Consider the following 57,671-nt stretch of genomic DNA (forward strand, 5'->3'; position numbering starts at 1 on the left):
GGTGTCGAGAGGGTCTCAATCGCGCAGTTGGAAGCCGCCTGTATCTCGCCCTCTCGTGCCAGCATTACGGCATATTGCTGGGTCTTGCCTGCTGCCCTGGCCAGGTTGAGATACTCGTCAATACGTCCCTGCCGTTCGAGAACGGAGAGACGTACCGTGGCGAGACCATCGACGTACTCCGGTTCGTCAACGTCGAGTTCCCCTTCAGTGAGAGCGCCATCGAGAGCCTGCTGGAGTCGGTCGTCGTCCCACCCTTCCCGTGCTGCGTCGGCGGCAACAGCAAGCGTCGGTCTACCGGTAAAGTGTTGTATCTTCTCGTCCCACTCGGTGAGGCGCTGTGCCCACTGTTCACGCTCGTTCTCGCTCAATTCGACAAGCAGCATCGCTTCTGCGAAGGTCTCGGCCAGCGTCGCCAGGGTCTCGTAGAGGTCGGTGACGTCGTACGGGAGCAGTCCGAGCCAGCGGTTGGTCGCGAGCACTTCCGTGACCGCCTCGAGAATCTCTACTGCTGTCTCTCCATCACCAGCGTCCAGTGCCTGCTGTGCCTGCTCGATCAACTCATCCAGTTCCGACGCCATCCGATTTGCCTCTGCATAGGCGTCGCTGTGCCCTCGTTGTCCAGGCTTTGGCAATGCGTGGTCCGCCCGTTTGCGGATGGACTCGATATTCACCGACACGGTGGTGTCGGAAGCGGTCGCATCTGCAGGCGTGAGACGGGGTTCGATCCACTCGGCAATTTCCGGGCGGTTTTCCGCGAGCTCGATGAGCAACTCCTCGAGGCGCTCCCGACTCGTTCCCTCGATCAATTCCGAGACAGGTGGCCTGTCGTCGATACGCTCGGGATTGCGAAGACACGTCAGCAAGACCGCCACACGGTGTTTGCAGATTCCTCCGTGGTCGTATGGACAAGAGCACTCCGTGCGCGCAACGCCAGCATCGTCGAACTCGATCGTGACCGTGTAGGGTTGGTACTGGCTTCCCTCGACGTCGGCACGGACGTTCTTCCCACGGCGAACCACCTCACCGACTGCGCCGCGCTCGTAGTAGGACTGGCCGCGATCGGCGGAGCTAGACCTGGCGAGGTCTCTGATCGTTGCTTCTGTGATGGGTGGCCACCGCTCGTCACTCATGCTCATGATGCGTGAATCGTATCCGCTTGTCGAACTGTGTCTCGTCGATCCCTGTCAACGGAACGATATAGCATGACATCATCACCGATTTCGATCGGGATACTGCGGTGGTGCCTCTCCCTGCTTCTCGACGACGACCGGAGCGTCAGCGAGCGAGCCCTCTCGGATCTCTTCGATTTCGATGTGGTGTTCCCAGCCGTCACCGAAGTCGAACTCGTAGAACAGCGTCTGTGACTGATCAAGATCGAGTTCGTCGATCGTAGTCTCGGCAGCGTTGCCCTCTTCCGGTGGGTTCTTCCGGAGGTCACGGAATCGCTCTTTGGCTTCTTCGGGCTGATCGTCAGGAATCGCGTGGTCGAGAAATCGGTCGATCTCCTCGTCGTCCATCGGTCGCCAGCTCTCGTCGCCACTGTACAACTGTGGATGGACGTAGCTCCGGGTGGCGATCCCGTGTTCGTCGCGGGTAAGGAACTCGTAGGCGTGGGTATCGTAGCGATCGAATGCTTCGAAAATCGCCTCGTGAAGATCCGTCAGGGTGCTGGCTTTACCGATCTCGATCTCGCGGTAGACTTCGGTTTCGGGCTCGAACTCGAGCGGCGGGTTCGGCAACAGCAGCACTCTGAATCGGTAGGTTGTCATACAGCCCATTTTCGTTCCCATCTCATGTAGGCATTGACTCATCTGTTCTTCGCGCCGTATCATTCGTCGCGACGATTGTTCCGATTGACTGACCCATCGATTGCTTCGATATCGCTTATGGGCGTCTCGGATTTTTCTGAAGGAACTCGGCAGTTGAGCTCTGACGCTGGCTTCCACGAGTTGGTTTCTTGTGCGAAACGCCCCTCAGGATCGAGGGAGAAGAGACAGACCACGATCCAAGCCGACGGTATTGCGAGAGAACGACTCCTCTCTGGCAGATCGTCGTCGATACCAACAGTATCGAAGAACTCAATCGAATTCGGAAACGAAGTCTTCGGCGAGTTCGCCAGCGAATTCCCCACCGGTAAGCCAGGTGATCTGCTCGCTGTCGAACCCGTATTGTGGAAGTAGCGATTCTGCCGCTTTGCCAAGTGGAATATCGTTTGTTACGATCGTGATCCGATCAGCGGTGTCGTTGAGAAGCATTTCGAGCGCCAGACCCACAATTTCCGTATCCGCTTTTTCGACGGCGTCCTCTGTTCGATCGCTGGCACTCGCGATGAAACTCCGCGCCTGATCCATTACGTTCGAGATTTCCGACATTGAATAGGATGGACTTTCGGTGACCTTCATCCATCCCTCTTGAAGTGCTTCGTCGACGGCTGCATCATCGGCGGTATACTCCTCGAGAGCTGGGTCTCCGGTCACTTCGGCATACACCTGTGGCGAGATACGGAAGACGGTATCGCGCCGACGGGTTTCGCGGGCCAGCGCCTGGAAGCGTGTGCTCTCCCACCGTCCACAACTAATGAGGACCGACGAATCGATGAAAACGACGTCTCTGTCGCTTTCCATACCGATCAGTCCTCAATGATGGGTCGTAGTGCATCCAGAATGACACCCGCCTCCAAGGGTGAGATCTCTTGTTCGCGAGCCATAATCTGGTGCGTCACCGATCCGCCGACGTATTCGTGCGCGTATTCGATCGCAACGGCGAGCCCGTCCAATCCGTGGCGATCGACGTACGTATCGATGTCGTCGTCCTGCGTTCGACGGGCAATCGCCTCGACCAACTCCGCCGTGATTCGCCGTTCGGTATCGTCTTCTACCAGTTGGAGATCGATCTCCTGAGCTGTATACTCTGCCGGTCGTCCCTCGTTTGCCTGGTCGATGAAACCTGCGGTTTCGAGATCGTCGACGTATTCGTAGACTGTCCGCTGTGGGAGCTCAAGCGTCTCGACGATTGCTTGGATGGTGGCCTCCGGATGATGGCGGATATAGGTATAGATCCATGCTTTGCGGGCGTTTCTAAGCAGTGCAAACACCTCGCCACCAGTATCGAGCGGGGTTTCCCAGTTCGCTTCTCTCGTTGCCATCTCTAGTAGCGAATTGCACGCGAAACGCAAAAGCCTTGCTGAGACAGAACCGAACGAAACCTCCATTTGAACGGACAACTCTGGTAATGGTACTCAATAGACTGAAAGAGGCCACTGGAACAGCGCGTCTTGCGTACCAAGCGAGACTTCCTTCGCTATCTCACGACTGTATCTGCGAGCAATGCCAGAAAGATATGGAAGTGCTCAATTACTGATCGATACGACCAGAGTGTCGTGTTATAGCCGATCTAGATAATCCCTCCGCTGTTCCATCTTTTCTTTCTCTGTACGTTGGTCGTAGTGCATCTCAAGCACCTGTTCGGAGACGTTTGCTCGATCGCCGACTGCCTTCATTGGCCAATCTTGCTGGAGTGAGTGTGTAATTCCACCACGACGAAGTGCATGTGGACTCTCGCTTGACGGACACTCCGAAGCACGTTCGTATTCAGTCGCCGGACAGTCATCGATGTCACGCCCATGTGGACACTCTCCAGTCGAAATGCATGGCCGCGTATATCGATAACAATCTCCTCGAAGCGTCGTCGTATGAGCTCGCCCCTGTGACGTCGTAATAAGTGGCTCACGCCCGTTTTCGTCCACCGACGCTGGCCGGCGTTGGTCAATCCAGTCGATCAGAAGCTGACACACCTCATCCGACAGCGCGATAAACCGTTCACCGTCTGTGCTGTTCTTGATCGGTGTATCCGTCTCAGCACGATGGACGATCTCCAAGGATTTCTCTTCGGGATCGAAATCGCCCACGTCAAGCGAGTGGATCGCCCCGACCCGCATCATCGTATGCCACATCAGTGCGATCACCACGTGGTGTCGAGACGCGTATTCGTAGCGTCGAAGGTACGCGAGTTGTTCTTCGGCGCGCTCCTCCTCGAGCATCTCGTCACGCACATTATCGTCGCCGGTTAGCGTCGGCGAGCGAATCTTCACGTGGAGATCCTCCGGTGCACCGTCGATCGATTCCACCCAGCTGATGAAGACCCGTAGCGTGTCCATCTGGGTCTTCTCGGTTGCGGGTGAGAGATCACCTTCATCCCGCCGCCACAGCCGGTATCGGTGCAGCTTTCGACCAGTCAGATTATTCAGGTTCGTGATCTCCTCGTTGTTACACCACCGGATGAAATGCCCAAATCGGAATTGATGTGAGCGAATCGTCGCTTCGGTGACGTTGTTCTCCCTGTCAGCCAGGTACAATTCGAGCGCGGTTTCCGGTTCAATCGGTTCGAGACTCATAGCTCTGTGAGTGCGAACTCGAGTCAGAACCGCCGATATCAAATCGCCGATTTACGCCGTTTCAGGGCCAGCAAGGGACTTCGTTCATCGCGTGAACAAGCGCCTGCAGAGTGATTCCCGTGTTTGTTCATATCTCGTTTCAGCGGAGGATAGCGGGAAACCTCGTTTGCTAATCGTCTTATCTCATCCAGTAATTCATCGTCCGTGTACTGGGGACCTCGAGGCATTTGATCTTCCGTATTCAAGACCCCTTTGTCAACTTAACGCTAACAGGAAGCTAGTCTAACAGTCGTTACAATACCATACGGTTGCTCTATCGTTGATACGGTCCTTTTCGGTTGCCTCAGATTTGACGACCATTTTACCGCAGCCGTTGCACTCAACCCGTTCAACAACCATTCCCTTTGCAATTGATTCCTTGTCGTCTGATTCGCCTGTGTCGTCTTCTTTGTCGCATCCTCCTCTGGAGAAGTGTCGAGTGTTCCCACGTACCACCGTAATCTTCACCTCTTCTTCAGCCCGGACAGCTCCACAAAGACTGCACCGGACCTCACCCTCGCCAGGGATCTCCGGGATTTCAGGCTTTATCGTACGATCCTCTAACCTGGTTAAGTCGACCGATGATGACTGACCTTGAGCAGGGGACTGATTCTGAGACGTTTCAAAATGCGTTACACGGATTTGCCCCGGCTCCGGCTCATAAACCATACCTTCCTGCTTCAACCCGTCAAGCGCATCCTCAACTACAGACGGTTCAATTCCCAGATCGATAGCGATTTCCATCAACAAGTCCACAGAAACAATGCTGTCCGGATCTTTCTACAACCCTCTTAGAATCTCGAGAACAGATTCAGGATGGGCCTCGATCAATACTTCACTAATACTGTGATCACACTCTATTCGTCTTTAGCTAAGACTCACACCTCGTTGCGTAGCGGTAGCGAGCGTTTCTTGTAACACTGGCCGTTGCTGGTGGATCTTCTGTGTGTCGTCGATCAGTCGGTCGAGCAGCGGTGGCGGCGAGTAGCCGAGGTGTTCGCTGAGTTCGTGGAGGATGAGCTGGGCGTGCGACCGGAAGGTCGCCGCCCAGCGTTCTGGTGGAAACACGATCTCATCGTCCGCCTGGTCGGTGACCAGATCGAGCAACTCACGACTCACGAGCAGTGACAGCAACGCCGCGTACAGCAGAATTTCGACGACATGCTTCTTCGACGTGTCGAACTCATCCAGTTCGTACTGCGTCTTCAACTCACGGAACAGCAACTCCACTTCCCACCGACAGCGATAGATCGTCCCTAGATCTGACGGCAGGAACTCCTCTCTCGGCAGATTCGTGATATACAGGTGGTAGTCGTCGGCGTCCTCCTTGCGGACGCCGACGACGCGAAACCGTTTCCTGTCGCGTGATTGCGTTCCTCCGTACGGTCTTCGGTCGAACTCGGCTTCGACTTCCACGTCGATGTACTCGCGGTGCAGATCATCCACAACATCGTGGATCTGCTCACCTTCCAAGGGAATGGCGCGGCCGCGCCATTCCCGTAATTCCTCCGTTACGACCGGATTTGCGCTCTCTTTCAGCCGCGCTCTTCCGTAGGAGATTGTTGATCCAGTTGCGTTGCTCGTCTGCTTGATCGAGATCGACGTGTAGAGCAGTTCCCGACCGATGACTCTGTTCATCGCAATCAGCGCACAATCGAAAGAGAGCGCTCCATCAACAATGTGCTACACAAGAGCGTAAAATAAAATGATCATCATTAACTTAAGCCATTCCCACCGTTTTAGGCCCTAAGATACGACCCAAGAAAACATTGGAAAGAACCGCATCGTCTTAGCCACGATTTCTACATACCTTTCGGACACATCATAACTGTGGCTTGCCGAAAAACCACCCGAAAAATGGCTCTCCAACACACCCGTCCTTTCTGTTATTTCAGACCCTATTTTCACCGGTGGATTTATGGCTCCTAGTGAGCGACCTAGAGCTATGACCCTCGAAGACAACATCCGAGAATTAGAGGAACGTCTCGGAATGAGCCGGAGCGAAGAAGTGGAAGAGACCGGTCGGACCGTCGCTCGTCTTCAGGACTAATTTTACTCGAGTTCTTTGAGTTCGTCCGCGAATTCGTGTTTTGTGAGTCCGTTAGTATCGAGCAACTCGGTCATTCCTGCTCGACGGACGGCTTCCTCGGTGAAGTCGATCCACAGTCCTTCGTGCTGTTCTGCATAGTGTTTCCATCGTTCACTTCGCTGAAGATCTAACTCGTACTCCTCGAGCGGGATTTCGATATCGTGCTTTCGCACGAGCACGTCGCATCCAAACTCCTCGAGATACCTGACCCGGCCGCCTTTTCGTCGGACCGTCAGCAATCGTTTGGATTCGTTGATGTAGTCATTGACCCACTCCATCCAGTCGTACTCATCGGCCCCATCGAGCTGTGTCGCCGTCTCTGGCATCGAAAAGTCCGGGTTCACTCGCCTGAGATAGAGCTGGCACATCCCGATAGCCGTTCGATGGTTCGCGTTGGGCAGCGCGTGCTTGAGGATCAGGTTCGAGGCCAGGCGACCCGCCACCTCAACCGCCGTTCCATTCCAGTCGATCTGATTGAGCGCTGGTTCGATCTCTTCGGCCGCGATGTCCTTGTACGCCTGCACTCGCTTCCCTTCCTCCTCGTAGTTCTCCTCGAGAACGTTTCTGAAGACGTCGACCAGTCTGGTCGCGATGACGCCGTTCGCCGGCTCCATCGAGTCAATGAAATCGACAAGGTCGTAGTCGATCTCATCCGCGGCCCCGCTCGCTCCGGACGCGGTATAGACGACGTAGACGGTTCGGTCTAACTCGAAGGACTCGACCTTGACCGATTTGTGAGCCTCATACCCGACGATGCGGACCCCTATAGCTTCCAAATCAGGGCTGACAAAGTCCACCGAGAATTGCTTATCCAATTCGTGGTGGTAGGGAACCCGATTTTCCATTTCGTCCGTAGTTATACGCATCCCTTCATACTAATCACACCGATTCGTAACCGCCCAGGACGGCAGTGCAGCTTCGATAGCAACAAAATATCCCATACGCTCTTCTGTAGGAGATTGTTGATACTGCTCAGCTGTTGCCCGATGGATTTCGTGCCTACGATCCGCTGGCCGAGGACGATGCATTCGACCGCGAATACGTCGTCCACGGCGACGGCAAATACGCCGACGAAGACGTTCACGCTAACACCTGCGAGAGCCACACGGATCGCTGCTGCGACCGTGGCTCTCGCCTCATCGAGGCATCTCAAAAGATAAACTCACACAGTATCTCCGAGCGTTTCAACTTCGGCGAATGTTACTGCGGAAACCAGGGAGAGAAGCGCTCAAACACGCTGTCAAAGCCACGCTGTGAAATCAACAAAGTGCTACACAAGAGCGATTCACGGGGATACGCCGACCGCCTGGCCCACGAGTTCTCCGACTCAGCCGATTGGAGAGGGCGGCGCGTCCACATCCTTGGCGGAAGTCCGCCCAAGCAGTTCGACGCCATTCGACAGTTAACCAGACCGACACTCACCCACGAGCCACCGGCCGACATCGTCGGTGTCGACTGGAACGGGCTGCATCGTGGCGCACAGTTCGGTGAGTTCTGGACGGCCGACGGCTGGGACGACAGCGGTCGCAACGCCGACATGTCACCGTCCGAAAGACGGTGCGCCACAGCCTCGCCCGCATCCGTGAGTTTTGGAGGGGCCACGGAATCTGGCCCGAAACGACACCGCAAGACGAGGGGATGGCCGTCGAGTACGAGGGACCGAGTCCTGCCGATCTCGAGCACGCCGCCTGTACCGAGTGCGGGACGAACGTCTGGCGAACTCGCCGCGGCCCGTACGTCGCCGAATACGATACCGGCGCAATCTGTGGATACTGCAGCTACGAGTGCTACTTCAGCCACCGTCTCGGAAACAACCTAGAGGAAATCGACGGCGCGCAGAGCGTCTCCCTCCCGCCAGCGTGACTTCGCGACCTGTTTTTCGCGCCCCCAGAGAGGGCGAGGGCCTCTTCGAAAGCTCTCAGAGGTGACTTCCAGTGAGTCAACAACAGAATCCCGACAACGTCTCGATCGACAAGGTCCCGGTCGATATCGACAACACGCAATCAGCGGAGGTCGATTCCGCCGACGTCCCCGACGAAATCGAGTCCATTACCCGTGGACTCGCCGGTGAACAGCCGCCGACGAATCCGCTGGTCGTGCTGAAAGCGGCCCGGTGGGGGTATCTTCACGGCAAGGGCGGCCCGGATCCCGCCTTCCAATGGGCTATCGAGTGGGCACGTCACCTTGCGACCGACACGCCGAGTGACGTCGAGCAGTTTAACGAGTTCCTCGAGTATCTCGTTTCCGTCGGCTTCGCTGACGAGAGACACGAACTTCCGTGACCGTCAACGCAAGTTGTTATGAAGCGGGTTGGTCGATAATACAGTCGAATTTCGTGCTTGTCTCGGCGATAGATTCTTGTCTTGCTATCTCGTTCAAGATAACAACGAAAACGATGGTAACGGTCGAACTTATGAATTCCACTGCTGCGAAGATCGTCTTAGTAGCACAGCGTGGTGATTCAATCAACCGAATTTCGAATAAGATTGGGACATCGTATTCGTGGGTGTACGACTGGATTGATCGATTGGATGACGCTAATATTATCTCGAAAACCGATAGTGGAATTCAGGTCGCCGATTACGAGATGCGCCGTCGATACGAAGAGATGATGGGAACATTATACAGCCGCGACGAAGTCTCGCAGGATGACGCGTACGTGATCCCACACTTTGCCGGTATGGAGTACGCATACACCGAAATCGATGCCGCTTACATATGGACGGATGGTGGATACCAGATCGCGCGCAGTCACGATGATTACCCCGTTTTTATCGAGATCCACGAGCGTGACATCGATAGGTGGATCGAGTTCTTCGAACGGTTCGGAATCGATACCACCGTTGGCGAACGACCGGATGCAGACGATGTCGACGGAAGCGTCCACTACGTCTTATTCCCCCAGACTGATGGGATCGATGTCGAGTGGAACGATGGCAACCCGGTGATTCCGTTAGACGATGCGGTCGAACAGATGATGCAGACTCGAGCGGCATACGAACCAGCGTTGGAGATTATCGCCAATGAGTATGATGTCGATATTGACTCGAATCACCACGATCAGCTACCTGCTGACTGAGCAGATTTGAATATGAGTCTCCAAGAGCGACAAGCCGAACTTATCGATACGCATCGTGCCATACAGAACGAGGAACTTCCATACGTTCTCGTTGGAGGCTGGGCAGTCTCAGCTTTCCAGACGCGTTTCACCACCGATGTCGATATGGTCATCCCTGAGACGGAGCTCGAGGCGTACGATGACCTGCTCGGCGAATTAGACTATAGGAAGGAGTTCGACAACGACATTGCAAACGTCTACGAGGGGCGCATCGTCAGATACGAGAAACAGGTTAGCGACACCACCGTGGAGTTCGACGCACTGGTCGGTACACTCCGTTGCCGCCAGACCGATGCCGAATGGTCATATCGATATCTCCACGAACACAGTGTAATCAAGCCGCTAGAGATAACGGACAATCTAACCGCTCGCATCCCGAAACCCGCCTTACTGTTCGGGCTCAAACTCCACAGCGGTCGGCTTGCGGATGCTCGAGATCTCGTCATCGTTGGTTCTGAAGCTGATCTCGATCAGATCGAACATCACGTTCATCGGGGCAATCCGGAGCAACTTGCCGAACAGATTGAAAATGTGGTGGAACAACTGGAACACGAAGGGTTTGCGGATTCGTTCAAGGGTGTTTTCCAGCAGAAAGCACTACCAGAGGACGAGATCGACGAATTGATCGAGTTCCTACGGTCTCAGCTCAAGAAGCTCTAAGCGACCGTACCGACGAATCCACTTATTGTGTGAATACGGCTCGCTGGTAGCACATCCGCAAAGGATAGAGACAAAAGGGGACGTGGTCTCTTCGATGAGTCATTGCCTGTATAAAACGGTGGTGTCTGAGTATCCTCACTCCGAGTCGGCGTTCGGGCGGGCCTCCGGTGTGAACTCGAGCATTCCAATAGCAGCGATGCAATCGGGACAGTACGTCCTCGTAACAGCTGCGTAGCGGTCGGCGAGTTCGTGGCAGGGTTCGCTCGAGAGGGAGATCACCCGTTCGGCCGGGATCGGCTCGCTGCACCGATCACAGACGGGTTCTGCGAGCTCGTCATCGGATCCATTCGAGGGGATCTCACTGGAGCTCATTCGTCGTTCCTCCTTGCGTGTCGCCCCTGGCGACAGGGTGACTGACCACTTTGGAGCTGACTCGAGTTATGTAGACGGGCGCGATTCGGAGGGGAGCGGTGACTCAGCCAGGGCTGTAACTGATCGTTGGCGATACTCAACCGTCGTGCGAGACCTTTTTGTCTCGGTAGGAGTAACGAAAGCATGGCAGCCAAACGTGCCGCGTTTGGAAGCCACCGTCTCGGGTGCGCCTACACCCGGGGCATTTCAATACGCAATGCCCCCGCGTCCGCTGTTTTGGAGCGCGATGGCTTCCATCCCAATGGATGTAACCTACAATAATATAATTTCTGGTGTAGGGATAATGAAATCGATCGCGTTGACAACCAGATAACGCATCAGCTACATAGACATGGAAGCGTCAATATCGACTGACTAGCGACTTCGCATCCGTTCGTTGTCTGCGTGTTTTTTGAGACCCTACCGGGTGGTGGAGGTCTTCTCGAGTTCGACTCGAGAGACACGAATCGATTATGGCTACGAGCAGCAGCACCCGGGAAACGTTCGACGATTCCGATACCCGGCACGACGAGATGCACAGTACGATCGAAGCGTGGCTTGGAGACCTTGTCGAGGAGGTTGACGACGCCGTTTCGAGCGACCAATTCAAAGAGTGGCTCGACGTCCAGAGCCGGTTCCACGACTATTCGTACCGGAACACATTGTTAATCAAACTGCAGTGCCCGCACGCGACCACGGTCGCCGGTTACCGAACGTGGCAAAACGAATTCGACCGGCACGTAAGAGAGGGTGAGAAGGCGATCTGGATCTGGGCACCGATCATCGCGAAACAGTGCCCTGAATGCGGGAACTCACCATCGTATCACGAGCGGAGTGACTGCGAATACGACGATACTGAACCCGACGAGTGGGACAAAGGGCTCGTCGGCTTTCGGCCGACGCCGGTCTTCGATGTCTCGCAGACTGAGGGAGAGCCACTCCCGGAACTCGAGACGGAAGCACTCGGTAACGCGAACGAGCTGATCCCAGGGCTCCTCAAGGCGGCATCCGTACTCGAGGTAGAGGTTGAGATCGTCCCGTCTCGGGAATGGTCTCACGGCAGCGCCAAGGGCATCTGTCAGTATCGATTGGGGACACAGCCACTCGTGGAAGTGCGTGATCGTGAAAACGAGGCTGATCTCGCCGTCACACTCGTTCACGAGTACGCTCATGCACTGCTACACAGTGGTATCAATACCGAAGACGAACGACCGAAGCGGGAACTCGAGGCCGAAGCTGTCGGCTACATTGTTGGTCGATACTTTGGGCTGGACACGAGTGGGTCAGCGTTCTACCTCGCTGCGTGGGAGGGAGACGAACCGGAGACATTGCTTGACCGACTCGAGCGCATTAGTTCGACGTCTCAGGAGATCATCGATGTAGTCGAGGAGGTGATGAGCGATGAGTGACGAGACGCTTCTGCTCGAGATCGTTCATACGCTCGAAGAGCACGGACTCGTTCGTGACGAGTACCAGCTGCATCGGGTAATCGACGTCGAAGCTCTCGAGCAACTCGTAAACTCAACGAGTCCACAGACTGATCTCGAGGTTCGGTTTACGGTTGGTGAGTTCCGTGTACTGGTTGTCGATTCCAAAGTGATCGTCAACAGAACATCGGGCGACTAGCACAATCGGCGCTGGTTGCCATTTCGCGAGCAGGAGTGCACTGACTTTCACGTTCCATGAGTTCATCGTTACTGTGATGGCATCTATCTTGTTTCGACCCCGTTCTGGGTTTTCGGTTCGTCGCGACTCTGGACCGCGGCGGAGAGGTTCGTCGCGACTCTGGACCGCGGCGGAGAGGTTCGTCGCGACTCTGGACCGCGGCGGAGAGGTTCGTCGCGACTCTGGACCGCGGCGGAGAGGTTCGTCGCGACATGCGGGGGAGCCTATCGCGTGGATCCCGTCAGTGATGTTTCAATCCCGTTCTGGGTTTTCAGTCCGTCGCGACCACTCGTGCATCCTACCACGTCTCCTGGATCGAAGCGTTTCAATCCCGTTCTGGGTTTTCAGTCCGTCGCGACATCTCGCTGTCCGCGTCGACGATTACGAGCCGACGATGTTTCAATCCCGTTCTGGGTTTTCAGTCCGTCGCGACCGTCGACGGCGATCTCGTCGACGATGATCCCGAATAGTTTCAATCCCGTTCTGGGTTTTCAGTCCGTCGCGACTCACCGAGGTCGATCTCAACGCTGGTCTGTGCGCTCTGTTTCAATCCCGTTCTGGGTTTTCAGTCCGTCGCGACCCGGTCGTAGATTTCCGCCGAGAAGTCCTGTCCGGGGTTTCAATCCCGTTCTGGGTTTTCAGTCCGTCGCGACTCCAGTCACCCATTCCACCGCCTTCGTTGGCAACTGCGTTTCAATCCCGTTCTGGGTTTTCAGTCCGTCGCGACGGTTGCTACTACACAATAGTAAGTTATAAGTAGTTGCGTTTCAATCCCGTTCTGGGTTTTCAGTCCGTCGCGACTCGTCGTCGCGTCGATCTCGAAGACGTTAGTCATCGTGTTTCAATCCCGTTCTGGGTTTTCAGTCCGTCGCGACTCGCCGGTCGCGGTCGCCATAAAGTCGACGTCCGAGTGTTTCAATCCCGTTCTGGGTTTTCAGTCCGTCGCGACTGCGCCGTGTAGTCGGTTTCGTCGGTCTCGACCCGTTGTTTCAATCCCGTTCTGGGTTTTCAGTCCGTCGCGACGATATCGACGATGTACTCGCGGCCGGACGCGGTCGTGTTTCAATCCCGTTCTGGGTTTTCAGTCCGTCGCGACCGTCGCCCAGTTTGTCAACTCCGAGCGCGGGATCAAGTTTCAATCCCGTTCTGGGTTTTCAGTCCGTCGCGACCGCCCGGACAGAACTCCCACAGGCCAGTCGCGAAGGGTTTCAATCCCGTTCTGGGTTTTCAGTCCGTCGCGACGACTGCGGCATCGCGAACGTTCAACCCCAGGGCGACGTTTCAATCCCGTTCTGGGTTTTCAGTCCGTCGCGACCGTACGACCAGATCGATACCGAGTTACAGGGCTACAGTTTCAATCCCGTTCTGGGTTTTCAGTCCGTCGCGACTCGCGAAGGACGCGCCAGTCGACCGTCATCGGTTGTTTCAATCCCGTTCTGGGTTTTCAGTCCGTCGCGACACGCTTGAGTGGTCGGTTCCCATCGGCCATGCTGACCGGTTTCAATCCCGTTCTGGGTTTTCAGTCCGTCGCGACAACAGAATTTGACAGTACGGTTGTGGAAGGGACTATGTTTCAATCCCGTTCTGGGTTTTCAGTCCGTCGCGACCCTGCGAGGTCCATGGGACGACGTCGACCCAAATGTTCGTTTCAATCCCGTTCTGGGTTTTCAGTCCGTCGCGACAGAAGCACCACTAACGCGGCATCAACAATCATCGTTGTTTCAATCCCGTTCTGGGTTTTCAGTCCGTCGCGACAGAAGCACCACTAACGCGGCATCAACAATCATCGTTGTTTCAATCCCGTTCTGGGTTTTCAGTCCGTCGCGACCGCTTGAGTGGTCGGTTCCCATCGGCCATGCTGACCGGTTTCAATCCCGTTCTGGGTTTTCAGTCCGTCGCGACGTTGTCCCGAACAAAGTGGATCAGCGGTCGGGGTTTCAATCCCGTTCTGGGTTTTCAGTCCGTCGCGACTGACCTGATGGTCCGGATCTCGCGCAGTCATGCTTGTTTCAATCCCGTTCTGGGTTTTCAGTCCGTCGCGACCTTCGTCCTCGGGGACGCCGCCGGCGTTGAACCGGATGTTTCAATCCCGTTCTGGGTTTTCAGTCCGTCGCGACTTGAATAGTTGTTCGTCCGGCGGTCGCGTTCGGAGCGTTTCAATCCCGTTCTGGGTTTTCAGTCCGTCGCGACGATGATTCCAGTAGCCATCGGCGGGCTCGCTGTCGCGTTTCAATCCCGTTCTGGGTTTTCAGTCCGTCGCGACTCGTCGTCGCGTCGATCTCGAAGACGTTAGTCATCGTGTTTCAATCCCGTTCTGGGTTTTCAGTCCGTCGCGACCATCGCGGCATCGAGGTGGTCGGGCGATCGACCGAGGTTTCAATCCCGTTCTGGGTTTTCAGTCCGTCGCGACCGGGCGAAAATGGGGACGGGTACTTTCACCGAAACGTTTCAATCCCGTTCTGGGTTTTCAGTCCGTCGCGACCGAATCTTCAGGGAAAACATAATCAGTCATTAGTCGTTTCAATCCCGTTCTGGGTTTTCAGTCCGTCGCGACAAATCAAAGTGGAATCTACCTCGTGGCCATCAAATCGGTTTCAATCCCGTTCTGGGTTTTCAGTCCGTCGCGACTTCCCGTCATCGGATGGCGGTCATCCGAGAGGTCGATGTTTCAATCCCGTTCTGGGTTTTCAGTCCGTCGCGACAAGTTCGTCGTTCATGGTCCTCTCGAAATTGTTGCGTTTCAATCCCGTTCTGGGTTTTCAGTCCGTCGCGACTCTTGCTTCGTCTCGTGCGGTACTGTCTCGTGACTGTTTCAATCCCGTTCTGGGTTTTCAGTCCGTCGCGACCGTCGAGCTACTCGATAGCGAAACGGTCGCCGGCGTTTCAATCCCGTTCTGGGTTTTCAGTCCGTCGCGACGTGCAATCATGATATTGTCACTGTCGTAAGCAACAGGTTTCAATCCCGTTCTGGGTTTTCAGTCCGTCGCGACCTCCTCGAGTTTTTTATCGCAGTCTTCGCACACTGCGTTTCAATCCCGTTCTGGGTTTTCAGTCCGTCGCGACCGAACCAGTCGTCGTCGATCTCGAGCGTGGGTTGCCGTTTCAATCCCGTTCTGGGTTTTCAGTCCGTCGCGACATTTTACTTCACCGTCTTCAGTCCCAACGTAAACAAGTTTCAATCCCGTTCTGGGTTTTCAGTCCGTCGCGACGAGACTGGAGGGCCGTACGTCCTCTACGTCATCGAGGTTTCAATCCCGTTCTGGGTTTTCAGTCCGTCGCGACGATTGCTGTTGGGCTCTGATGCTTGGCTCATGGTGTGTTTCAATCCCGTTCTGGGTTTTCAGTCCGTCGCGACCGTGTCCCCGGTCGTTCGCTGACTCTGTCGGAACGTGTTTCAATCCCGTTCTGGGTTTTCAGTCCGTCGCGACCCGACCGGGGTTAGTCGCGCTTCCAGACGGTTTGTTTCAATCCCGTTCTGGGTTTTCAGTCCGTCGCGACGAGTGTTTCGAAACGGTGCCCGTCAGGTCTTTTATATGTTTCAATCCCGTTCTGGGTTTTCAGTCCGTCGCGACCAGCGGCCAGCGCGGCCGGTAGCCCCGTATTACCCTGTTTCAATCCCGTTCTGGGTTTTCAGTCCGTCGCGACGAGCGAGACGCCGCGGTCGTCAGCGATCCGATGGATGTTTCAATCCCGTTCTGGGTTTTCAGTCCGTCGCGACAAAGGTGCGTCACGCGATGTTTTCCGCTCATGCCGGGGTTTCAATCCCGTTCTGGGTTTTCAGTCCGTCGCGACCGACTGGGACGCAGATGATCTTCAGGAATACATGGAGTTTCAATCCCGTTCTGGGTTTTCAGTCCGTCGCGACTAGATCAGCATTCCGTTGAACTTGCGGATTTTGAAGTTTCAATCCCGTTCTGGGTTTTCAGTCCGTCGCGACACGGAGGACAAAATGACTGACGACAACGACGTTGTTTCAATCCCGTTCTGGGTTTTCAGTCCGTCGCGACAGGGGGTAATCATTCGGCTATAGGCCTAATAAGCGTTTCTCGACGGCTGAATCTCGTTACTGCTGTCGTCGACTATGGCTGTACACGCAATTTATAAAGGTTGATGAAACCGGGGGCAAAACTACACGACTTCAGATGACGTTCGATTGCTCTCCAGACTGTGAAGCGCCGATATCCTCGATTGCGTCAACACAAGAATCACACAGACGGTAGATACGAATACGATCGCCGTCGGATGGATCGATATGTGACTCGAGTTCGTCCTCCAGCTCAACCCGGTCAGTTTTTGAGATTTCCAGCTCAAAGACGCTGTACTGTTTCCACGCCCCATAGCGTTCGAGCGTACGGTACACTCGACGCCGGTTCGAATCGTCGCTGACATCGTAGGTGATTGCGAGACGCATGGTTATCTGTCGAACGTAAGTGCGTGATACCCGTCCATTTCTCCTGTAATTGCCTTCCGGAGGAGAATCGACTGCTGCCGGACGGCCTTTCGACGCGTAACCGTGTACTCAAAGTGGGGATGGGTGAACTCCTCTTGCATGTATTCGTCGAACTTCGAGAGGTACGTCTTGAACGCGTCGTCGCACAGCCGGTTGTCCTTTCGGAAGTCATCGTGGGTCACAACGCCTCGGTTGACAAGTCGCGTAACGAACGCGTCACAGAAGATCGGGCGGAACTCTTCTTGGAGGTCGAGTGCAAGCGATGGACGACCGTGGCGGTCTGCGTGCATGACTCCCAGAAACGGATCGAGGTTGTACTGACGCAACGCGGCCAGCACCTCGTTTTTCATGAAGACGTAGGTCAGCGACAACAACGAGTTGATGTGATCCTCTGGTGGTCGCTTCGTTCGTTTCTCGAACGTCCACCCATCGATCAGTGTCTCGTCGAGTCTTGCGAAGTACCGTTCGGCCGCTTCGCCTTCGGTCCCACGGAGGTCGTCCTTATTCTGGGCGCTTCCGACACGAATACCGAGGTCTTTCAGCACGTCTGTTCCATGGACCCCCTTCCGCGAGAGCAAGGTCCGAGCGTTCCGGACTTTGCCCGCAATCATCGCCTTCGCAATTTCGAGTTCCTCCTCACTCGAGAGTGCGTATTGAGCTCGTCTGACCTCCGCAATCGTGTTCTTCTCTGGAACGAAGCTGCCACGATATTTCCCGTGTTGGGTAAAGTAGTTGAGGACAATTCCGTGTTCGTTGGCCTTCGCGACGAACGGCGTCGAGAAGTTTACCCCACCGAAGACGTTGATCGTGTCGATCTTTTCCATCGGGCGTGAGGCAAGTTCCCCCTCGTCGCCGTCGACGTCCCAGACGATAATCCGGCCGCCGTCGACGCGAATCTGTGCACCTTGCCTCGTGACGAAAAGGACGGCCTCGTCGTACATTCCTTCGGATTCTTTCATACCTGATCCTCCCAGCCCGTCCCGGCGACCTTGTCCGGTTCGAGCCGAGCGGTTTCTGCGGGCATACAGTACTCTCTGGCGGAACAGGCCTCGCACTTTGTGGGGTTATCTGTGAACGGGGGAATTGAATCGGCAGACATCGACTTGATTTCCGCAATTTGTTCGCGGACCGTCTCCCGGTGATCTTCTGTAATCGGAATGTGCATTCGTTGATCCGTCTCGTAGAGATATATCGCACCCTCTCGAACAGACTTGTCCAAGTGATCCTCGAGAAGCATACAGTAGCCCGCGAGTTGCATTTCGTCGCTTTTGTAATAGTCTCCACTCTCAGCTCGCTTTCGTTCGACTGGCACGACACGGTCGTCTTCGAGATCGAGAATGTCGATTTTCCCCTTCAGGCCGACAGTTTCGGATTCGAGGTAGAGTTCGTTCAACCAGTCGCCTCGAGTAGACTGATTCTCGTGTTTCGTTTTTCCCTCGATCCGCTCGTAGTTTCTCCCCTGGGTATCGAAGAAATGAAGATACCAGTACCGACGTGCACAATATGAGTACTGGTTCAGGTCAGATACATTGATCAATTCATCAGTCATCTTGATCGAGGCCGGGTGTCAATCACTGGTGGGCCGTTACTTTCGTTTTCGATATCGATTTCGTACTCGGAAGTGGTAATCCGACTTGGAACGACAGCGTCAACGATACGGATAATCTGAAAGAACCGATGTAAGAGGTCCTCACTAACCTCGAACGCGCTGTTGAGGGCCGCTTGATCGATCCGGCGATGTATCTTCGTCTGGAGGAGGTCCTCGATTTCGTACGTTGGTTTGTCGTACTGTGTCGGTTCTGACTCGTATTCAGGTAGTCGAGCTGTTACTACTGAGAACGCATTGTCCCCGCTTGGTTTCAAAATGAGAACATCATCGTCTTCTATTCGATCGATGTCGTAATTTCGCAGTGTTGTTGTCAGACCGTACGTTGTCAGTCCTAAACGATCGCCACGTGGGTACTTGACCGATGCTGACAACGATTGTCCACGAAGGCCCCGAAAGACCTCGAAACAGGAGCGTGTAAAGCGCAACAGCTTCGCTTCTTTATCCGCATTTTGATACTTCCCAGGACCGAATCCATCCTTTATTTCGTCGATTTCATCGTCGACCGTTGCAATAAACCCTCGCCATTGACTGTACTTCTCGATGTTTGATTCGAAATCCTCACGGAGTTCCTGGTTGAACCATCCCCAATCATCCTCTCGAACAGCAATTGCGTACGCAGCGCGAAACCCAACGAGGTCCGAAAGCCATCCATGATCCATCTCTGATGGATCGAATCCGTCGTAGATTTGCCCCGCAAACGTTGGAAAGTCGACATCGTCTCCCCAGGGTCCCTGTCCAAGGCCGTATACGTGAACCGTTGCCTCGGATTGGCGACCAGCACGCCCGAACCGTTGCAGAAATGCACTTGCGTCGAATGGCTTTTCCATGTACAGAGTCGTCACGTCGTAGTCCAGTCCAACCTCACCCTTGCTCGTTGTATTGAGGATATAGAAGTCCGTGTCGTCTAGGTTCGCTTGCTCATCGTTCGTGTCGAACCCGTTGTCCTTTGCGACGTGTTCGAATACCCGTGGATATTCGGTATGCAGGAACTCGTGGAAATCGTTGCTATCCTTTGCACTGTTGAACACGATAACAGTGTGTGGTTCGTCGTAGCTGTCGACTGAATCGAGTTCTTCCTGTAACGCAGTGGCAATCTCGTTTCGTTGTTCGATGATTCGCCGATCTTCGTGTCTAATGACGTCTACCGACTGACGGAACTGGTCACCGTCGTCAACGTACTCCGCATCGATGTCGTGGACAGTCAACCCAATCCGTTCCTCGAGAAACTCCACGAAGTCTTCGTTTGGAGTCGCTGATGCCAGCACGATCTTCGGATCGGGCTGACGTTCCTCGAGTATCTTTATTTGGAGCAGTAATCCACTCGCAGCGAGAGCGTCATAGAAGTGGAACTCGTCGTAGACGATCCCATCGAAGAAGTTGAAAAAGCGCATAACGTCACCACCACGGTACATCGCCTGGACTGCGGCCTGGAGAATGTCAGGGTTGGTGAGTACGACGTCGTGATCCGAGACATATCTGTTTACGAACGCAAGAAGGTTTTCCGTCCGCTCGTGCCCGTGTCCCTCCAGAGAGTTTCCGTTGAGAACTGCAGTATCGATCTCCTCTTTCTCGAATCGGTCGCGTTGCTGGCGCAACAGTGCATTCGTCGGATAGACCAGCAACGTCATGTTTCGTGATTCGATGAGTTCGTAGAAGGTTGCTGTCTTTCCTGCACCAGTGGGTGCGCGAATAACAGAGACCGATTCAGTCCCGTCCTCGATCCACTCGATGACTCGGTTCTGGAAGGCCCGAGCCTGATCGAACCCTTGTTGTTTGAGTGGTTCCTTTGGGGGCTCTGTTGCGAGAGATGCACTTCCGACGGTGAATTGGTTCATCCGAGTACCTCCGGAAGGATACGGTCACGAACGAACTCGGGATCCGCCCCAACGAAGTGCTGTAACCGTGGATCATTCCCCCGCTCGAACGATTGGCTCTGCTCCATCAATGCTGCAAGCAGTTCGTCCGATAGCTCATACACTTCTGAGAGGAGATATTTGTTCAGAACGAGTGTCTCGAGTTCAGCGGTCGCTGCTCGAAATTCTCCAGTTTGTTTGATCCCCATCCGGAAAAACGGTCGATGAGGGAGTTCCTCTTCACTCCAGACCGTGAATTCGAACTTCGATCCAGGCGAGATTCCAACGTAGTTCCGAATCGTTTGATACGCTGCTCCCGAGTCCTCTAAGATCGAAGGAATAGACTTCGTACCAGCGATCTGGTCTGCGAGGTCCGTATCATTGGTCGTGAAATGTCGCTCGGAACGGTAATCCGTACTCCGAAACGTCCGCTCGTCGGTCTGGACGGCAATCGGACGCATATCCGTGACGAAAAACGGTGCTTCTTTGAGGTGGGAGTAATCAGCCGACGTGGCGTCATTCCCGAACTCCGCATAACGTTTTTCCATTCCGAAGTATCGATAGCCGAGAGCGTGCATCAACGCTGTCGAAGAGAGCATTGGCTGAGTCCGAATCGCACGCCCCTCCGAACTCGAGTAGAAGAGCGGGGCATACAGCGTCGCCTCGAACGTCTGTTCAATCATCACCGAGTAACTCGCCTTTCGCGTCCTCGATCAGGCTCGTAAACTCATCTCGCAACACGTCATCGGCATCGTCTGCCTTTCGAGAGGCGACTGCAACCAATCGATCGAACCACTCTGGTGCGTCATCAGCACCGTCAAACTCACCGTAGACATCCCAGTCCGAGCGCCGCACGCTATCGACGTACGTACCGATACTGTCCTCGAGGGCTGCCTCTTCGCTATGGTACTCCATGAGGAGTTCACCGGTGGACAGCGACGTATCGTGGTTGCCGAGCACGATCCCGAGTACAGTATTCCGAACGTTTCGGCCGGTTCGCGTCTCGCGTGCCCCATACTTTCCGGTGTTCAGAACGTTGTGAAGGGCGTATAACAACATGGGGCCGGTCGCTGCCTCCAGTGTGATGAAGTGGACCAGATCGTTACCCGGTTGTACCTTAACGAAGTCGAAGAGGGCTTCGGACTGGTTGTCGTCAGCGTCACGCATGGTCCCGGACTCGTAGACGGCATTTCGGGTTTCCTTATTCATCAGATCGTACTCCTCGGTCGTATACGTATACCCTTCCACCACTCGAGACTTGATCGCGAAGTCTTGATCACCCGTCCCTGCGAGACCATACGTGATCGTTCCGACGTTTAGTGACTTCTCGAGGTCGACTGGTTCGTTATACGCGTACTCTTCGTGAACGAATTCGTCGTCCAATTCCCGCAACAGATCTAGTCCGGTGAGTCGCTCTTTGCTGGTGAACTTCTCACCGTTGACCTGCGCGTGGAGTTTTTCGCCGAACTCCTGCGTTTCTGCACGGTCATGGTTGGAGTTGCGGAACAGCGTCGGTTCGGTTACGTCACGCTTCACAACGAGGGTGACGGACGGTTTGCGTTTGCGGTAGATTCCGAACGATTCAACGAGGCCTTTGTCTGGATAGTCGAGCGTCATTATTGGTTTTGAAGTGTTTGGTCGTATGCGTAGTAGTACGAGTTGACGAGTGCGTCTTCCCAATCCGAGAGTTTCTTCAGATTGTAGAGGTCGTTTTCGACGAGATACGAACGGATCGCCTCGACGAACGCCTCCGCTTGGTCGGTCGTCGCATGCCCAGCGTAGTCTTCACGATCGGCTGCAGCGTACACCTGGCTCTCGACGTATTCGACGAGTTCGTCGTCAGCCATCTGTTGGCTCTTTCCGCTAAGGAAGGCGTCGAGTGCCTCTCGGAACACTTTCGTCTTCTTGTACTTGCTGTTGTATTGTGGGCCAAACAGGTCAATTCCCCGTTCAGCGACGGTTTTCATGTCCATAAGTGCATTTTGATGGTAATTTTCGAAGTACTCCCGCAAGTCCGGGAGTCTGGTTGCGTTGTCGTGGTTGACAACTGCAAAGTCTGCGATACTGTGGAAGGTGTCACGGTCGAGATGGAGGTAGGAGTTGCTCAGGTTCGCGTCCTGCCCGACCATACTCATGATTTTGAATAGTTGAAGTGCACGTCTGAGGTGCGAGTCCGTTCGGTCTTCCGTGACGAACGACGGCATCGGTCCGAATCGTTCTGCTTCGTCGAGGTTGAGGAGTTCTTGTGGTCGGGTGGCCTCCTCATCAGCAAAGACCGTATCCGCGCTCTCGAAGCGCGTGAACGGTCGTCCGATGACCACCTTCATCCCAGATTCCTGGGCAGATTGCATCAATTGTCGAACAATAGTCATCCGGTGATTTTCATCACTCATATGCTGATGATCTCCAAATTTGAAGGGCTGAATATAGTATTGCGGCTCAAATAGACTTGCAGTCGTGTGCCGGTCACTCAAGTCCACATTCTCACCAATCGGCATTCCAGCACGTTCACTCCGAAGACGAAGGTCGCCTAAGAAGTCGTCAAAATAATAGTATGCAATTTGCAGGCCTAAGTTTCGGCTCCCTGGACGACCTCGATTCAAATTCAAGCCGTTTTGAGTGCAAATATCAAACAAAAGACTGTATTCGAGATTACAAACACTACAAATCGATTTTGGACTACCATGCGGTGTTAGTCGACGAGAATAACCCTGAGCTTGATAAATGGTTTCGTGACCCTTCTTATATTCATTCTCAGCTTTTGATCCACAAATGAAGCACATCTCACTCTTATCAGGAATTTTATTCGGTTTCAAATTCCCAAATGATCGTTTTACGACAGCACTGATAGCATCTGTCTCTGGCTCTAGATCATTCTGGAAATCCTTTCTTAGTTCCTCATCTAATGCCTCAAAATCCTCACTATATTCTTCGTGCTTGTCACACAGATGGGCTAAAAACTCAATCTTTATCAGTTGTGCTTTACGCTGTTTTGAACCATCAATGGAATCATAGACCTCCAGATAAGCATCTGTGAGTTTATCAGTTGGATATTCTTTCATTCCCAGATCATATATTGCTTTGATCAGAATAGGGAGTATTTCTGCGAAATTAGGTGGGATAGACTCAAATCCGTCATCACGTCCTGAACCAGATAGAAGAAGCTCCTTTGCTTGTTTTCTTATCTGATCTTCCTTGTGTTCAACTGGCATTTCAATTTCGCTAAGAATATCATATTCAAACGCGTTCCAACCCAATTTACATTCAAAGTCGAAATTGTGGCTTATTCTTTCAGGAAGGTGTTCCATCACATTGTCTTTTAAAAGATCTCGTCTAATCGAATCCCCGAGATAGACAATTGAGTCAGATGTGCTTCCTACGACAACGCCATACGTATCGCCGTCTATTTCTCCGGAAATTATTTCCTTCACCGTACCAAGAAGGACATCATTCAAAATCGGCTGCTCGAGTTGCGTGAATTCGATTTTGTGAACGTTGTCCGAATCCATCAAGGTGCACATCTGGTCATAGACTCCGTCGACTCCATCTCGTAGCGCAACAGAGGCTGTACTATCACCGATTCGGCAATACCGTTCAAGTCCCCGGAATGATGAGTTGATCCCACGCGTTCCAGAGCTGTCCTCTGTACTTTCCGTTCGTTGGACGAGGTACTGGAGATCGTCCCGGTACCCTTCGCCGAGGAACGCTTCAATTCCGAACGGGTCTCCTTCGCGCTGGTCACCATCCTCGTCCGGTTCAGGGTCAAAGTACCAGTCAAACGCCTCGGCATTGTTTCCGTCGACGTCTATGCCGTAGGCTTCCTGTACAAACTTATTCGTATCGTGGAGCGCAAGCGCGGCTGCAAGAACCTGCACGTCCTCGCCGTAGTCTTCAAACAGGTCTTCGTTGGGGCCAACTGCTTCGTACACGAACGCGTTTACACCAATCGTGATCGCATTGAGGATGTGCGCCGCAAGTGAAGAGTTCGCAGTAGAATCTACTTTGGCATCGTACTTCCCCGCTGCATCGATAATATTCCCGTACAGATCAGTGCTTCCGACGATTGTCTCGTGAGCTTCTCGAGCAGCCTCAGGATTCATTGATCACCAACCTCCACAGTTACATTACCACACCCTCGAGCCACTGCACTTCCGACGCCAGAGTATTCGCCGAACAGTGCGAGTGCCGTCACTGCGTTTTCCACACTGTCACTTGCATCCTTGAAGGCATACTCACAACGCCCGGTGAAGCCTTGCCTGAAGATTGGACGTGGATTCCCGTCGTTTCCTTCAACGCGATTAACAAGGACGCTGTGTGTACGGTAGCTTGAGGCGTCCGGTTTCTCGATCACGGATGACGAAATCGTCTCCCGATCGATGTCGATTTCTAGATCCTCGGGTGCGGCCCGATTCCACTTTCCAAGGAGGCTCGAGAAAACAGCTTGCCTCGTGGGGAACATCGTGGTGACCGAACCAGCCTCTTCGATACACGTCGCTGTTCGAAAGTCGAACTCGAGCGTGGGGTCGTCGACGTCAGCTGCTTCGTCGAGGAGGTCCGCGTGAGAGGTATTCTCGCTCTCGAAGCGATCCACCCGTAACTCGCCGTGGCTCAGTCCGATGGATTCGCCCTCGAGCACGAGCGCGTTTACGAGCGCCTGAAAGACGTCGGTATCGTCAGGATGGACGATTCCGAGCGACAGGTCGTAGGTCTTGCCGGGGAGCAGCGTCTTGTGGTGTGATCTGTCGCTCTCGCCGAAGGGGCCCTGTAAGCCGCTGCAGTGGAGACTTCCCATCGGTGAGTCGTGTACGCTGGCGCCGATCTCGGCGTCGACGCCGGACAGCACAGACAGCAACGCCGAGTAGACGGAGTAGCCGTCGGACTGTGGAACGGGAAACCGGGTTTTGGGCGTGAGTGTGGCCGTTACCCGGCGAACCCGTGAAGTGGACTGAGCGTCCATCCCGTCGGTTGTTGCCATACGGAACGTTTGGAGGGGGGTCACTTAATATTGTTTGCCAGTAGACAAATATGTGCAGTTAAATGTTCTTCAGTGTGTAATACGGCATATTTCTGCATCGATAGGTATTTGCGTCTCGTACCTGTCACAGAACGCGTGCGAACGTACATTTCTCCGATCGGGTACGATACGCGGCGCGTAACCCGTCCAGTGGTCCAACAGGGACTTGGTCCCGACGATACGATGATCCTGTTGCGTCCGAGTACAGAATCAGACACCGAGCGAGCAATGCAGGCAGTTGCAGATGTTGAACAACTACTGCAAGAAATTGAACCGAGGGCAACCTGTTCGATCGAGCGTATATCGACGGAGACGTTCGAGTCGACGGTTCGTGACTGCTGTGCAGTCGTCACTGATGTTGACTCGGAACGCGAAGTGGTAGTCTCGCTCGGCGGTGGTCCACGGGATATCCTCCTCCCATTAACCATCGCAGCCCTCGTGTTGGTTCAGACGATCGATCAAGCACTGTTCTTCAGTGATCTGGATAGCACGGTCCAAGAATGGCGACTCCCCAATTTGACTACTACGATACCGAAGCGAGCGATAGATACGTTCGAATGTATTGTAGCAGCCGAAGACTGGCAAGTGCTCTCGTCGATTGCCGACGAGACCGACCAGTCGAAAAGTACGGTGATTAGACACGTGAACGACCTCGAGGACGCCGGTGTCGTCGAATCTGATACGACTGGGAAGGCCAAACAAGTTCGTGCTGTCTTCTCCGGTGAGTTGCTGTCGTTGGCCCAAAGGACTGGCCGCTAGCAGCGGCGTTCATCGACCATTTTAAACTCCTTGTACAGCCCCCGTTCACGAAGAGGGAGGACGTAATCAAAGCCGGAGAAACAATTATTGGCCTGCTCTTGGTATCTCCACCCCCTGTCGCAGTAGGGAGAAAACCCAGAACGGGATTGAAACAATCAATCCCCCGTGAGAACGAGGAAAGCGAGTACGAAGTCGCAGTAGGGAGAAAACCCAGAACGGGATTGAAACACGTCCGAGTAGAACACCAGCGACTCGAGCGCCGGTCGCAGTAGGGAGAAAACCCAGAACGGGATTGAAACGCCGAATGGGAGCATCCCCACGCGAATAAAATCGAAGTGTCGCAGTAGGGAGAAAACCCAGAACGGGATTGAAACTCGACCAGCCCTTTGTCTTCGAGATCGTCAAACCAGGTCGCAGTAGGGAGAAAACCCAGAACGGGATTGAAACGCGGACCTCCACCAAGTCCACCGCCAAGACTGCTGGGTCGCAGTAGGGAGAAAACCCAGAACGGGATTGAAACTCGTCGGTCTATCCACACATGCACCCGTCCCGACCGTCGCAGTAGGGAGAAAACCCAGAACGGGATTGAAACGACAGACGGCTGGGCAGTATCTCGGCAAGTACCTGAGCGGTCGCAGTAGGGAGAAAACCCAGAACGGGATTGAAACACGACTAACATGGGCGCGATTCGCGGGTTCGCGACGGTCGCAGTAGGGAGAAAACCCAGAACGGGATTGAAACTTCATGATGAGCTCTGACGATGGTCCTCGAGCCGAGTCGCAGTAGGGAGAAAACCCAGAACGGGATTGAAACATTCGATGACGGATACACAGCTCATAGACGGTTGCTGTCGCAGTAGGGAGAAAACCCAGAACGGGATTGAAACGATGGAAGCGAGACTATCAACCCGTTCGGGGATAGAGTCGCAGTAGGGAGAAAACCCAGAACGGGATTGAAACCAGCGTGCTCCTCGAGCACGGCGTTTTGGCTCTGCGGTCGCAGTAGGGAGAAAACCCAGAACGGGATTGAAACTTTGTAACACCAAGATCCAAGAGAGACTACCGGACCGTCGCAGTAGGGAGAAAACCCAGAACGGGATTGAAACTCGATCTGGATCTCGAGCTTCCGCGTGTCGGGGTTGGTCGCAGTAGGGAGAAAACCCAGAACGGGATTGAAACCACTGAGCACTCTGCACGGACATGACTCGCAAATTGTCGCAGTAGGGAGAAAACCCAGAACGGGATTGAAACGGTAAAGTGTCCCAGCGTATTCCTCGCGGCGTGAAGGTCGCAGTAGGGAGAAAACCCAGAACGGGATTGAAACATCGTCGGAGTGGCCGGCAGCGGTGCTCATTGTCACTGTCGCAGTAGGGAGAAAACCCAGAACGGGATTGAAACACGTATTTCTTCGAGTGGTTCTTGCACTGTTTATGGGGTCGCAGTAGGGAGAAAACCCAGAACGGGATTGAAACGACTGATCAACTCGAGAATCGACTGCATCGCCGAACCGTCGCAGTAGGGAGAAAACCCAGAACGGGATTGAAACCTCGAAACCCATGCCTGACGGCGACGATGACGTCAAGGTCGCAGTAGGGAGAAAACCCAGAACGGGATTGAAACGCGGTCAACTCGACCATGCCACTGTCGCGGTGGACGGTCGCAGTAGGGAGAAAACCCAGAACGGGATTGAAACAACGTCAACTTCGAGAGCATGGGTATCATGATCTTGTCGCAGTAGGGAGAAAACCCAGAACGGGATTGAAACGGAACTGATCGACCCGAACCCGCACCACCTCGAATGGGTCGCAGTAGGGAGAAAACCCAGAACGGGATTGAAACCTGTTTACGATCAATCTGACGCGGCACTATTGGCAACAGTCGCAGTAGGGAGAAAACCCAGAACGGGATTGAAACCTGTTTACGATCAATCTGACGCGGCACTATTGGCAACAGTCGCAGTAGGGAGAAAACCCAGAACGGGATTGAAACGAGTTGCCGACAAGATCGTTATAGAGGTCAGCGGTCGCAGTAGGGAGAAAACCCAGAACGGGGCTGAAACATACCTCGATGTAACGCGCTGTTACATACCGTAACAGCCGTTTTGCTGTATGAAAATCCCGAGATTTGCCGACGGGTGCGCCAGCCAATAAGGTGAGGAAGACAGCCAAGATGCCCTGTGATTGGTGTGGTCACTGAAAATAAATCTGTCACAGCCCGATCAACTTCACGCGGCCATTAGTCGTGGATTAGGTTCTTTTCTTCACCGACACCTGAAAGTTCTCGAGGACAAACTGCTGACCGACTAGAAGAGTATAGACCAAGAGTTGAGCCCGGGCTCTCGTCCTTACCAAGGACGCGTGAAATTCCGATCCTAAAATCAGACCCATTCGAGCTCCGCATTGTGAGCTCTGAGATACTTCGGGGAAACCGTGCTCTCGGGTAGTGAAATGAGATCACCAGCCCGATCGCAAATGGTCTCACGCAACAGCTAACTGCCCGTCTCAAACTGGGGATTCACTCGCAGATGGAACTCAGCATCGATCGTGAACAGCTTCCGATCGAATGCGGCATGATGGATCTTACTCAGCGGGAGTACATTCTGGAGATCAGCTCGATACTCTGGATAATCTGACCAAGGAAGGATGTGGGCAACATCTAACAAAGCTGGATGGTCTACATCAGAGATAGCACAGGTCTGATCGAACTGATAGAGCGCAGTCGCTCGGAACTCGGGATCTATTGCTCTGGCCTCTACTGTGGTGTCGTAGGTACCAGCCACCATTGGGTCCGACGCGACAGACTCATCCATCGTCGTTGAGCCTGCCCACGCCTCTACCGCATTGCCGGTGAACTGACGTCCCTCAGCTGACAGCGTGTACTGGTCTCCATCCTTCTGAACGATACCAAGACTATGGAGCCAATTAACCCGCTGTAGCGCCATATCGTCGTTTGACGGATCCCAACCGAGTTCGGGATGCGTATTGAGTTGTTGTCGACTCACATCGTCGATCGACATCGGCCCTACAGACAGCGCGTAGAGCAAGCTTCGAAGTCCGAGATTTCGTCGACACATGATCTCGAGGAGGGTTTCAGTTGATCGATTAGCGAAATACCGTTGGCCCTCAGGGCCAAGATCCCACTCATCGGCATGAACCTCGAGGAAGCCGACGTCCTCGAGATAGTCACACCGTCTCAAGATCGAATCCCGACTCGAGACCTGTTCAAACCGTCCTCGATGCCAGCCAACGAGTTCGTCCGTCGTTGGCTGTTGAGCGTTGACGTACTCGATGATTGCATCGAGTGTTTCGACGTAGCTTGTCGCTCCGCCAAACATCGGAACGATGCTTCGGAGTCGTTCAGACGACATTTCTAGATCTGCAGTATATTTCGAAGGACCTCACATCACTATTTGGGCAACCCCAAACTCGTCTTCGCGTTGTGTTTTGTGCGCCTGAACGGGTGCAGGCGCATCAGAGAACGTGTCTGCGTGAAAATCCAATGCTACAGCGAATGATACAGACTCCCGAACACGGAACGTCGACGTGTTTGAATCCAGTTTGTGAAAACCCAACGACGACGGTATACTGCTCGCCGGCATGTGCAATTTCGCATCAAGATCAGGTCCAACTCGAGATCACAGAGGCCCAGTCATGATGCTCGAGGTCCAGCAGACTCGAGGACACCACATTGTACTCGACGTCGACAAGGAGTTCTGCGAGACAGTTGTCTCGGCCTGTGAGCTTCGAGGAGAGTGGTTCGAAACACACGGTGACAAGGAGATCGGAAATCGACTGGACGCAATCGCGACGACCTGGATGGTTGGACGTCGACATGGGCGTGTCCACAGTCGAATTGCGTGGCTGGCTCTCGCTGCTGACGCCTGTGAGTGGTATGCTGAATTGCTTCAGAGAACTCGAGAAGAAGAACTTGCTCGGCGAGCGAAAGATGCCTGTCGACAGCTCAAGAGCACGCTTCGAGAGCATCGACGGATGAACGGTCGTAACTACGAACTCAGAACGAGAAGGTAGTGCCACCGTTTCGAACACTGACAGCGGAAACTCTCGATGAGCTCCGAGTTATCCCACTTAAAATTGTATTCTCTATAACTACCACCTATTATTAACCAACAAAAGATGATTCACCCAACGTTTGTTGGTTAACAACGTCGATTGAATACACCTGATTTGCGATATGGTCTCGGAACCACCCTCGACAACTCGAACATATTTGAAGGATCCAAAAATATATTGAGAGAGAAGACCTATAGATAGGTATGACCAGGTTCGATCCAGCACCCGATTCCGACGATACTCAGCGACGGTGGCAGACGGGAACAGACACGTTTGGTCGTATCTACGACATCGTCCTCGGGATAACGTCTCCGACTGCGTACACCGAGATTGCTGAGCTTGCGGACTGCTCTCCAAACGCCGCGAAAAAACACCTCGACCGCTTAGCGGAAATGGGTATCGCTCGAGCCGATAGAGACAGCCGGCCGGCTACATACGAACGAAACGAGGGATATCTTGAGTGGCAAGACGCCAGTCGAATCGCAACCAAGCTCTCCCTCGAAGAGATCATCGGCCGTGTAGAGGAGCTTGAAGCACAGCGGACGGAATACGAAGCGCGGTTCGAGACGGCAGACCCAACGGCTGTTAACGTGTTCGATCACGCTGATCACGAAGCGATCCACGAGCGGATGACTACAGTCAGTGAATGGCAGGGCGTGATTCGAGATATTCGACTGTATGAACTTGCACGCCAGCTTTCACAGAACGACGGCCATCTCATTCCGGCATAAATGAGCCAACCACCGGAGGATTCAGCGCCTCATTCAACAGGCCCACCGGATCGACAGACACTGCGTCTGCTGGAGCGACATTTTGCGTCGGATTCACTCGTCGCCGAGACTGCGTTCGACCCAGATCCCTACGAACCCCGACTGCTTACTGGATATCTCAACACTGAACAATATCCTGACTCGGTGACTGCGGCCCGACTCGACATCCGATGGTTCACAACTGGCGATTTCTCGGTCCACTACGTCGAAGAACAGGAGGATGAAGAACTCTGGGAGTGTCGCTGGGACCGGCACCCGAACACACATAACACCCGCTTGCACTTCCATGAGCCACCAACTGCCACCGAAGTCACTAATCTCGAACTCCCGTCACTCCATCCACTCGAAGTATACTCGACCGTCCTCACGGCAATAGAGCTACGCATAGAGAGACTGTGGTCCAACAGATAGTCGAGTTCAGCAGGCAACGCCACAACTCGCTCGGAACGCTCCCCTCGTTTCAAACGTGGGCCTCAAGAGCGGACGCTCGAAGTCGTTTTTTGTGCGCCTGAGAGGCTCGAGGCGCGACTCACTGTGCCTCGAGATCACTGATGAGTACGGATCAGCCACTGCAAAGCGAACCGCATCGGGACGACCAGACCACACAGACAGACAGAAGCGATCGGGACCGCAACTACCCAGGTGACGTTGCCCGCCTTCATGGACATGAACTCGTCGCCATTGACGAGTGGCTGCTCGGCACTGAGCCGTCACCATACGAGATTGACCTGACAGAGGGTCATGAATACCGGACACGCTACTGGCGTTGCAGAAAGTGTGGACAAGAATGCAACCGTCGAGACGAGTTCGCCAGCCCTTGTGACACCCCACAGCCACCGACTGCACTCAAGGCTGGCGGCTACTCGATCGACGAACCACGAACCCGTCGTGCACTCACCGAAGAGATGGACGTGCGATTCGGCCAACGAGGACCTGTCTACACCGTCGGCAGTGAGAGTGGAAGCACGTACGTAGTCGACGTCGAACAAGAGACGTGCACTTGCCCTGATTTCGAACAGCGCCACCCAGACGGGGGTTGCAAGCATCTCCGCCGTGTCGACCTCGAGATTCGGACTGGACTCGTTCCCACACCAGACGGGACGTTCGTTCAATAACGAAGAGAGACACAGTTGAAACAGAAATAATCCTGCCCGCCATAGATATATATCGCTACGACGGGTAGGCTGCAACACGGAGACCTCACGCATGGATCTCACAGATATCCCCGACGATGCGTACGGCAGCGACGAGCCACCGCCCGATCTCGATGGGCTAGAATCACCCGACTCGCTCCTCAAGGGTGGGCCGATTCGAGAGCGACTTCTCGATGTTGTCGTCGGGCTTCGCACGCCGACGAAGGTCTCGACGATCGCCGAGCGCGCCGATTGTGACACCGAGACAGCACGGGATTACTTGGAGTGGTTCGACGAGATGGGCATGGTCCACCGGCACGACGGCCGCCCGGTCCGCTACGAGCGCAACGATGCGTACTTCCGGTGGCGGCGCATCGACCATATCCGCACCGAATACGCTGAGCAAGACATCGTCGACGCACTCGCAGAGACCATCGAACAGATCGAAGAGTACAGAACGCAGTTCGATGCGAAGCACCCGGACGAGGTCTCGCTCGTCGAAGCGAACCAGAATTTGGGTATGTCAACAGAAGCGGCATGGGAAGCACTCTCCGAGTGGGAGACACTCGAACGGCGAGCAGCGCTCCTCGACGCTGCCCGCCGCGATGACCCGATCTCTGGCAGCAATCCACGACACATTGATGCCTGACGACACAGCTGAGCCACCGAGTCGAGGCCCTATCGATACGGAAATTCTTGACCGAGTCGCCGCCCATCTCGCCCGGAGCGAACGGTTCGCCGACATCCAGACACGACCGTCATACGCACCAAATCCGGTCGTCGCTAACTACGATCTCGGATACTTTCCAAGTGGCGTCACGCGTGCGTCCCTTCGGATCCGCTGGTTCGAGACTGACGACTTCAACGTCCACTACTCCGAACAATACCGAACAGACGACTCGTGGGAATGTCGATGGGACCGCCACCCGAATGATCATAATACCCGCGAGCATTTCCATCCGCCCCCAGATGCACCGACACCTGGAGGGGACGCTGACTATCCCGACGAATGGCGAGACGTACTCGCAACCGTTCTTACCCGTCTCGACGACCGGATCAAAGCGTTCTGGGACGAGTAACAATCTGGCGAGACCCAAGCGTTCGCACCGACAGTGTGTCGGCAGACTGTGCCCACCGAGAAACAGGAACGTCAACTGCAGTTGCTAATACTGACGTCACTATAGTCGGAATTAGAAATAATTGCTTACTTTTGGCGCAGAGATTCGATCAAGAGTTGTATCAATCGCTGTTGTGAGGTCGTTAAGTGAGTCAAAGAAACGGTTGCTAAGTGCTGCTTGGAGTTGTCTCCAGCACTCTTCGACGGGGTTTAGCTCTGGCGAGTACGCTGGTAATGTCACGAAGGCGAGGTCGTCACGGGCCGCCAGGTCCGTGACGGCCGACGCCCGAAAATACGGCGCTCATCCAACACAACAATTAAGTTATCTTCGAACTCTTTGCATAACGCGAGAATGAAATGTTTTGCGTGATCGGCGGTAACGTACTCTTCAAATCGAGAGAAAAAGTGATCACCGTCCTCGGTGATCGCGCCCAGAAGGCACGTCCAGTCGCGTTGTCCAGACAATTCAACGGATGGCCGCGTGTCGCGCGGAAACCACGCGGTATGCGGCTCGAATTGCACGGATTCCTTGGTTCGATCGATACAGAGAATTGTGGCGTTCATCTCCCACCTTTTAAGTTCTTCGCGGAACGTCTCTTACTCCTCAGCATCTGATTCGGCGGACAGGACGTGGTTTTTGAGAGCCCAAATCCCGCTTTGTTGAGCAACCGTTGGCAGCTCCGGATCGAGTACTCGACATCGTCCGTCTCACCGACATATTGCTGAACCTTGTTACTATTTTTCTGAGAGGTTCTGTTTTCTCCCAGACTGATGAGTATCAGTAACGGCCTGCTCGAGCGACCCGTCAGTGTCGAGTCGCTTGAACCAACTGTAGATTGTTTGTCGGCCGGTGTTGTGCCACTCGGCAAGTTCGGTCTGCGCGACACCGTTCTTGTACGTAATCGCCACTAACAGCCGTTGTGTCGGCTTTTCCCCCGGGGTTGGCGACTGCGTCGTGAGGTTCTTCGACGGAGGTTTCCTCGAGATGGCCCATTACAAACCGCAACAATCTATGGGTGGAAAATTATAATGATTGCTATCGTTTCAGCGATGTTGTCTCGGATCAGCAACACAACTGTCTGTACATCACAACCACAAATATTATAATGCAGTGCCCTGTTAACCCGCCTCATGGACAGTGATACAGCCAATGTGCCGGTACTTGTAGCGGGTGCTGGGCCTGTCGGAATGACGACAGCACTCGCATTGTACGCACGCGGCGTCGAAACGACGATCCTCGAGGCAGAGCCGGAAGACCGCGACCGGTCCGGGAGCCGCGCGATTTACGTCCACGGGACGACGCTCCGGACGCTCGAGCGGATCCACTCAGAACTCGGAACCGATCTCGTCGACGAAGGACTCGTCTGGCCGACTCGACGAACGCTGTACAAGGGGACGGAAGTGTTCAACCGAACGTATGATTCGCCCGGTGGGTCGGGCGATATTCCCCACTTTACCAGCGTCCCACAGGTTATCACCGAGCAGTACATGCTCGACGCGCTTGCGAAAGTTGGAATCGACATCCACTGGGAATCCGAGGTCGTCACCGTTGACTCCTCGTCCAACGGCGTCCGCGTCGAGACCGCCGACGGACGAGAGTGGCAAACCGAGTACGTCGTCGGTGCCGACGGCGGCGGCTCGACAGTTCGCAAGGAAATCGGCGCGAACTTCGAGGGTGATCAGTCCGAGAACGCCTTCCTCATCGCCGACGTTGCGGACGAAGCGATCGACGACGACCACCCGGACCTCGAGCGAGTGTTTCACTACGACGCGCCCGAAGCCGACGGTCGCAACGTGTTGCTCGTTCCCTTCACTGGCGGCTGGCGATTGGATATCCAGTGTCTCGAAGAGGACGATCCCGAAGAACTCAGCAGCGACGGGCGGATGCGTGAGTTCGTCTGCGATATCATGGGTGAGGAGTACGAAGAGCAGTTGAAGTGGGTCTCCTCGTACTACTTCTTGCAGGTGATGGCGGATTCGTTCATCGACGATCACCGACGTGTGCTACTGGCCGGCGAAGCGGCACACTTGCTGGCGCCGTTTGGCGCTCGTGGGATGAACTCCGGTGTTGCAGACGCCGACGAGGCCGCGTCGGCGATTTCCGTGGCGCTCGACGCTCGAAGGGACGCAGTTGCTCGCGACGAGATCGAACTGTACGCTGCCCGACGCGAGACGGCCGCCGAGTATAATCTCACCGCCGCCGGGCAGGCTCTCGAATATCTCCAAGGTGAGGATCCGGTAACCGTCCTCCGAAAGGAAGTCGCCGCCTCATTAGCAGATCAGTTCGAGACTGCGGGTGAGTGGCTCGACGACGCTCCGTACGGGCCCCACGGGGCGCCGCCAATCGTCTCGACCGGAAACTACTAGCTACAGGGCTTGACGCGGTATTGTCGTTCGTGTTCGAACGAGGTCGAACTGCAGTTTCTCCGAGCTCGGTGGGACTCGAAGAATCAGGTACGTTCGCTCAGTGTATTGTGAGACATGCTGCATCGGGTGTAGCAGACAGCAGCCCCGTCAGAAACGGCATTCGAGGCCAACCGATTCAGACCCAATCCAGACGGTATCTCGGTGACGCAAGTGGGTTCGGCGTACACATCGAAGCGGTGTGCCAAGTGCGGATTCACCGACCACCCGGAAGGGTTTGACGCCGAGTCCACGCACAGGCCCCACCCTCAAAGCGCCGAAGGCGCTTAGGGCGAGGTAGTTGACACCGTAGCGAAGCAAAAGTGCGTGTCGGTCCACCGGTGTGGACGGTTGTGTCACGTTCCGTATCGGTACTTTATCGTAATCGAATCCACCATTCCCTCGAGTTTCTGCAGGAGTTCGTGCTGGTACGTCTCGTCCTTGATGCGTCCGGTCGGACAGACCACACCGGCCGAGCCCTTGAGCTGGCCGTTGATGATGATCGGCGCGCCGATCAGTCCCATTCCTTTGACCTGTTGGTCCCAGTCGACCGCGTACCCTTGCTCTCGAACCGTTTTCAGTTCCGCGCGTAGCGTCTCCTCGTTAGTGATCGTCTCCTCGGTTCGTCGCTCGAGTCCCTGGTCGATGATTTCATCGGCTCGGTCAGATGACAGGTGTGCGAGGATGGCTTTCCCTGTCGCGTTCGAGTGTAGAGGGGTGGTCATTCCCGAGTAAATGCCAAGTTCAAGTGAGCGATTCCCTGACTCGATGTGGAGGATAACTGAGCGGCCGTTTTTCTCGATCACGAGCGTCACGAGTTCGCCCGTTTCCATCGCGAGTTCCTGAAGTTTCGCTTCTGAGGCCTGAAAGAGGCTGCTTCGGTGTTTGATCCGCGACCCCGTGGTAAGAAAGCGGTGACTGAGCTGGTACTCGCCACCGTCGTTGACAACGTATCCGGTCTCTTGCAGCGTCCGCAAATAGACGTGGGCCGTGCTCTTCGGAATGTTCATCTGTGTCGCAACCTCAGAGGGACCCGCCCCGTTGACCTCCCAGAGTACGTTCAGTACGTCGAACGCACGCAACACCGAATTCATCGGGGGTGTGCCGTCGGTCATGGTCGAACCATCATTGTCAACAGTGATAAACCGTCCGATACTGTTAGACACAATTTCGCTTTCTGCGAACTGGCCCAGTCGATATCAGCCCCATCTATGATCGTTAGACGCTACTTCCCCGTCAAAAACGTTTGTCTCTGTGCTCCTATTACGAACGTACTGCTGTAATTCCCACGATGGACGATGCGGGCCCGACTAACGTGTCCCGAAATTAATAGGGATAGTCTGGCCAAGAATAGTAGACGGATTACACGACAGTCAGTACAGACCGACACTATCGGGGATAACCGCAAGCGAAACAAGCTGATTCAAACACCCCACTGAGTAATTGCAGCGCTCGAGGACCGATCCTCACCCGTCAACACAGAGTGATCGAGCCACCTAACAGACGGTTCGAAGCGACCGCGTCTACTAGTAATAGACGGGTGCGAACATCTTCGGTTCTGATACTCAAAACGGTGGCCCGGAAAGTCGATGCCAGTCCTGGCTATAGTAACAACTGCAACAATTTCCACACTGATCGCCGACTCGTCTGTCGATCAGGTGTGCAATGACGTGCAGTGGCGACTATAGCTTACCCCCAATATAGGATTCGACGAATTCGTCGGATTGAAGCGACTCTGTCGCCCCCGAGCGACGGACCGCACCGTTCTCGAGGAGGTAGAGCCGGTCAGCGTGTTCGAGCGCGAACGTGATGTTCTGCTCGCAGAGCAAAACCGTTACGTCAAGTTCAGTGATAGCGGTTAGCGCTTCGCTGATGTCTTCGAGGACGACTGGCGCGAGCCCGATGGATGGTTCGTCCAAAATCAAGAAGTCAGGGTCGCTCATCAGCCCCCTTCCAAGTGAGAGCATCTGCTGTTCGCCGCCACTCAGGCTTTCGGCTTCCTGAGACCGGCGCTCCTCTAGGCGCGGAAAGAGCGCGAAGACTTCCGCGAGACGCTCGTCCTCGCCGCCGTTGTTCAGGTACGAGCCGAGCCGGAGGTTCTGTTCGACGCTCATCTGGCCAAACAGGTCTCGGCGCTCGGTGCAGTAGAACAGGCCGTCTTCGACGAGCGTTTGCGTCGACGATCCTGCAATCTCTTGGCCGCGATAGGTGATCGAGCCCTCGTAGTCGAGAAAGCCGCTTATCGCATCGACGAGCGTCGACTTGCCGGCACCGTTCGGTCCGATCACACCGATGGTTTCGCCCGTCTGGACATCGATGTCGACACCGTTGAGCGCCGTCACCTTGCCGTACGAAACCGTGAGACCCGACACCGAAAGCAGTGAGTCACTCGAGTCAGCCATCTACAACTCACCTCCGAGGTACGCTTCCTGGACAGTCGGATCGTTTCGGATCTCATCCGGTGTGCCGTCAGCAATTTTCTCGCCGAAGGAAATAACGATGACGCGATCGACGAGATCGAGCAGGCCGTGCATGTTGTGATCGATCACGACCAGCGTCATGCCATCGTCACGAAGCGAGGTGAACAGTTCAGCAGTGCGTTCGATCTCCTCCGTCGTGAGTCCGGCGAACGGCTCATCGACCAGCAGCAGGTCCGGATCGGTCCCGAGCGCGCGCCCAATCTCGAGTCGGAGCAGCCCCGCGTGCGGGAGTTCGTCTGGCATCTGGGACGTGACGTCACCGAGGCCGACCTGCTCGCAGATTTCCCGTGACCGTTCGTCCGTGTCAGCGCGAAAGTCCGAACGCGAGAACAACGAGTTGGGGACCTGTGAGAGGGCAATGTTCTCGAGGACCGTCCGATCGTTCAGCGGCCGGAACGTCTGATACGTCCGTGCGATCCCCCCTTCGACGAGTTCGTGTTGTGGTCGTCCGGTCACGACCTCGCCGCGATAGTAGATCGTCCCGTCCGTCGGCGCCATCGTCCCTGAGACGCAGTCGAACGTGGTCGATTTGCCAGCTCCGTTCGGACCGATGAATCCGAGGATTTCCCCCTCGTGGACGGCAAACGAGAGGTCGTCTACTGCAGTGACGCTCCCGAACTGTTTCGTGACGTTCTCGAGTCGGAGAACGTCGTCCGTCTGTCCCTCGTCGCCGGTCGAATGGGTTGAATGGGTACTCATCATTACGTGTGTCAGGAGATCGGTTCAGTCTGTTCGGTTCGTCGCTGGGCGAGTTCGTGGCTCAGGTCCTCGAGCCATGGAAGTATCCCTCTCGGCAGGAAGAACAGAACCAGCAGTGCGAGGCTGAAAAACAGGACCATTGAGATGTGACCGACCGTGACGTCGAGCAGTGGGATTGTCAGACTACTGGTTTGGAGTGCGTCCCGGATAAAGTAGTAGGCGATGCCCGCCACTGCGGGGCCCGTGATCGTCCCCATTCCGCCGAGGATGCTGACGATAACGACCTCGATACTGACGACGATGTAGAGTAGTTCACCGACGCTAGGCTCGCCGACCGGTGTGTGGACGAACGCGGCCCCAGCCAGTCCACCGATGGTACCGCTCATCGTGAACGCGAACACCTTGAACTTCGCAACGTTGATGCCGGCGGATCGGACTGCGTCTTCATCCTCGTGGATCGCTGTGAAGATCGAGCCGATATACGAGCGTGTGAATACGTAAAAGAGTGCGTAGATGGCCAGAAACAGGAAGAGCGCGACATAGTAGTAGACAATTGTCTGGTGTTCAAACGGCGTCTCGAACCCAATCGCCGAGAGGACACTAATGGTATCGTCAACCGGAATTAGTCCCGCCGGACTCGGGAGCCCCGCATCTCCACCGAGAGTTCCAGGGAAGATATTCACGATTTGGACGAGCACGATTGGCGCGATCAACGTGATCAGTCCCAGATACGGCCCCTCAAGGCGAAGCGCCGGGTACCCGACGACGAGTCCTGCGATCCCGGCTGCGATTGTTCCGATTAGAATCCCCACCAGCGGACTAATTCCGAGTTCAAGATTGAGGACTGCCGCAGTATAGCCGCCGATGCCAAAGAACATGCTGTGACCGAAACTCAGCTGTCCCGTGTAACCGGAGACGTAATCCCAACTCATCGCGAACATGCCAAGAAACAGTGCTGCGGTGAGCTGTCTGAGCGTGAGTATCGGCATGAGTAGGGGTGCTGAAAGCAACCCGACTACGCATGCGATGCCGACGAGATATCGTGGTTCGAGATCTACCCGTGTCATGTAATCACTTACCTTCTACCGTATACCTCCGAACCCACCTCCATATATTTTTCTCCCTTCCCCGTGCACGATGTCTCTCTGCCAGCAACACCAGAACCGTAGCTGTCGACGGTATCGCTTTGCCCGATAGCTGGCACACGATAGCAGCTAAATCGTCTGTGCAGCGTTCGAGCTGCGGGGTGTCGCAGTCAATCTCGGCGAATTGCTGTCAGAATAACTTCAATAATTTTATCTGCTATTAGAAATACTCACTTCATATGCGTGGTAATCGCGTGCACAGCACGGACAGTGTGAGCCGAATGAGCAGACGGCAGTTCGTCGGACTCGCGGGAGCGGGTGCGGCCGTCTCATTTTCGGGGTGTGTTGGGGGATCAGACAACGGAGGCAGTGATGGCATCACAATCGGTCTCTTGGCGTTCGAGCCGGGCAGCGCACCGCAGGGGACCGCCCAGCAGCAGGCTGCCGAACTGGCCGTTTCCGACCTCAACGACGACGGCGGCGTCCTCGGCGAGGATGTCGAATTGCTCGAGTCGAATACACAGGGGTCGGCCTCGACTGCCAGTGATCGCTATTTGGAGTTCGTCACCGAGGAAAACGTCAATATTACGACCGGCGTGTTCCAGACGGAGGTGATGACCGGTCTCATGTCCGATATCGCCGATCACCAGACGATTCACATGAGCGGTGGTCACACCTCACCAACGATTGCCCAAATGCTCGCAGACGACTACGAGCAGTACAAGTACCAGTTCCGCCCGTACGGGAACGCCACCCACTGGATCGAATCGATTACGGACCTTGCTGGGCATATGCAAAACGAAGCCAACTGGGAACGAATCGCCATCCTCGCCGAGGAGTACGAGTGGACGCAGTCGTTCACCAATGAACTTCCCGATATGGTCGAGGATGCTGGCCTCGAGGTCGTGTACAACGATCGGTATCCATCCGATACGGAGAACTTCACGCCGCTGTTCGACGACCTCGAGGGCGAGGACGCAGACGCCGTCGTCATGGCCCAGGCCCACACCGCCGGGCCGGCGATGATCCAGTGGCGAGAAGAGGAACGCGAGTTCGCGATGTGCGGCCAGATCTCACAGATCGTCGATCCAGGATCGTACGAGGCGTTCGACGGTGACAATGAGTTCGCAATCAGTAACGCGCCCGCGGTCCACACCGCCGACCTCACCGATCAGACGGCTGACTTCGCGGAGCGATACAACGACGAGTTCGACGTCTACCCGAACGATGCCTTCTCGTATGCAACATACGACGGTCTCATGATGTGGGCCGAAGTCGTCGAACAGGAGGGCACGACGGATGCTGAGGACATCGTCCCGGCGCTGGCCGAGGCGTCCTACGAGGGCACGCGCGGCGTGATCGAGTTCAACGACCAAGACCACGAGTACCCACACGACGCGAAGTTCGGTGAGGACTACCTCCAGCGAATCAACTTCCAGTGGCAAGAACAGGATGGCGAGGGCATCCAGGAGGTCATCCATCCCGACGGGTTGGCTACTGCAGACTACCAAGAGCCGCCGTGGTTCTAATCTATGGTCGACATCGTTAGCATCGGTGCGAATACGGTCGTCCTCGGGTCACTGTACGCCCTCATCGCGATGGGGTTCACTCTCATCTTCGGCGTCGCCGGACAGGCAAACCTCGCACACGGCGGGACGATCACGATCGGGGCGTTTACCGCCTGGTACGTCGCCGGCCTCGGCGGTGGCGTCTGGATCGGACTGGCGGCGGCGACCGTCACGGGAGCGATCTTCCACGTCGTGTTGTACCGGGTGTTCGTTCGCCACATCGACAACCCGGTGAACGTGTTGATACTCACGCTGTTGGCTTGGTTCGTCGTCGAATACAGTTTTCTAGCGGCCATTGGATCCGAACCACGGTCGGTTCCATCGTTACTGAGCGGTACGACGTCGATCGTCGGCGTCTCGTTCCTGTACAACAACCTGTTGATATTCGCCCTCTCGTGGGTGTTCATCGGTGCGCTCTTTGGCTTCGTCAATTACACGAAGACCGGCCAAGCGATTATCGCCACCAGCATGAACGAGAGGGGTGCCGCACTGGTCGGGATCAAGACCGACGACATCACACTCTTGACGTGGGCGCTAGCCGGCTTCCTCGCGGGCTCCGCCGGTGTGCTCTACGGATCGTTCCGGGCCGCATCGTGGGATATGGGGATGACGCCGCTCGTTCTAGCGTTCGCAATCGTCATCCTCGGCGGCATCGGATCGATCCGCGGGAGCGTCATCGCCGCGTACATCATCGGCTTCCTCGAGGTGTTTACCATCTCCGCCATCTCGCCGCGACTCAGTGGGATGACGGCGCTCCTGGTGATCATCATCGTGTTGCTGGTCAAACCGACGGGGCTCTACGGTCGAGAGCTTCCCGGCTAAGATCTGTCGTTGCTTTTCGCTTCGATCAGGGGACCGAGGCGAGGATCGCTCGTCGACGCTGGTACACGGATGTCGAGGGGGCTGTCGTCCGTTTCGTCGAATCGCTCCCGTCCGGTAGTCGGCCCCCGATTTCGATACTGTCCCACGCGACCGACCGAAAGCGGGGCCGCTCGCGTCCCTCCCCATATGGAGCGGTTCTTCCGACAAAACCTCCGATAGAACCGAGAACGCGTTCTACGAATCAACGGTAGCGGACTCGTCGACTTTGCTGGGTACACGGAGAATCGAACTGAGATGGAGAGAGAGAGGAGTGATCAGCCCACTATCCGCGTTACTCGTCAATTGGCAGCCGTCCGTGCTCCGACGTGAACTGATCGCGCAGTACCTTCTTGTCAAACTTGCCGGTGGTCGTCTTCGGAATCGACTCGATGAAGACGAGTTGGTCCGGCAGCCACCACTTCGGAAACCGCTCTAAGAGGTGCGCTTTCAGTCCGTCTTCGGTGACGTCCTCGCGCTGGACGACGTAGGCGACCGGCCGCTCGTCCCACTTCTCGTGTTCGATGTTGATCACCGTCGCCTCCTCGACGGCGTCGTGGGCCATCAGCTCGTTCTCGAGTTCCAGCGAGGAGATCCATTCCCCGCCGCTCTTGATGACGTCGTCGAGTCGGTCGACGACCTCGAGGTAGCCGTACTCGTCGATCACGCCGACGTCGCCGGTCTTGAACCACCCGTCGTCGGTGAACACCTGTTGGGTCTCGTCGGGCCGGGCGTAGTACTCGTCGATGAGCCACGGCGAGCGCGCCTGGATCTCGCCGGTCGACTCACCGTCGTGCGGGACTGCCTCGCCGTTCGGGGCCCGCAGCCGGATCTGGACGCCGGGCGCGGGGAGGCCTGGTTTCATCTGCTGTTGGTAGCGCTCGCTCTCGGACAGTTCCTGCACCTCGGAGGTGGTCATCGTGTTGACGAGATGGGGCGCGGCCTCGGTCATGCCGTACCCCTGCTGGATCGGCGCGTCGATCTCCTTGTCGAACTTCTCCATGAGCCACTCCGGCGGCGACGTGCCGCCGATGAGGACCCGCTCCAGGCTCTCGAGTTCGACGTCGTCGCGCTCGTCGTAGAACTCGGCCATCTCGAGCCAGACCGTCGTCACCGCGGCGGTGACGGTCACGTTCTCCCGGTCGATGAGTGTCGCGATCTCCTCTGCGTCGGTCTTTGGCCCCGGTAAGACGAGTTTCGAACCGCACATCGTCGCGGTGTAGGGCAACCCCCAGGCGTTGACGTGGTACATCGGGACGACGGGCATCACGGTATCGTTCTCGCTGATCCCGAAGACGTCGACGTGACTGTGGGTGACGGTGTGGAGGTAGAGGTCCCGGTGGGAGTACGACGCCCCCTTCGGTAGCCCGGTCGTTCCGGACGTATAGCAGATCCCGGCCTCTCGGTCCTCGTCGAGCATTGGCCAGTCGTACTCGGTGTCCCGACCCTCGAGCAAGTCCTCGTAGCTGATGACCGGCTCGAGACTGGTCTCTGGGACATCGTCGTCGAGGATCACGTATTGCTCGACGGTTTCGAACTGGTCGGCGACGTTCTCGACGGTGTCGACGAAGGCGGGATCGACGAAGATGAGTTCGTCCTCGGCCTCGTTGACGATCTCGACTATGTGTTCGTCGGGGAGCATGTGGTTGGTCATGTGGATGCTCCGCCCGCTACAGGCGAGCCCGAAGTACAGTTCGAAGTGGCGGTGGTGGTTGATCGCCATCACCGACAGACGCGCACCCGGATCGACGCCGAGGTCGTCCAGCGCGTTGGCGAGTCGGCAGATCCGGTCGTACGCGTCGTCGTACGTGTACCGGTGGGTCGTTCCGTCGGGTTCTTCCGAGACGATTTCCTTGTGGCCGAACAGATCCGTGGCCCGTTTGAGCATGACCTGCAGTGTGAGTTCGTACGCTTTCATTCGTTTTCACCGTCGTTCACGTTTCGGGGTTTGAATCGGTAGAATACCCGTTCCTGATCGGTCGGCCCGTCGATCTCGACGATCTTCAGTTCGACCGAATCGCCGATCCCGAGGTCGGCGTAGGAGGCGTCGTCGATCCGGGCCGACAGTTTGACCGGGCCGAGGTCGACGACCCCGACGACGAACGGGACCTCGTGTTCGCTCAGTCCCAGCGGGAGGCCGCCCCGGACCTCCGAGAAGGCGAATAGCTCTCCCTCGTGGGGCAGATCGACGTACTCGAGGTCGTCTCCCGTACACTCCGGGCAGACGATCCGCGGCGGGTAGTGAATCGCCTCGCAGTCGCGACACCGCGTCGTCGTCAACCGGCCATCACGGAGGTTGTGGTAGAACTCGTGAATCTTCGTGTGGTCGTCGGTCTGTCGCTCGTAGAAATCGAGCAGTCGCGGGAGCTCGATCTCCTCGGGAACCGAGACGCGATCGCGCGCTCCCTCGTCGCCGTCTGAATCGGTCATGTTTGTCATTGTGGATCACGGTCTAAGACCATGACGCTATGGACCGAGCCGCTCCCGCTCAGGTTGTGGATGAGGCCGGTCGTCGCGTCCGATACCTGTCTTTCTGTCGATACCGCTCCCTGGAACTGCAGGGTGACCTCGAGAGCCTGCGAGATGCCCGTCGCGCCCAGTGGGTGGCCACAGCCAAGTAGCCCACCGCGGGGGTTGACGGCAACGTCGCCGTCGAGGTGACTGCGGCCGTCCTCGATGAACTGTCCGCCCTCGCCGCGCTCGGCGAAGCCCAGTTCCTCGTACTCGATAATCTCGCTGATCGAGAAGCAGTCGTGAATCTCGGCGATATCGATCTCCTCGAGTGGGTCTTCGATACCGGCCTGCTCGTAGGCGTTCTGTGATGCCGTTCGAGCCTGTGGCCAGCCCGAAAAGGAGGGAAGGTTGTTGATCGAGTTGCCCGCCATCGACGACTGCCCGCTGCCCGTGATCCAGGCCGGGGTGTCGGTGACCTCGCGGGCTTTCTCCTCGCTCATCAAGATCACGCCCGCCGCGCCGTCCGTGATGCCGCTGCAGTCATAGAGGTGCAACGGCGGCGCGATTTCTGGCGACTCCGTGACGTCCTCCGGTTCGATCTCCGTCTGGAACTGCGCGAAGTCGGTCCTCGCGGCGTTGCTCTTGTTTTTCGCCGCGACGAGGGAGAGCTGCTCGCGGGTGGTTCCGTGCGCGTGCATGTGTCGTTGGGCGTACCAGGCGAAAAACGGTGGTGCGGAGAGCCCGTTGACGCCGTCGAACTCACGGTCTAACACGTTCGCCATCGACCCCTGCATCTCCGGCATGTAGTCGCGGCCGAGGTTCATCTTCTCGACGCCGAGGACGAGCGTGGCGTCCAGTTGCCCGGCGGCGATAGCTAGCCAGGCATATCGCAGCGCGGCCTGCCCGCTTGCACACGCCAGTTCGGTCCGCGCGATCATCTCGGTGACCTCGATGCCGAGCAGTTCGGCCACCATCGGCGCGACGTGAGACTGGTAGGCGAACCGTTCGGGCTGTACTGCGCCGACGAACAGCCCCTCGATATCCTCGGGGCCGACGCCTGGAACGGCGTCGAACGTCGCTTTCCCGCCCTCCTGAGCGAGATCTTTCCAGGTCGCGTCCCGGACACCCCAGTCGGCGTGACCGCCGCCGACGATCGCCACGTTTCGATTTGTCGCCATCTCACTCACCTTTGAACTCCGGCCTGCGGTCCTCTCGGAACGCCGTCACGCCCTCGAGCATGTCGTCGGTCGTTGTCAGCACCGCGAACGCCTGTTTCTCTATCGCTAGGGCCGTCTCGAGGCTGGCTTCCGGGCCGTCCTGGATGACCTGCTTGGCGGCTTTGAGTGCGATCGGCGGCCCCGAAACCAGATCGTCGACGATGTCGTCGACGGTGTCTTCGAGGTCGGCGGCGGGAACGGCGTGGTTGACGATACCCCACCCTTCGGCCTGCTCGCCGTCGAACTGCATGGCGCGGTAGATCATCTCTTTCGTCCGCGCTTCTCCGACGAGGCGGACGAGCCGCTGGGTCGCGCCACCGCCGGGGATCACACCGAGGTTCGTCTCTGGCGTTCCAATTGTCGCGTCCTCCGTCGCGACGCGGATATCACAGGCGAGTGCGAGTTCGATGCCTGCACCGAGACAAAAGCCGTGAATCTTCGCGACCGTCGGCCGATCGAACTCGTAGATGGTCTGGAACATCTCGTCGACGTCCATGATCTCGGCCGGATCGTCAGCGGTGAAGCCGGTGATATCTGCACCGGAGCTAAACGCCCGGCCGGCCCCCTCGAAGACGACACAGGAGACCTCTTCGACGTCGACGTCTTTTAGCAGTCGGTCGATCTCCATGAACATGTCGTCGGACATCGAGTTCATCCGCTCCTGGCGGTCGAGTTCGATCGTGAGGACCCCGTCATCGTCGATGTCCCAGTTGATGTAGTGGGTGGGCGGATCGACCCGGTAGTCGAAGAACCCCTTCCCGGCGTCCTCGCCGGTCCAGCCCTCCTCGACGAGTTCGACGAGATAGTCGGCCGGCTCGTAGCGCTCAGCGCCGTACTCCTCGTACAGCGACTCGAGTCGTTCGAGGACGATATCGAGTCCGAGGCGGTCACCACGCCGGCACATTCCCTCGGGGAAGCTGCCGCCGAGTCGGAGTCCGATATCGATCTCCTCGGGCGTGGCGACGTCGTTGCCGACGAGCCAGGCCGCCTTGTTGATCATCACCGCCTCGGTCCGGAGCGTCTCGTAGTTGCCGGCGTCCTCGGGTTGGTAGTCGACGCCGTCGCCGTCTGCTTGAGACGTCTCCGACGTCTCTCCGTCCCCATAGTCATAGAACCCCCTACCGCTTTTCCGGCCGAGATCGTCGTTCTCGACGTTCTCTTCGATGGCTGGGGGGACGGGCTGGCCGGACTCATCGCGGAAGTGGTAGGCGATGTCGATTCCACCGAAGTCGTTGAGTTCGAACGGCCCCATCGGATAGCCCCGCTCGTAGACCATCGCGGAATCGGCCTCCTGGACCGTCGTCTCGTCGTTCGAGAGCATCCAGGCTGCTTCCTCCATGAACGGGACGAGAACCGTGTTGACGACGAAGCCGTGGACGTCCTTGCGGACGTAGATCGGTCGCTTGTCGACCGACTCGGCCCACTCGTAGGCGAGTTTGGCCGTCTCGTCCGTCGTCGCCTCGCCGTAGGTCACTTCGACGAGATCCATCTTCACCGGCGGATTGAAGAAGTGCATGCCGACGACCTGTTCCGGACGGTCGGTCGCCGCCGCGATGTCGGAGATCGAGAGACTCGAGGTGTTCGACGCCAAGATTGCGTGGTCGGGCGCGTGCTCGTCGGCCGTCGAGAAGGTGTCTTCTTTGATCTCGAGTTGTTCGGGAACGGCTTCGATCACGAGGTCAGCGTCTGCGACGGCGTCAGCGAGGTGCGTCGTCGTGGTGATCCGCTCGAGGACTGCCTCGGCGGATTCCTCGATTCGGCCCTTTGCTTCGAGTTTCTCGAGGCTCCACTCGATGTCGTCGTAGCCCTCCTGGACGAACTCTTCTTCGATGTCCCGCATCGTCACATCGTAGCCACCGATCGCGGCAATCTCCGCGATACCGTGGCCCATACTACCGGCCCCAAGTACTGCTACTCGTTGCACTGTGTCAACCTTCATCACGAAATCATCCGTTATTGTGTCACATATATCTTTGGAAGACCCCACGTGTGCGGGCGAGTTCTTGTTCGTCTCCAACCCGAAACAAGTAGCGAGCCGTTCGGTGGTGCATTCGCTAGACGGACACCGACTCGTTCCGTAACTGGGACACGAATTTCAGGACGTGTTGTCACAAGGTGCGTACCGAATCTGGAACGGGGAAGTCGCACAACGGGAGCGTGGTCACACCGTATACTCTGAGTGATTGTGGTTCCGACTCGAGGCTTCCGACCTGCTATCGACAAGCGTCTCGAGTTCGTCGTTCGTCTCGGTCGCCACGAGAAGGTCCTCGACGGCCTTGTTGGTCGTCTCGCTGATCCGCTCTTGAACGCGCTTGCGTTCCTCGCACTATCGGCAAGTTCCGTGACGACGCTTACGTACTCGAACGCGCCACCGACCTCGCCGAGATCGGTGTCGTCGCCGATCTCCTCGGGATCGATGAGGGGGAGTGGGAGCCATGTACTCTCTGTTGTCAGACGGGTACGACGCATCTAACGGCAGCGCTACCGAGAACGGCTGGTGCCGCTGGTTGCACGCTTTCCATACTGATACCGATCGATGGAAGCTGCTCCCAGGTCGGGGGTGCCGGTCAAAACGTTCCAGTCCGACCGTGTGCGACCGACCACATCAGGCGAGGTCCAGTTTCTTCGCCACCCAGTGGTCGCGAGCGGCCATCACCAGCGCCTCCTCGTCCGCGAACTCGGTCCGCGTGGCGACGAATTCGTCCCACTCGCCGTCCGTGACTGTCTCGAGTTCGACGGTTGAGCCGGCATCGCTTGGACTGGCCGCGATCAGTTCGTCGAAACTCTCGAAGTCGGTCCGTTCGCCGATGAAGTCTTCATCAAAGACCTCGGCGAGGGGAATCTCTTTGTCTCGATCATACACGTCTTCGGCGCTCGGGAGGTCGTCTCGCTTCGCTGTTGCATCCTCGAGATTCGTTTCGAGTACCATAGGATTAGTCGTGGGGGCGAGTACGTAAATCCATGCCATTTCACGAACCGATTGTGGCGGCCCGTCATACGAACTGCTGTAGTCACGTACCGCTGGTCGCCGATCCCGGTGCTGGCGATTAACGGCACATATAGTAACAACTGGAACTGTTTACGCATTGATCGCATAGCAGTCGTGCGATCAGGTGTGCACTGACTTCCAGTGGCGACTATAGTCTCAGCAATCCGTATCAGTCTGCGGGGTGGCTGATCTGGGCGTCAAACACTTTTCCCGAGGGAAAGACGCTTCGGCAGTCTTCACAGACCATCTGGCCCTGAATTGCGTACTCCCAGAGCTTGCCACCGCAGTCCAGACAGTCGAAGTGGGCTCTGACGAATGGGTCCTCCTCGGCGTACGGATTGTCGAACTCAGCCATACGTATTGGTTTGACGACAGTCTATAAGAGTATTACCCACGAGACGCCGAACGCGTCGACTCGCGTCGACTCACACCCACGGTCGTGGGGTGTGTGCGAAACGAAGGTAATTACTCCTCGATTGCCGCCTCGGCGTAGAAGTTCATCGACCGCAGGATCGGCTCGTCGGTCATACCGAGCAAGACCGCCTCGTCGTTCGGTTCGTGGTGGTGTGGTGCGTCCGGCGGCACGACGAAGATGTCCCACTTGTCCCACTCGAGGGCCTCGCCGTCGACGTGGGTTGTGCCCTCCCCCTCGATGACGAAGTAGACCTCGGTGGCGTTGTGGAAGTGCGGATTCGTTGCCCCTTCGTTCAGCAGCTGGGCGCGAAACGACATCGTCGGGAACAGCGGCGACTCTCCAGTAGCGGGGTTGACGTACGCGAGGCTGTGCCCGTCGTGTGGATCCGGCTCGTTGTTGTCGGCGCGCTGGCGCAGCGTCTCTTCCATCTCGTCCCAGCCGAAGCGGTACGGCGGCGTCGCCGCTTTGTTGCCCTCGAACGGACCCGGAATCGAGCCGTCCGCCCCCTCGTTTGCAGGACGACCACGTCCGTACTGAGAGTCCCAGTAGCCCTGGGTCTTCGTGACTGGTTGACGCTCGAGTTCGTGGTTCTCGAAGACGTGGGAGTTGTTCAGCGTGTCGAGGAACAGCGGCAGGTCGAGGACGTCGAGCCACGCCGCGGTCTCGTCGCCGTCGTTGATATGGTCGTGCCACTCCCATTGGGGCGTCGTCACCAGGTCGTTGTCCTTCATCGGAAACTCTTCGCCGGCGACGACCGTTTTCATGTCCTCGTGGCCGTCGATAGTAAAGCGAAGGGCGCTGGCCGCGTGCCGGTGGGAGGGTGCGGTCTCGCCGGGTGAGACCGTCTGGACGCCGACGTAGATCGTGTTCGAGATCGCGTGTGTCGTGTTGATCGGAACTGCGACACGTCGCTGGAATCCCGGCGGCAGGTCGGCGATTGGAACGTCGCGTTCGATGCCGTCGATGGCAGCCTGGATGTCCTCCCACTTCCAGATATCCGGCTCGAGATCGTCGATGAGTGTTCCCATGTCGTTTTCGACTTCCCAGAGCGGACGGAGGTCGTTCTGCTCGAGCAGGGTTCGGGTGTCGTCGCTCAGCTCTAGCAGGTCCGCTGGCTCTTCCTGTACCATGCACGGGTGTTCGGCAAACGATGCTATAAGTGTGTTGGAGGGACCAACTCCTCCAGGAACAGGCGTTTTCGGTCCACGGACGATGACTGGTGCAGTGAGGCCGCACCGGTCAGTCGGCACGACCATCGCCGAGAAAGGATGATTTATGTAGCCGGCTCGCAGTGCATGTAGTATGCGATTCGTCAGATTCGACGACGACCGACTAGGCCTGCTGACCGACGATGGCATCGTAGACCTCACCGGTCGACTCGGGCTCGAGACAGCCGATCCACTGAAGGAGTACGCTCGGAAGGGACTGGATGCGAGCGAGTACGTGGACGCCGACCCCGATTACGATCGCGACGAGGTTCGTATCGAGTCACCCGTCCGCCGACCTGGAAAGGTGATCGCCGCGCCGCTGAACTACGAGAACCACGTCGAAGAGGCCCTCGCAGACAAAGACATCGTCACCGACGAGTGGTTTACCATCGAGGACAAAGGCTATTTCCTCAAAGCGCCCTCGAGCGTCGCCGGTCCGGCAGATGGCATCGAATTGCCGTTCACAGATCGGCGGGTCGACCACGAGATCGAACTCGCGTTCGTGATGGGAGAGGACGTCAAGGACATCGACGCCGAGGACGTCTGGGACGCCGTCCTTGGCTACACAATCTTGCTCGACGTCTCCGTTCGCGGCGATCAGGACCGCTCGAACCGAAAATCCTACGACACGTTCACCATCATCGGCCCCTGCGTCGCCACCCCCGACGAGGTCGTTAACCCACACGACCTCGAGATGGAACTGCAACTCAACGGGGAGACCAAACAACAGCAAAACACGGGGGGGATGATCTACAGCTGTGCCGACATCGTCGAGTACGCCTCGATCGGCGCGGTCATCGAAGCCGGCGACGTCATCACGACTGGAACGCCGGAAGGCGTAAGCGCACTCTCCGGCGGCGACACCATCGACGCCGCAATCGAGGCCGTCGGCGCGATGACGGTCGACGTCACCGAACGCGGTGTTGCCTTCGAAGACGTCAACGTCCAGAAGAGTCAGCAGGACGAGTGATACGGATTGCTGTAACTATGTATTGCCGATCAGCAGGGCGGGGTCGGTGATCGGCGGTACGTGACTACAGTAAACCGTATGACAGAGGGCCGCTACGGCATCGAACTTCGTGTTCAGCAGCGACGAAACCGACGACCGACAGTCAGTCCTCGAGCGTCACGAGCGCGTCGAGCGCAACCGCGTCCTCAGCACGCACAAGTAGCGGATTGACCTCCACCTCGGTGATCGACTCCCGTTCGACGAGCAGGTCGCCGACCGTGACGATAGCGTCGGCAACTGCCCCCCGATCAACCGCCGACGGTCCGCGGTAGCCATCGAACAGGGGGGACGCCTCGAGATCGTGCGTCATTTCGATAGCTTCGGCGGTCGAAATCGGCGCAATTCGGTGGCTCGTGTCCTGTAACACTTCGACGGCGACGCCGCCCAGGCCGACGAGGACGGTGGGACCGAACGACGGATCCCGGGTTCCACCGACGATCACCTCGAGGCCAGCATCGAGATCGGCACCCGCTTCGACGTAGACGGCAGCATCGACGTCGCGTTCGTCGGCGGTCGCGAAGATGCGGTCGGCGGCCTCGCGAACCGCGTCGGCGTCCTCGAGTCCGACGGCGACGCCGGCCCCATCGCCCCACTCGCTTTTGTGTTGGACCGTCGGCGCGGAGACCTTTGTGACGACGGGATACCCCACACGCTCGGCTGCGTCGACGGCAGCCTCTGCTGAATGGACGAGTTCGCCATCTGGCGAGGAAAGACCGCAGTCGGCGAGCAGCCGTTTAGCGTCGCCCTCTATCAGCGTCGTTTGCCCGTCCGCGAGCGCCGCTTCGATCGGATCGGTGTCAGTCATCGGCGGTCACCTCCTCGTCCCCGGCTATCGCGGATGGCTGGCGGTTTCGCTTCGCATACTGGACGAGCGCTCCGACGGCGTCGGCAGCCCGTTCGGGTGTTCGATACGTTGGTACGCCACAGCCCTCGAGTTCGGCCACCTCGTCGTCGATCACCGACTCGAGACCGGCCGTCCCGAAGACGATGGGTTTGTCCACCGTGTCGACGAGTTCCTCGAGAGCGTCGGTCGGGTAGCCCAGCGCGGCTTCGTACAGTTCGTAGACGAGGACGATGTCGACGTTGTCGTCGCGTGCGACGGCCGCGACGACGTCGCCGAACCTGGGCATCGGCCGGCCGGTGTCGACTGGGTTTGCGGAGAAGGTGATCCCCGGGAGGATCTCCTCGACGACGGTTTGGGTCTCTGCGGAGAGCGAGGGAAGCGTCGCTCCGGCTCGCTTCAGGCGGTCGGCGATGGCGATCCCCGGGCCGGCCTGGGCGGTAACGACGCCGACGTTCGGGCCGTCGGGTTCCGGACAGGTGGCGAGCGCCGTTCCAGCGTCGAGCAGTTCGGACACGGATCGAACTGTTGGGACGCCGTACTGGGCGAAGCCGGCCTCGTACAGCTCGTATGAGCCGGTCAGCGCCCCCGTGTGCGACTCGGCGAAGTCGCCGACGTCCTGCTCGCCGACGTTGTAGGCGACGACCGGCGTCTCGACGGCCCGGCAGGTCTCGAGCAGCCCGCGGGCGTCATCAGTTCCCTCGACGTGTAACATGATTGCGTCAGTGTCCGAATCGGAATCGAAGTACTCGATCGCCTCCTCGAAGCCGACGGTCGCGTGGTTGCCGAGGCCGACCATCGCGGAGACGCCTCGGCCCTCGTTCTCCGTGTGGAACGCCAGCGAGTAGGCGAGCCCGCCGCTCTGGGCGACGATCGCGACGTCGCCCGGCGGGACGTACTCGACGTCGGTCGCGAAGGTCGCGTACAGCTCCGCCGAGGGGACCAGAAAGCCGCTCGTGTTTGGTCCGAGCACCGACACGTCGCCCTCGGATGCGGCCGCCTCGAGTCGCTCTTGTAACTGTTCTCCGTCGGGGCCGGCCTCCGCGAAGCCGCCGGCGAAGACGACGGCCGCGCTGATCCCGGCGTCGCCACACTCTTCGATCACGTCGGGAACGACCGGGGCCGGGACACAGAGTAGCGCCAGGTCACAGTCGCGGCCGATTTCGGTCACCGACGAGACGAACTGCCGGCCACAGACGGTCCCTGACGCCGACGGGTTGACTGGATACACCGGTCCGTCGAACGCAACCGTATTTTGCATCGCCTCGTAGCCGATCTTTCCTTCTGTCTTCGACGCCCCGACGACGGCGATACCGCTGGGGTCGAACAGACTTCTCGCAGTCATACCACTGGTGTTGTCGGAACTGGGTGAAAACCTTTTCCCAGTATACGTGTCGTCTCATTCTGTACCGTGGTCGTATCGTTCCCTCTTCGAGTCCCATCAGCCGTAGACGAGTCGCAGTTCGATGTCGTCGACTGCTTCGAATAGTGGCTCACACAGTTCTGCGTCGATTCGCCCCTCAGTGAGTCGATTGGCCGCGCCAGCAATCGTGACAGCCGCAACTGGCCGTCCATCCGCGATTACGGGCGTTGCAATCGCATGAAGTCCACGCATGTCCTCTTGGAAGTTTATCGCGTACCCTCGCTCGCGAGTGGACTGGAGTTCGTCTAATAGCGTCTCTTCGTCGGTGATCGTGTTCTCAGTTTGTGCTGGCAGGCCGTGGCGCTCGATGATCTCTCCGACCTCGTGTTCGGGTAGGTGGGCCAGGATGGCTTTTCCGGCCGAGTTGGCGTGTAGCGGTACCCACGTCCCGATCGTCGAGTCGAACGAGAACGAGTCATTGTGCGAGACGCCGTCGAGGAAGATTCCGCGACCGTTTTCGTGAACGATCAGCCAGACGGCCTCGTCCGTCTCGACTGCCAGGCGTTCGATACGGTTTTTCGCCGCGTGGTAGACACCGTATTGGTTGCGAACAGCGACACCCGTGTTGAAAAATTGCAAGCCGAGTCGATACTGGTGACCGTCGTTGACGACGTACCGTCGTCGCTCGAGACTGACCAGGTGCTTGTGGACTGTACTCTTGGCGAGGTCGAGCCGTTCTGCGAGTTCGGTGACGCCCGCACCGCCGGTTTCTGTGAGTGCTTCGACGATAGCGAACAGCGTTTCGTTCGATTTGATGGTCCGTCCATCATCGGCGCGTTCTTTCATGATAAATATGATTTATCTCCGATTACATAATCACTTCCGAAAAAATACTGATATGATGACGGGAATGAACCGAGACGTTCTCTCTCATGAAACGAAGCTGAATCTCCTCTTCATTGGACTGAGATGCTTACTTTTGGCTGACGCGTGGAAGATTTGATTCTCTGTCGTTTACACGGGTACATTGGTAAAATGGTATCGATTATCCGTATTACTGGCTGACAATGCGTTCCCTATTGGCGAACGAAGGATCTGACACGGACGACCGCGTACTCGCCGCGCGGATCGATAGCGACGTGACACGGTCCGGTGCCACCGGTTTCCGTCCGATCTAGCCGGGCGAGATCGCCGGCTTCGGGGTCAGTGTCGTAGGCGACAGCCGTTCCCGGCTCGCGCTCGTTCACCGCGACGACGAACGATTCGGACGGGTGAAAAGCCACAAACGAGAGATCCTCCTCGCCGACCATTCGAGGCACGTGATCGGGACGAATCAGACCGTCAAAGCCGACGTCTCGATACACCTTAATGGCGGCTTTCATATCGGTCGGACCCTCGTCGTGCCACGTTTCGACGAACTTTCGGCTGTCGCCTTCGACGTCGCGAAAGTGGACGAAGTGGATCCGATCACCGAACTCTCCGATCGTTTCCTCAATGTCCGCCCCCATCGCGGCGAAGTTGTCCTGACAGAACGTCACGCCGTGGTTCGGGCTATCGTACATCTCGAGGATCCGCCGATAATCGTCGACGGATTGGTTGACGCCTGCCTCCTCTGCGACCGGAACGATCTCGTCGAGGAAGTACTGGAGGTGTTCCCAGAGCTCGTCCTCGGAGAGGTCCACTCTCTCGTGATCGGGAGCCCGCTCCATCCACTCGTGACCGTAGCCGATGCGCCGAGGGTGTCATAGAACAGTTCACATACCAGAGAGCAGGGTGAACGCTGAGGTGGTATGAGCCCAGCAACCCTGCAAGATAATCCTACGGTAGAGACGTTCTTCAATGTCGTGGAGACAGAGACGCTAGCGCTGTTTGAGCACCTCTCTTTCGAGTTTCTTGAAGAGTTCGACGTGTTCGCCCCGGCGCAGACGGGGCGAACACGAGATCACGAACCACCAGAGATGATGCGTGGGTTTCTGCACTGCTACTACAAGGACGTCTACGGCATTCGTCCGGTTACGCGAGAACTGAACAACACAGTCGTCTGGCTCAGCTGTGATTTCGATCGACCGCGGTCGAGAGACGCGGTCGATCGCTTCCTCACCAATCTCGAACACGTTGTTGACGAGATTTTCGACCGCCTTGTCGAGCAGGCCGCCTTGCGGGGCCTGCTCGACTCGACCTACTCTATTGATTCGACAGACGTGAGAACGATGCCAGCCGATCAAGATGTATCGAAATGCTACGATCCAACGGCTGAAGAGTACTACTACGGCTACGGCTGCACGATCGTTTCGCCCGGTTCGAAGATCCCGATTGCGGCCGAATTCACGGAGAGCAAACACACCAGAAGAGACGGCGATGCGCGTCACACGTGACGTGCTCGCCGTCGAAACACCGATCTGGATGCTTGGAGACAGCGCCTATGACACCCTCTGCTACATATAGAGGGTGGATCTCACAGCTGGGAGCCACTCATTTCAGCGAGCGCGTCAGCGCGAGCAGGGTGGGCTAGTTCACAAGGAACAGTTTATTAAAAGGGAAGCAATAGTGAGTATAATAGCATATGCCCTTTTGGTTTGATACAAGCTACAAAGACCTACAGTAACCGTTAGAATTATTTGCTCGCAGAGACATACAACAGCCAGTGGATCATCTCGACGAAATCTCAGTCGAAGAGTTGCAAGATGCTCTCGACAACGTAGACGGAAAGAAGCCGACACAACGGATCTTAGCCGCAATAGCGTACAAAAATGGCGTTCAGCAGACTGAACTCGCCGAGTGGTACGGCGTGGAGCGACGGACGATCTATAGTTGGCTCAAGCGACTCGATACTGATGAGTCGCTTGAGCAGGCTATGTCTGATGCTCACCGATCTGGGAGAAATCGAAAGCTCTCGGAAAAACAGCAAGAACAGTTCGAAGCAACTGTCCACGAACCTCCTGAGAAAGTTGGGCTCGACGCGCCGGCATGGACGCCGGCGCTCGTCCAGCAGTATCTTGACGAGACGTACGATGTCGAATACTCAATCCCGAGTTGCCGGCGGTTGCTCAACGAAGCGGGTTTGAGCTATCAAAAACCACGCCGCACAGCTGCTGAATCCGATGCTGACGAGCAAGAAACGTTCCGGGAAGAGTTCAAAAAAAGCGGCGGGAGATGGACGCCACAGTAGTCTGTATCGATCAAACCAAGAAACCGTGCAAGTCGAGCCGCGTGCCCCGTGGTTTCCTCGCGGCACGCGGCCGTCTGTTGAATTATCCAGTCAACGCGACTGGACGTGTCTCTTGGGCGCGAGCACCGAAGACGGTGATCGCTTTTTCGCTCGATTCGAAGAGTACGTAACCGCCGAATACGCCAAACATTCCATTTTTAAATCATGTAAAGAATCCAAATATCATTTGTTCATTGTACTGGATGGAGCGCCGTATTTTCAGGCATCTGTCGTCACGGACCTGGCGGCCGTGACGACCTCGCCTTCGTCACGTTACCGGCGTACTCGCCAGAGTTATATCCTGTTGAGGAGTGCTGGAGACAACTCCAAGCCGCTCTCAGGAACCGCTTCTTTGAGTCACTCGTCGATCTTACAACGGCGATTGATACAGCTCTTGACCAACTCTCTATACCAACAGTGAGCAATTATTTCTAATCACCACTATAGGCCACGACACTTTTCAACAAAGTCGAGGATATCGATCTCCATACCAATCTCGGTTTCCTCGGATTCGTCCTTCTAACCCGTGATATCAGCCGATTAGATCGCTATTCAACAGAGCAGTCCAAACGCGTCAGCTACGCCGACAGCTACGCGATCCGGATCGAAACCAGCCTCGAAACGGAACGGACCCGGACGGTCGACGTCTTCGGCAACGAGATCGCCGGCGGAACCGGCGTCGGCGTGTCGACCTACGGATCGACCGACGACGTCTCCGTCTTCGA

The 57,671-nt window shown here is 56.5% G+C and carries 48 protein-coding genes, 8 pseudogenes and 2 CRISPR repeat arrays (1 of these 58 running past the window's edge); of the genes and pseudogenes, 19 read left to right on the top strand and 37 right to left on the bottom strand.

Annotated features, from left to right (window positions below; genetic code table 11):
- From AB7C87_RS07710 to AB7C87_RS07750, 9 genes and pseudogenes are all read right to left on the bottom strand, one after another.
- On the bottom strand, positions 1-1,136 hold the 5' portion of the coding sequence (locus AB7C87_RS07710) for an SWIM zinc finger family protein (protein ID WP_369728848.1). Its footprint begins 685 nt before the window's first position; only the first 1,136 of its 1,821 coding nucleotides appear in the window; the start codon lies at positions 1,134-1,136; its stop codon lies beyond the left edge, outside the window.
- A gap of 75 nt (positions 1,137-1,211) precedes the next feature.
- Positions 1,212-1,769 carry an IS1096 element passenger TnpR family protein gene (locus tag AB7C87_RS07715; RefSeq protein ID WP_369728849.1) on the bottom strand — a complete coding sequence of 186 codons (558 nt, stop codon included), beginning with the start codon at positions 1,767-1,769 and terminating at the stop codon, positions 1,212-1,214.
- A 309-nt stretch (positions 1,770-2,078) separates the two neighbouring features.
- Positions 2,079-2,624 (bottom strand): PIN domain-containing protein, encoded by a 546-nt coding sequence (locus AB7C87_RS07720; RefSeq protein WP_369728850.1) that lies wholly within the window; start codon positions 2,622-2,624, stop codon positions 2,079-2,081.
- A 5-nt stretch (positions 2,625-2,629) separates the two neighbouring features.
- A complete protein-coding gene (locus tag AB7C87_RS07725) occupies positions 2,630-3,211 on the bottom strand; it encodes a DUF7437 domain-containing protein (protein WP_369728851.1) in 582 nt (193 codons plus the stop codon).
- Between the two features lie 171 nt (positions 3,212-3,382).
- Positions 3,383-4,393 carry a tyrosine-type recombinase/integrase gene (locus AB7C87_RS07730; RefSeq protein WP_369728852.1) on the bottom strand — a complete coding sequence of 337 codons (1,011 nt, stop codon included), beginning with the start codon at positions 4,391-4,393 and terminating at the stop codon, positions 3,383-3,385.
- A gap of 38 nt (positions 4,394-4,431) precedes the next feature.
- Positions 4,432-4,620: a homing endonuclease associated repeat-containing protein gene (locus tag AB7C87_RS07735; RefSeq protein ID WP_369728906.1), complete on the bottom strand. Its 189-nt coding sequence runs from the start codon at positions 4,618-4,620 to the stop codon at positions 4,432-4,434.
- 55 nt (positions 4,621-4,675) lie between these two features.
- Complete coding sequence (locus AB7C87_RS07740; protein ID WP_369728853.1) at positions 4,676-5,176, bottom strand: hypothetical protein; 501 nt, start codon at positions 5,174-5,176, stop codon at positions 4,676-4,678.
- A 127-nt stretch (positions 5,177-5,303) separates the two neighbouring features.
- Positions 5,304-5,986: pseudogene (locus tag AB7C87_RS07745) on the bottom strand (transposase); the annotation flags it as partial.
- 498 nt (positions 5,987-6,484) lie between these two features.
- Entirely contained in the window at positions 6,485-7,366 is an 882-nt protein-coding gene (locus AB7C87_RS07750; protein WP_369728907.1) for a DUF8172 family protein, read from the bottom strand.
- A 140-nt stretch (positions 7,367-7,506) separates the two neighbouring features.
- Here AB7C87_RS07750 and AB7C87_RS07755 point away from each other — a divergent pair.
- The 5 genes and pseudogenes from AB7C87_RS07755 to AB7C87_RS07775 all read left to right on the top strand — a co-directional run.
- Positions 7,507-7,778, top strand: a pseudogene (locus AB7C87_RS07755) (transposase); the annotation flags it as partial.
- A gap of 28 nt (positions 7,779-7,806) precedes the next feature.
- Positions 7,807-8,384 (top strand): annotated as a pseudogene (locus AB7C87_RS07760) (DUF6610 family protein); the annotation flags it as partial.
- Between the two features lie 71 nt (positions 8,385-8,455).
- The gene (locus tag AB7C87_RS07765; protein ID WP_369728854.1) at positions 8,456-8,803 is read left to right on the top strand and encodes a DUF8013 domain-containing protein; all 348 of its coding nucleotides are present in this window, start codon (positions 8,456-8,458) and stop codon (positions 8,801-8,803) included.
- A 131-nt stretch (positions 8,804-8,934) separates the two neighbouring features.
- Positions 8,935-9,600: a helix-turn-helix domain-containing protein gene (locus AB7C87_RS07770; RefSeq protein WP_369728908.1), complete on the top strand. Its 666-nt coding sequence runs from the start codon at positions 8,935-8,937 to the stop codon at positions 9,598-9,600.
- Positions 9,601-9,612: 12 nt separating this feature from the next.
- On the top strand, positions 9,613-10,299 hold the full coding sequence (locus AB7C87_RS07775; protein WP_369728855.1) for a hypothetical protein: 687 nt from the start codon (positions 9,613-9,615) through the stop codon (positions 10,297-10,299).
- A gap of 135 nt (positions 10,300-10,434) precedes the next feature.
- Here the strand turns inward: AB7C87_RS07775 and AB7C87_RS07780 are convergent, their stop codons facing one another.
- Complete coding sequence (locus AB7C87_RS07780; RefSeq protein WP_369728856.1) at positions 10,435-10,671, bottom strand: hypothetical protein; 237 nt, start codon at positions 10,669-10,671, stop codon at positions 10,435-10,437.
- A 512-nt stretch (positions 10,672-11,183) separates the two neighbouring features.
- On the opposite strand from AB7C87_RS07780, the gene AB7C87_RS07785 reads away from it, so the two are divergent.
- Positions 11,184-12,119 carry an ArdC-like ssDNA-binding domain-containing protein gene (locus AB7C87_RS07785; RefSeq protein WP_369728857.1) on the top strand — a complete coding sequence of 312 codons (936 nt, stop codon included), beginning with the start codon at positions 11,184-11,186 and terminating at the stop codon, positions 12,117-12,119.
- On the top strand, positions 12,112-12,336 hold the full coding sequence (locus AB7C87_RS07790) for a HalOD1 output domain-containing protein (RefSeq protein WP_369728858.1): 225 nt from the start codon (positions 12,112-12,114) through the stop codon (positions 12,334-12,336). The genes AB7C87_RS07785 and AB7C87_RS07790 overlap by 8 nt, the downstream gene beginning before the upstream one ends.
- A gap of 288 nt (positions 12,337-12,624) precedes the next feature.
- Positions 12,625-16,382: direct repeats of the CRISPR family, unit length 37 nt; unit sequence GTTTCAATCCCGTTCTGGGTTTTCAGTCCGTCGCGAC.
- Positions 16,383-16,513: 131 nt separating this feature from the next.
- On the opposite strand, the gene cas2 is transcribed toward AB7C87_RS07790, so the two are convergent.
- From cas2 to cas6, 8 genes are read right to left on the bottom strand one after another with little or no spacing between them, the layout of a single operon-like run.
- A complete protein-coding gene (cas2, locus tag AB7C87_RS07795) occupies positions 16,514-16,786 on the bottom strand; it encodes a CRISPR-associated endonuclease Cas2 (protein WP_369728859.1) in 273 nt (90 codons plus the stop codon).
- Positions 16,787-16,788: 2 nt separating this feature from the next.
- Entirely contained in the window at positions 16,789-17,784 is a 996-nt protein-coding gene (gene cas1 / locus AB7C87_RS07800) for a CRISPR-associated endonuclease Cas1 (protein WP_369728860.1), read from the bottom strand.
- A complete protein-coding gene (gene cas4 / locus AB7C87_RS07805) occupies positions 17,781-18,374 on the bottom strand; it encodes a CRISPR-associated protein Cas4 (RefSeq protein ID WP_369728861.1) in 594 nt (197 codons plus the stop codon). Before cas4 ends, cas1 begins: the two co-directional genes overlap by 4 nt.
- Complete coding sequence (gene cas3 / locus AB7C87_RS07810; protein WP_369728862.1) at positions 18,371-20,269, bottom strand: type I-D CRISPR-associated helicase Cas3'; 1,899 nt, start codon at positions 20,267-20,269, stop codon at positions 18,371-18,373. The genes cas4 and cas3 overlap by 4 nt, the downstream gene beginning before the upstream one ends.
- On the bottom strand, positions 20,266-20,970 hold the full coding sequence (locus AB7C87_RS07815; RefSeq protein WP_369728863.1) for a hypothetical protein: 705 nt from the start codon (positions 20,968-20,970) through the stop codon (positions 20,266-20,268). Before AB7C87_RS07815 ends, cas3 begins: the two co-directional genes overlap by 4 nt.
- Complete coding sequence (cas7d, locus tag AB7C87_RS07820; RefSeq protein WP_369728864.1) at positions 20,963-21,904, bottom strand: type I-D CRISPR-associated protein Cas7/Csc2; 942 nt, start codon at positions 21,902-21,904, stop codon at positions 20,963-20,965. The genes AB7C87_RS07815 and cas7d overlap by 8 nt, the downstream gene beginning before the upstream one ends.
- Entirely contained in the window at positions 21,904-24,387 is a 2,484-nt protein-coding gene (locus AB7C87_RS07825) for a hypothetical protein (RefSeq protein WP_369728865.1), read from the bottom strand. Before AB7C87_RS07825 ends, cas7d begins: the two co-directional genes overlap by 1 nt.
- Complete coding sequence (gene cas6 / locus AB7C87_RS07830) at positions 24,384-25,262, bottom strand: CRISPR system precrRNA processing endoribonuclease RAMP protein Cas6 (protein WP_369728866.1); 879 nt, start codon at positions 25,260-25,262, stop codon at positions 24,384-24,386. Before cas6 ends, AB7C87_RS07825 begins: the two co-directional genes overlap by 4 nt.
- 135 nt (positions 25,263-25,397) lie before the next feature.
- Between cas6 and csa3 the strand changes: the two genes are divergently transcribed.
- Positions 25,398-26,060 (top strand): CRISPR-associated CARF protein Csa3, encoded by a 663-nt coding sequence (csa3, locus tag AB7C87_RS07835; protein WP_369728867.1) that lies wholly within the window; start codon positions 25,398-25,400, stop codon positions 26,058-26,060.
- 116 nt (positions 26,061-26,176) lie between these two features.
- A CRISPR array of direct repeats spans positions 26,177-28,118; the repeat unit is 37 nt; unit sequence GTCGCAGTAGGGAGAAAACCCAGAACGGGATTGAAAC.
- Between the two features lie 429 nt (positions 28,119-28,547).
- On the opposite strand, the gene AB7C87_RS07840 is transcribed toward csa3, so the two are convergent.
- Complete coding sequence (locus AB7C87_RS07840) at positions 28,548-29,393, bottom strand: HNH endonuclease (protein WP_369728868.1); 846 nt, start codon at positions 29,391-29,393, stop codon at positions 28,548-28,550.
- Positions 29,394-30,332: 939 nt separating this feature from the next.
- Here AB7C87_RS07840 and AB7C87_RS07845 point away from each other — a divergent pair.
- The 5 genes from AB7C87_RS07845 (at position 30,333) to AB7C87_RS07865 (ending at position 33,111) form a co-directional block, all read left to right on the top strand.
- Positions 30,333-30,860, top strand: coding sequence for a DUF7342 family protein (locus tag AB7C87_RS07845; RefSeq protein ID WP_369728869.1), 528 nt, complete (start codon positions 30,333-30,335; stop codon positions 30,858-30,860).
- The gene (locus tag AB7C87_RS07850) at positions 30,861-31,310 is read left to right on the top strand and encodes a toxin-antitoxin system TumE family protein (protein WP_369728870.1); all 450 of its coding nucleotides are present in this window, start codon (positions 30,861-30,863) and stop codon (positions 31,308-31,310) included. It abuts the gene before it with no gap.
- 140 nt (positions 31,311-31,450) lie between these two features.
- Positions 31,451-32,014 (top strand): hypothetical protein, encoded by a 564-nt coding sequence (locus AB7C87_RS07855; protein WP_369728871.1) that lies wholly within the window; start codon positions 31,451-31,453, stop codon positions 32,012-32,014.
- A gap of 91 nt (positions 32,015-32,105) precedes the next feature.
- Positions 32,106-32,681 (top strand): DUF7342 family protein, encoded by a 576-nt coding sequence (locus AB7C87_RS07860; protein WP_369728872.1) that lies wholly within the window; start codon positions 32,106-32,108, stop codon positions 32,679-32,681.
- Positions 32,674-33,111 (top strand): toxin-antitoxin system TumE family protein, encoded by a 438-nt coding sequence (locus tag AB7C87_RS07865; RefSeq protein ID WP_369728909.1) that lies wholly within the window; start codon positions 32,674-32,676, stop codon positions 33,109-33,111. The genes AB7C87_RS07860 and AB7C87_RS07865 overlap by 8 nt, the downstream gene beginning before the upstream one ends.
- 111 nt (positions 33,112-33,222) lie before the next feature.
- Here the strand turns inward: AB7C87_RS07865 and AB7C87_RS07870 are convergent.
- Together AB7C87_RS07870 and AB7C87_RS07875 are read right to left on the bottom strand one after the other, a co-directional pair.
- A pseudogene (locus tag AB7C87_RS07870) lies at positions 33,223-33,713 on the bottom strand (IS630 family transposase).
- Between the two features lie 174 nt (positions 33,714-33,887).
- Positions 33,888-34,143 (bottom strand): annotated as a pseudogene (locus AB7C87_RS07875) (helix-turn-helix domain-containing protein); the annotation flags it as partial.
- Between the two features lie 137 nt (positions 34,144-34,280).
- Between AB7C87_RS07875 and AB7C87_RS07880 the strand changes: the two are divergent.
- Positions 34,281-35,516: an FAD-dependent monooxygenase gene (locus tag AB7C87_RS07880; RefSeq protein ID WP_369728873.1), complete on the top strand. Its 1,236-nt coding sequence runs from the start codon at positions 34,281-34,283 to the stop codon at positions 35,514-35,516.
- A 392-nt stretch (positions 35,517-35,908) separates the two neighbouring features.
- Here AB7C87_RS07880 and AB7C87_RS07890 read toward each other — a convergent pair whose 3' ends face one another.
- The 4 genes from AB7C87_RS07890 to AB7C87_RS07905 form a co-directional block, all read right to left on the bottom strand.
- A complete protein-coding gene (locus AB7C87_RS07890; protein WP_369728875.1) occupies positions 35,909-36,667 on the bottom strand; it encodes an IclR family transcriptional regulator in 759 nt (252 codons plus the stop codon).
- Between the two features lie 567 nt (positions 36,668-37,234).
- Complete coding sequence (locus AB7C87_RS07895; protein WP_369728876.1) at positions 37,235-37,954, bottom strand: ABC transporter ATP-binding protein; 720 nt, start codon at positions 37,952-37,954, stop codon at positions 37,235-37,237.
- Positions 37,955-38,731: an ABC transporter ATP-binding protein gene (locus AB7C87_RS07900; RefSeq protein WP_369728877.1), complete on the bottom strand. Its 777-nt coding sequence runs from the start codon at positions 38,729-38,731 to the stop codon at positions 37,955-37,957.
- Between the two features lie 11 nt (positions 38,732-38,742).
- Positions 38,743-39,798, bottom strand: coding sequence for a branched-chain amino acid ABC transporter permease (locus tag AB7C87_RS07905; RefSeq protein ID WP_369728878.1), 1,056 nt, complete (start codon positions 39,796-39,798; stop codon positions 38,743-38,745).
- Between the two features lie 299 nt (positions 39,799-40,097).
- Between AB7C87_RS07905 and AB7C87_RS07910 the strand changes: the two genes are divergently transcribed.
- Both AB7C87_RS07910 and AB7C87_RS07915 read left to right on the top strand, forming a co-directional pair.
- A complete protein-coding gene (locus AB7C87_RS07910) occupies positions 40,098-41,345 on the top strand; it encodes an ABC transporter substrate-binding protein (protein ID WP_369728879.1) in 1,248 nt (415 codons plus the stop codon).
- Between the two features lie 3 nt (positions 41,346-41,348).
- Complete coding sequence (locus tag AB7C87_RS07915; RefSeq protein WP_369728880.1) at positions 41,349-42,206, top strand: branched-chain amino acid ABC transporter permease; 858 nt, start codon at positions 41,349-41,351, stop codon at positions 42,204-42,206.
- A gap of 331 nt (positions 42,207-42,537) precedes the next feature.
- Here the strand turns inward: AB7C87_RS07915 and AB7C87_RS07920 are convergent, their stop codons facing one another.
- From AB7C87_RS07920 to AB7C87_RS07950, 7 genes are all read right to left on the bottom strand, one after another.
- Complete coding sequence (locus tag AB7C87_RS07920; protein ID WP_369728881.1) at positions 42,538-44,160, bottom strand: long-chain fatty acid--CoA ligase; 1,623 nt, start codon at positions 44,158-44,160, stop codon at positions 42,538-42,540.
- Positions 44,157-44,672 carry a Zn-ribbon domain-containing OB-fold protein gene (locus AB7C87_RS07925; RefSeq protein WP_369728882.1) on the bottom strand — a complete coding sequence of 172 codons (516 nt, stop codon included), beginning with the start codon at positions 44,670-44,672 and terminating at the stop codon, positions 44,157-44,159. The genes AB7C87_RS07920 and AB7C87_RS07925 overlap by 4 nt, the downstream gene beginning before the upstream one ends.
- Before the next feature lie 5 nt (positions 44,673-44,677).
- The gene (locus AB7C87_RS07930; RefSeq protein ID WP_369728883.1) at positions 44,678-45,874 is read right to left on the bottom strand and encodes a thiolase C-terminal domain-containing protein; all 1,197 of its coding nucleotides are present in this window, start codon (positions 45,872-45,874) and stop codon (positions 44,678-44,680) included.
- Position 45,875: 1 nt separating this feature from the next.
- Positions 45,876-47,852: a 3-hydroxyacyl-CoA dehydrogenase/enoyl-CoA hydratase family protein gene (locus AB7C87_RS07935; protein ID WP_369728884.1), complete on the bottom strand. Its 1,977-nt coding sequence runs from the start codon at positions 47,850-47,852 to the stop codon at positions 45,876-45,878.
- Between the two features lie 666 nt (positions 47,853-48,518).
- Positions 48,519-48,842: a hypothetical protein gene (locus AB7C87_RS07940; protein WP_369728885.1), complete on the bottom strand. Its 324-nt coding sequence runs from the start codon at positions 48,840-48,842 to the stop codon at positions 48,519-48,521.
- Between the two features lie 229 nt (positions 48,843-49,071).
- Entirely contained in the window at positions 49,072-49,257 is a 186-nt protein-coding gene (locus tag AB7C87_RS07945; RefSeq protein WP_369728886.1) for a hypothetical protein, read from the bottom strand.
- A gap of 110 nt (positions 49,258-49,367) precedes the next feature.
- Entirely contained in the window at positions 49,368-50,447 is a 1,080-nt protein-coding gene (locus tag AB7C87_RS07950; RefSeq protein WP_369728887.1) for a cupin domain-containing protein, read from the bottom strand.
- A 172-nt stretch (positions 50,448-50,619) separates the two neighbouring features.
- Here AB7C87_RS07950 and AB7C87_RS07955 point away from each other — a divergent pair, with 172 nt between their 5' ends.
- Complete coding sequence (locus AB7C87_RS07955) at positions 50,620-51,495, top strand: fumarylacetoacetate hydrolase family protein (RefSeq protein ID WP_369728888.1); 876 nt, start codon at positions 50,620-50,622, stop codon at positions 51,493-51,495.
- 142 nt (positions 51,496-51,637) lie between these two features.
- Here AB7C87_RS07955 and AB7C87_RS07960 read toward each other — a convergent pair whose 3' ends face one another.
- From AB7C87_RS07960 to AB7C87_RS07980, 5 genes and pseudogenes are all read right to left on the bottom strand, one after another.
- A complete protein-coding gene (locus AB7C87_RS07960; RefSeq protein ID WP_369728889.1) occupies positions 51,638-52,339 on the bottom strand; it encodes an acetate--CoA ligase family protein in 702 nt (233 codons plus the stop codon).
- A complete protein-coding gene (locus AB7C87_RS07965; protein WP_369728890.1) occupies positions 52,332-53,720 on the bottom strand; it encodes an acetate--CoA ligase family protein in 1,389 nt (462 codons plus the stop codon). The genes AB7C87_RS07960 and AB7C87_RS07965 overlap by 8 nt, the downstream gene beginning before the upstream one ends.
- A gap of 96 nt (positions 53,721-53,816) precedes the next feature.
- A complete protein-coding gene (locus AB7C87_RS07970) occupies positions 53,817-54,584 on the bottom strand; it encodes an IclR family transcriptional regulator (protein WP_369728891.1) in 768 nt (255 codons plus the stop codon).
- Between the two features lie 230 nt (positions 54,585-54,814).
- The gene (locus AB7C87_RS07975; protein WP_369728910.1) at positions 54,815-55,048 is read right to left on the bottom strand and encodes a beta-propeller fold lactonase family protein; all 234 of its coding nucleotides are present in this window, start codon (positions 55,046-55,048) and stop codon (positions 54,815-54,817) included.
- A pseudogene (locus AB7C87_RS07980) lies at positions 55,031-55,465 on the bottom strand (mannonate dehydratase); the annotation flags it as partial. The gene AB7C87_RS07975 and the pseudogene AB7C87_RS07980, both read right to left, overlap by 18 nt.
- Before the next feature lie 63 nt (positions 55,466-55,528).
- Between AB7C87_RS07980 and AB7C87_RS07985 the strand changes: the two are divergent.
- Positions 55,529-56,171: pseudogene (locus AB7C87_RS07985) on the top strand (transposase); the annotation flags it as partial.
- 211 nt (positions 56,172-56,382) lie between these two features.
- Positions 56,383-57,381, top strand: a pseudogene (locus tag AB7C87_RS07990) (IS630 family transposase).
- Positions 57,382-57,671 lie beyond the last annotated feature (290 nt).

This window comes from Natrarchaeobius versutus (assembly GCF_041205745.1).
Classification (GTDB): domain Archaea; phylum Halobacteriota; class Halobacteria; order Halobacteriales; family Natrialbaceae; genus Natrarchaeobius; species Natrarchaeobius versutus.

Excerpts from the sequence above, each read along its gene's own strand:
- AB7C87_RS07750 (WP_369728907.1), bottom strand. The coding sequence starts at position 7,366 with ATGGAAAATCGGGTTCCCTACCACCACGAATTGGATAAGCAATTCTCG.
- AB7C87_RS07950 (WP_369728887.1), bottom strand. The coding sequence starts at position 50,447 with ATGGTACAGGAAGAGCCAGCGGACCTGCTAGAGCTGAGCGACGACACC.
- AB7C87_RS07845 (WP_369728869.1), top strand. The coding sequence starts at position 30,333 with ATGACCAGGTTCGATCCAGCACCCGATTCCGACGATACTCAGCGACGG.
- AB7C87_RS07900 (WP_369728877.1), bottom strand. The coding sequence starts at position 38,731 with ATGAGTACCCATTCAACCCATTCGACCGGCGACGAGGGACAGACGGAC.
- AB7C87_RS07780 (WP_369728856.1), bottom strand. The coding sequence starts at position 10,671 with ATGAGCTCCAGTGAGATCCCCTCGAATGGATCCGATGACGAGCTCGCA.
- AB7C87_RS07895 (WP_369728876.1), bottom strand. The coding sequence starts at position 37,954 with ATGGCTGACTCGAGTGACTCACTGCTTTCGGTGTCGGGTCTCACGGTT.
- AB7C87_RS07960 (WP_369728889.1), bottom strand. The coding sequence starts at position 52,339 with ATGACTGACACCGATCCGATCGAAGCGGCGCTCGCGGACGGGCAAACG.
- AB7C87_RS07880 (WP_369728873.1), top strand. The coding sequence starts at position 34,281 with ATGGACAGTGATACAGCCAATGTGCCGGTACTTGTAGCGGGTGCTGGG.
- cas4 (WP_369728861.1), bottom strand. The coding sequence starts at position 18,374 with ATGACTGATGAATTGATCAATGTATCTGACCTGAACCAGTACTCATAT.
- AB7C87_RS07715 (WP_369728849.1), bottom strand. The coding sequence starts at position 1,769 with ATGACAACCTACCGATTCAGAGTGCTGCTGTTGCCGAACCCGCCGCTC.
- AB7C87_RS07940 (WP_369728885.1), bottom strand. The coding sequence starts at position 48,842 with ATGGTACTCGAAACGAATCTCGAGGATGCAACAGCGAAGCGAGACGAC.
- AB7C87_RS07935 (WP_369728884.1), bottom strand. The coding sequence starts at position 47,852 with ATGAAGGTTGACACAGTGCAACGAGTAGCAGTACTTGGGGCCGGTAGT.
- AB7C87_RS07945 (WP_369728886.1), bottom strand. The coding sequence starts at position 49,257 with ATGGCTGAGTTCGACAATCCGTACGCCGAGGAGGACCCATTCGTCAGA.
- AB7C87_RS07910 (WP_369728879.1), top strand. The coding sequence starts at position 40,098 with ATGAGCAGACGGCAGTTCGTCGGACTCGCGGGAGCGGGTGCGGCCGTC.
- AB7C87_RS07860 (WP_369728872.1), top strand. The coding sequence starts at position 32,106 with ATGGATCTCACAGATATCCCCGACGATGCGTACGGCAGCGACGAGCCA.
- AB7C87_RS07790 (WP_369728858.1), top strand. The coding sequence starts at position 12,112 with ATGAGTGACGAGACGCTTCTGCTCGAGATCGTTCATACGCTCGAAGAG.
- AB7C87_RS07905 (WP_369728878.1), bottom strand. The coding sequence starts at position 39,798 with ATGACACGGGTAGATCTCGAACCACGATATCTCGTCGGCATCGCATGC.
- AB7C87_RS07720 (WP_369728850.1), bottom strand. The coding sequence starts at position 2,624 with ATGGAAAGCGACAGAGACGTCGTTTTCATCGATTCGTCGGTCCTCATT.
- AB7C87_RS07855 (WP_369728871.1), top strand. The coding sequence starts at position 31,451 with ATGAGTACGGATCAGCCACTGCAAAGCGAACCGCATCGGGACGACCAG.
- AB7C87_RS07975 (WP_369728910.1), bottom strand. The coding sequence starts at position 55,048 with ATGGTCGGCGAGGAGGATCTCTCGTTTGTGGCTTTTCACCCGTCCGAA.
- AB7C87_RS07725 (WP_369728851.1), bottom strand. The coding sequence starts at position 3,211 with ATGGAGGTTTCGTTCGGTTCTGTCTCAGCAAGGCTTTTGCGTTTCGCG.
- AB7C87_RS07965 (WP_369728890.1), bottom strand. The coding sequence starts at position 53,720 with ATGACTGCGAGAAGTCTGTTCGACCCCAGCGGTATCGCCGTCGTCGGG.
- cas3 (WP_369728862.1), bottom strand. The coding sequence starts at position 20,269 with ATGAACCAATTCACCGTCGGAAGTGCATCTCTCGCAACAGAGCCCCCA.
- AB7C87_RS07920 (WP_369728881.1), bottom strand. The coding sequence starts at position 44,160 with ATGAAAGCGTACGAACTCACACTGCAGGTCATGCTCAAACGGGCCACG.
- AB7C87_RS07865 (WP_369728909.1), top strand. The coding sequence starts at position 32,674 with ATGCCTGACGACACAGCTGAGCCACCGAGTCGAGGCCCTATCGATACG.
- cas2 (WP_369728859.1), bottom strand. The coding sequence starts at position 16,786 with ATGCGTCTCGCAATCACCTACGATGTCAGCGACGATTCGAACCGGCGT.
- cas7d (WP_369728864.1), bottom strand. The coding sequence starts at position 21,904 with ATGACGCTCGACTATCCAGACAAAGGCCTCGTTGAATCGTTCGGAATC.
- AB7C87_RS07770 (WP_369728908.1), top strand. The coding sequence starts at position 8,935 with ATGAATTCCACTGCTGCGAAGATCGTCTTAGTAGCACAGCGTGGTGAT.
- AB7C87_RS07955 (WP_369728888.1), top strand. The coding sequence starts at position 50,620 with ATGCGATTCGTCAGATTCGACGACGACCGACTAGGCCTGCTGACCGAC.
- AB7C87_RS07890 (WP_369728875.1), bottom strand. The coding sequence starts at position 36,667 with ATGACCGACGGCACACCCCCGATGAATTCGGTGTTGCGTGCGTTCGAC.
- AB7C87_RS07775 (WP_369728855.1), top strand. The coding sequence starts at position 9,613 with ATGAGTCTCCAAGAGCGACAAGCCGAACTTATCGATACGCATCGTGCC.
- AB7C87_RS07840 (WP_369728868.1), bottom strand. The coding sequence starts at position 29,393 with ATGTTTGGCGGAGCGACAAGCTACGTCGAAACACTCGATGCAATCATC.
- cas6 (WP_369728866.1), bottom strand. The coding sequence starts at position 25,262 with ATGGCAACAACCGACGGGATGGACGCTCAGTCCACTTCACGGGTTCGC.
- AB7C87_RS07815 (WP_369728863.1), bottom strand. The coding sequence starts at position 20,970 with ATGATTGAACAGACGTTCGAGGCGACGCTGTATGCCCCGCTCTTCTAC.
- AB7C87_RS07735 (WP_369728906.1), bottom strand. The coding sequence starts at position 4,620 with ATGCCTCGAGGTCCCCAGTACACGGACGATGAATTACTGGATGAGATA.
- AB7C87_RS07925 (WP_369728882.1), bottom strand. The coding sequence starts at position 44,672 with ATGACCGATTCAGACGGCGACGAGGGAGCGCGCGATCGCGTCTCGGTT.
- AB7C87_RS07730 (WP_369728852.1), bottom strand. The coding sequence starts at position 4,393 with ATGAGTCTCGAACCGATTGAACCGGAAACCGCGCTCGAATTGTACCTG.
- AB7C87_RS07915 (WP_369728880.1), top strand. The coding sequence starts at position 41,349 with ATGGTCGACATCGTTAGCATCGGTGCGAATACGGTCGTCCTCGGGTCA.
- AB7C87_RS07930 (WP_369728883.1), bottom strand. The coding sequence starts at position 45,874 with ATGGCGACAAATCGAAACGTGGCGATCGTCGGCGGCGGTCACGCCGAC.
- AB7C87_RS07825 (WP_369728865.1), bottom strand. The coding sequence starts at position 24,387 with ATGAATCCTGAGGCTGCTCGAGAAGCTCACGAGACAATCGTCGGAAGC.
- AB7C87_RS07785 (WP_369728857.1), top strand. The coding sequence starts at position 11,184 with ATGGCTACGAGCAGCAGCACCCGGGAAACGTTCGACGATTCCGATACC.
- AB7C87_RS07740 (WP_369728853.1), bottom strand. The coding sequence starts at position 5,176 with ATGGAAATCGCTATCGATCTGGGAATTGAACCGTCTGTAGTTGAGGAT.
- AB7C87_RS07850 (WP_369728870.1), top strand. The coding sequence starts at position 30,861 with ATGAGCCAACCACCGGAGGATTCAGCGCCTCATTCAACAGGCCCACCG.
- AB7C87_RS07970 (WP_369728891.1), bottom strand. The coding sequence starts at position 54,584 with ATGAAAGAACGCGCCGATGATGGACGGACCATCAAATCGAACGAAACG.
- cas1 (WP_369728860.1), bottom strand. The coding sequence starts at position 17,784 with ATGAAAGAATCCGAAGGAATGTACGACGAGGCCGTCCTTTTCGTCACG.